This window comes from Leuconostoc falkenbergense (assembly GCF_014634805.1).
Taxonomy (GTDB): Bacteria; Bacillota; Bacilli; order Lactobacillales; family Lactobacillaceae; genus Leuconostoc; species Leuconostoc falkenbergense.
In genome coordinates, this window is record NZ_BMBS01000009.1 from 1 (window position 1) to 52,977 (window position 52,977).

A 52,977-nucleotide genomic window follows, 5' to 3' on the forward strand; every position below is an offset into this window, starting at 1 on the left:
TTTAGAATAAATCAAAAATAGGTGAAGACTATCTCCGCCGAGATTAATCTTCACCTTTAATGTTAGTAAGTTTTATTAGTCAATTGTCATGGCTGCTGGCTCAGGTGCTATGACATCATGTCCTGTTTCACGTTTGATTGTTTCAAATAAAATGCCTTCACGTAGACCAGATTGAGAGAAAATAACCTGCTGTCCACTCAATAAAATCAGCAATTCCATCAAAGGTAGTAATCCACCAATAATAATATCCCCACGTTCTTTAGCTAAACCAGCCATTTTTTTACGTTCATTCAAATCTTTACTTAAGATCATTTGATAAATCGCAGTAGCATCTTGTGTGCTCAAATGGTAGCCATGAACTGGTAAATCAACAATTTTCTTCTGTCGACGCGAAATCTTTGCTAATGTTCTATTGCTGCCTCCTAGCGCAACCAAAGGTAAATTTGCTGCCTCATTTAGCCACGAGACATCACCAAACATTCTGCGTAAGGCAACGGTAGCTTCAAACAATGAAGCCGCGCTTACAATATCTTTTTCTAGGTAACCTTCACTAATTGTGACAGCGCCAATGGGCAAACTCACTTCATGTAACGCTTCCTTGTTTCTGACTAGCACTAATTCAGCCGAAGCACCGCCAGTGTCTAGTATCAACGCATCATTGATGTTAAGTGTGTTGACAATACCAACATAATCAAAATGCGCTTCCTGCTCACCAGTTAAGACTTCCAACGGCCACACCATTGTATTTTTAAACGCCACTAAAAATTCATCTTGGTTAGCAGCCTGACGTACTGCAGCCGTCGCTACGGCCCTCACATTAATATCTGTTTCAGGATAAACTGATAACGCTTTTTTAAAATGTTTAAGCGCATCTAATGTCCGCTCAATGGCTTCTGGTTGCAAAATTTTATCTTCACCCATGCCTTCAGACAAACGTACCATTTCTTGATAACGTTCCAACACCTCATAGTGACCATCTTGATGGTATTTACTAATCGTCATACGGACTGAGTTAGATCCTAAGTCTATTACCGCTAGTATTGTCATACTTCCTCCCCTGTAAATGGATTGTTGATTGGTTCGAAATCTCGGCGCCGATGTAACGCCTCTTCACGTTGTTGTAATTCAATTTGTTCTGCCAATGAGGCCGCAATGAAGAACTCTTGAGCATTGCTAGCCGACAAACCCCGTCGATCAATTTTTTCAAACACACCATCGTCTTGCAAAACACGTGTTTTAACATTGTCTTCCCACATGGTTTGGAAAATTGATAATACACGTTGTCGTAGGGTAAGATTCTTAATAGGAAATAGCAACTCAACACGGCGATCCAAATTTCTGGTCATCAAATCCGCTGATGATAGGTAAACTTCTGGGTTCCCATCATTTTCAAAACTATAAATGCGACTATGCTCCAAAAAACGACCAACAATCGAATGTACTTCAATCTTATCACTAATTTTTGGAATACCAACACGTAACATCACAATACCACGCACAATTAATTCAACTGGTACACCAGCCTCACTGGCTTCATATAAATGTCGAATCATGTGTTCATCTGAGAGTGAGTTAAATTTCATTTTAATGCCTGCTGGTTTGCCAGCTTTTGCATTGGCCATTTCAGCGTGAATTCTGTCGTAAATAAACTCGCGAATGCCCTCTGGTGACATATGCAATTGGTGGAAATACACGGGATCTGAATAGCCAGTCAAAATATTAAAAATAGAAGCAACATCTGCTCCTAACTCACCATCACTGGTAAACAAGCCAAGGTCTGTATAAAAATTAGCTGTCACGTCATTATAATTACCGGTTCCTAAATGGACATACCGTCGAATGGTATCATCTTCCCGACGAACCACCAATGCAACTTTGGCGTGAACTTTTAAACCACGCAATCCATAGACAACATGAACACCTTTTTGCTCTAATTCCCTCGCCCAGTGAACATTATTTTCTTCATCAAAGCGGGCTTTAATTTCAACTAGCACAGTCACTTGTTTTCCTTGTTGCGCTGCGTCTGCCAATGCTTTGATGATTGGTGAATTACCTGAAACACGATAGAGTGTCATTTTAATTGCCAAAACATTTTCATCGCGAGCAGCCGTTTGAATAAACTGCACCACTGGTTTGAAAGTGTCATAAGGATGGTGCAATAGATAATCACGTTGTTTAATACTGGCAAACATTTTTTCAGGTACCAAATCAGGATTTTCATAGCCCTTAAAATGTGAAAATTCTAGCGTTGGCGCATCAATCAACTTCAGCCAAGCATCTAAAAACGTTAAATCGATTGCGCCATTTACATCATATACACGTTCATCTGGTACTTCTAACGCTTTAATTAGCTTATTCATCAACGTTTTGCTTGTGTTGGCACTAACAATGACGCGAATAACGCGACCACGCTCACGTTCTTGCAATTTACTTTGCACTTCTTGCAGAATGTTTGGCGTATCTTCATCATCAGCGACGTCTAATTCCATATCGCGCAAAATATGGAAGACCGTTGACTCTTTAATCGTATAGCCTTGAAATAATGCATCAAGAAACTGCTGGACGACTTCTTCAATCAAAATGACTTGATTAGACTCTGGTAATGCAATCACACGTCCTGATGTTGTTGGGACCTGCAAGACAGCTATATGCTTTTCTGATTTTTCATCGTCTTTTTTTAAGCGAACACCAATGTTCAACGTATCATTTGCCAAAAATGGAAACGGACGCGTGCTGTCAATTGCCATTGGCGTTAAGACCGGCAACAATTCCTCATCAAAAAAGCGCTTTAAAAAACTTAGCTGTTCGGCACTTAAATCTTCGGCATGCTTTAACTCATAACCATTTTTTTTGAGTGCTGGTAAAATACTGCGATTTAATACTTGGTACTGATTTTTAATTTGTTCTCCAGCTGCTTCAGAAATAATATCTAGCTGTTCTTTTGGCAGTAGTCCTGCTGCATCAGGCTTGTCATGTCCAACAAAAACTTGCTGCTGCAAACTCGCTACACGCACCATGAACCACTCATCCATATTTTTTTGCGTGATAGCTAAAAACTTGGCTCGTTCTAATAATGGATTTTGAGTATCTCTTGCTTCCTCTAAAACACGGTCATTGAACGCTAACCAACTTACTTCTCGATTGACATAGTATTTTGGTAATTTTAATTCACTCATAATCGTTGCCTAGCCTCTCTTCCCTTGTCGTTTCAACACAATAGGCATACCAAACACTGCCTCAAAGAACCTTGCCTTGTCAGTAAAAACATAAATTTCTAATTGCAAATCTAACGGTGTGTGCCCTGTCACAACAACTTTTTCTGCTTGCACAGACACCGTTAATTTAGTAATTTTTTGCAAACGACTATCATCCAACGCATCTGCTAATCTTAGTAGCGCAGCCATCTTAGCAATTCGGATACGCTGCCTTGGGGAAAACTCATTGGTAGCACGTAATGCATTGTCCGGCGTTTCAGCGCTATGATAGCGTGCTATGGCTGCAATCATGCGTTGTTCCGAAGTCGACAAACCATGAAAGTCAATTCCCTCTAATATTTCTTCCGAATACTGATAATGTCGCTGTGAATTAATAAAACTACCGACATCATGTGTCAAAGCAGCGACCCCTAGCAAAAGACGATCACGCGCGTCCAAACGATGAATTTTTTTCAAACGATCAAATAATCGCCATGCATATTGTAGAACAATTTCACGATGCTTATCCTCAACCATATAACGATCAGCAATCCCGCGCGCTGCCGTAATAATGTCTTGTTGCGCCGTTGTGTCTTTAACAACTAACCCATCCAATACGGTTAAATTACTAATATGCAACTTTTTGGCAGATACAGCAGACATCACATTGAGCACTAATACAGCTTCCATGTAAATCATCCAAATATCTTTATCGTCAATGGTGTATTCTTCCGAAATTGCTTGATTATTCATACGAGTAAAATTTGCAACCAGATTCTCAACATCTTTTTTCGTAATAGTTACTGAAGATTGATTCGCCAAAAACACGTTGTTTAAAACATCAGCACCTAACAAAACAACACTGTCGGCTTGTTGAAAAGGTGGCAACATATGCCAAAAATCAGCAAGTTTACTATTAATAAATTCAGGTACAAGATCTGAAATCTGTGTGATTTCTGCTGTCATTTTGCGAATTGATTGGGTCAATCTAACCGGTCCAATAGCAGAATGTTGTGAAAATTTAAACTGTTCATTTTCAAAGTAAGACAAATCAATTCTCGTAGAGCTAACACCTAAAACAAAAGCATTTCCACCACTTAAAACCTTTTGTTCATGCATGCGTAGTGCCAATTGGCGATAGTAATTTTCTTGATTCGCATTTAACCAACGCAATGTTAATCCTGTCACATTTTCTACCTGATCAACAAAGTACACAGCGTTAGGCATTTTTGACAAATTTTCACTACCAAATAGACGAACAGTCGTCACATCATAATCTCGCAACAATTGCTGAAAACGCTGTAATTGAGATAAGGCACGCTGCATGACCTCGGTTGAAAAATGCCTCAGCTCTAAATCATTTTCACTATATTCACGTTTGACAGTTTCAATTTTATGACCACTGCCATCAACAATTTGTAATTCTGCAACACCTGAGTTGAGTAAAATAATACCTTGTAATTTTGCCATTAAAAGTGTCCTCTCTGGCTAGTTTAACATATTTTTGTAAAGATATTGTTTACAATTATCATTAAAATACCATAATAATATTCAGACACTCATTCTGGATTAAAATCACATGTCGACTCATGGTCGTTAATAACACCCATCGCTTGCAAATAAGAATATATTGTCACCGGACCAGCAAATTTAAATCCTTGCTTTTTCATATCTTTAGCGACCTGCTGAGATAATGCATTCTGCGCAACAATTTCTGATGGTCGCGTAATATGATGATTAATTGTTTGATTATCAGTGAAGTGCCACATATATTCAGATAGGCTACCAAAAGTACCCTGTAAATGCTTAATAATCCGAGCATTGTTAATTGTAGCCGCAATCTTTAAACCATTACGAATGATATTTTCATCTTGCTTTAAACGCAAAACATCAGCTTCCGTCATACTTGCGACACGGTCAACGTCAAAATGAAAAAAAGCTTCGTTCAATCCCGAGCGCTTTTTCAATGATATTTCCCAACTTAATCCAGCTTGAAATATTTCCAAAGTGAGCAATTCAAATAACTTAACATCATTACCACGTAATGGTTTTCCCCACTCAGTATCATGATATTTTGTCATCATGTCAGTGGCTGAATAGTGGCTAACCCACTCACATCGTTTAATCATATTGTCAGTCGGAGCGGGTTTTAAAAGATTATCTGTTGGTACCATGATTATTTTACCCTTTTGATTTTTTAGATACTAAAAAATCATCTCTTAACGAGATGATTTAGTAAAGTTAAATTACTTGTTTTCAATTGCTTCGCGAGCATCAGCTGACAAGTTGTAGAATGAGTGGATACCCTTATACTTTGCAGTTGTGTCCAACAATTCTTCAATACGGATCAATTGGTTGTACTTTGCAATACGGTCAGTACGTGACAATGAACCAGTCTTGATTTGACCAGCGTTAGTAGCCACAACCAAGTCAGAAATTGTTGTATCTTCTGTTTCACCTGAACGGTGTGAAACAATAGCTGTGTAGCCAGCTTCTTTAGCCATTTCAATAGCTTCCAAAGTTTCTGTCAAAGTACCAATTTGGTTAACCTTGATCAAAATTGAGTTAGCAGCACCCATCTTGATACCCTTAGCCAAGTATTGTGTGTTAGTAACGAAGAAGTCATCACCAACCAATTGAACTTTCTTGCCCAATTCAGCAGTAATTGTAGCCCAGTCTTCCCATTCATTTTCATCAATAGGATCTTCGATTGAGATGATTGGGTAACGATCTGCCAAATCTTCAAGATACTTGATAAATTCAGGTGTTGTGAATTCTTCACCTGTTGACCAACGTAGCTTGTATGTCTTTGATTCTGCATCGTACAATTCTGATGAGGCAACATCGACAGCAATCACAATATCTTTTCCTGGCTTGTAACCAGCAGCTTCAATCGCACGGATCAAGTACTTCAAAGGTTCTTCATTATCAGCAAAGTCAGGGGCAAATCCACCTTCATCACCAACTGAAGTTGCCTTACCATCAGCTTCCAACAATTTCTTCAAAGCGTGGAAAGTTTCTGAACCGTAACGAATTGCTTCTTTAACTGTTGGAGCACCAACAGGCATAATCATGAATTCTTGGAAGTCAACTTTGTTAGCTGAGTGAGCACCACCGTTGATAACGTTCATCATTGGTGTTGGCAAAACGTATGAGTTCATACCACCAATGTATGAGAACAAAGGCACACCTAATTCATCAGCAGCAGCACGGGCAGCAGCAATTGAAACGGCCAAAATAGCGTTGGCACCCAACTTACCCTTGTTTTCTGTACCGTCCAATTCGATCATAGCTTGGTCGATAGCGCGTTGATCAGTAACATCAAACTTACCAACCAATGCCTTTGCGATAACATCGTTAACATTGGCAACAGCCTTTGTTGTACCCTTACCTGAGAAACGTGACTTGTCGCCATCACGCAATTCAACAGCTTCGTGTTCACCTGTTGAAGCACCAGAAGGCACCATACCACGACCAAAGCCACCTAATTCTGTGATAACTTCAGCTTCAAGTGTAGGGTTTCCACGTGAGTCAAGGACTTCGCGTGCGATAATATCAGTGATTAAAGACATGTGTCTATTCTCCTTTGGTTTTCGGTTTTATACCATGTTTATTATATCACACAGCAGCGATAATTTGCCAAAAATTGATAATGGGATCACAACCAAATAATTGTTGATTAAACCTCTTCTGTATCAAAATCAGGAATAGTCGGGTTATGGGCAATCGCTACCAATTCCAAAAACTTCTGCGGATCTAACGCTGCGGTGCCGACGAGTACCCCATCAATATCGTCTTGGAGCATAATCTCTCGGGCATTTGCAGGCGTAACAGAACCACCATATAAAATTCTAACTTGTTCCGCAATGACTGGTGAATAAAGTTTGGCTAACGTTTGTCTGATTAAGTGAGCAGCTTTTTGTGCTTGGTCTGCACTTGCTGCTTCTCCCGAGCCAATCGCCCAAGTTGGTTCGTAAGCCAATGTGACATTGCGAATTTGATCAACTGAAACGCCTGCCAAGGCAGCTGCGACTTGTGCCACAGATGGTTCAGCATCCATGAATTGCGCATAAGTACTCATATCTTCATCAACATCAATAATGGGGCGTAACCCGTTACGTAAGGCAGCAGTTACTTTTAGGTTGACAGTTGAATCAGTTTCATTAAAAAACTTTCGGCGTTCAAAATGACCAATCAGCACATATTTGGCACCAATGTCCTTAAGTGCTTTAGGGGAAGTTTCTCCTGTATAGGCACCACAATCTTCCCAATGAACATTTTCCGCTACTACATGAATTGGTGACTTTTCTGTGGCACGAACCATGTCTGCCAAAAATAAATCTTGTGCCGCAATACCAGTTTCGACGACTTTTTGGTCAGGTACTTTGTCATTAACCTCATTCAAAAACGCCATCACATCTGCATGCAATTTGTTAATTTTCCAGTTAGCAACCACGAATGGCACACGTGCCGCTTTATGTTGACTCATTTTTCGTCTCCTTTGAGCATCATGAAAATAAATGCCGCTTCAATTAACAGTAACCAAATAATATCCCGTGAGGATTCACCAACGACTGACAGTAGAATATAACTCAAAAATAGAGCTGATAGTCCGCCACCTGTTTTAACTAATGTCCGATAGTATTTACTGGTCGTTAATAACTCTGACAGACGTATATTTTCAGCTTTCAGTTCAGTGACATCAAGTTTCAACGCCTCTATTTGATCTAGTAAATCATCGTTTTCGTTTTGTAAAATTTCAGTTTGCGCTTTAACTTCAGGATTATCTTCTTCGGCTTTTTTACGATTAAAAAATTTCATATCATTTCTCCATTACCTCCATTTTATCAAACTTCGAGGTGTCGCGTCAGTAGAATTCTATTGACGTGTCAGCATTAAATGGGTATAATTATAGAGTTGCCAATTATAATATGCAGCTGTGGCGGAATTGGCAGACGCGCAGGATTAAGGATCCTGTGCCCGTTTTAGGGCGTGCGGGTTCGACTCCCGCCAGCTGCACTACGAACGTTCACATTAGTGAGCGTTTTTTTGTGGGCACTATAATTAATCAAAGAAAAAAAGCCCCTATGGTATGAGGCTTTTTAGATTGCCCCTGCTGGATTCGAACCAGCGCATGTCGGTACCAAAAACCGATGCCTTACCGCTTGGCGAAGGGGCAATAGTTAATTTATTTTGCCGTTAACTATTAAATCGGCAATGGGAGCGGTAGGATTCGAACCTACGAACCCGAAGGAACGGAGTTACAGTCCGTCGCGTTTAGCCAGACTTCGCTACACTCCCATATCTCAAACAACTCTACTATCATATCAAATATCGTTGTTCTTGACAACCCCTTTTAGCCACGTATCAAATCAAAATTGCCCCATGGTTGAATTAGTGGTAATAAATTCAAGTCATCTTCATGAATGTGGCCAACCACATTGATGCGACCATCGTTGGGTAAATCACGCAACGCAATTTGCAGTTCGCCTTTATATTGACCAAATTCATTATTGTCAATTAATAAGTCACCACGTTTAATCGCGTTGGTGTGTTTAGCTGGAAAATCTTCGTCTTTATAGATAACACGTGTCATGGAAGACCGCAAAACATAGTCAGATTTGTCACCACGATACATTTGTTCTTGATTAAAGAGCACCGCTTGTTCTGCTTGACTCAAGTCATTTGCCGTCACAACGCGTAGTCGTGGACGTCCGAGTTTAAAAGCATCACCAGCCGCCTTTAAATCGGCTTCCGACGCAAATGCATTGCCTATGATAACGTCATCAATTAAACCGCCCAACCGCAATTCTTGAATCTGTGTTGCAATTGGTAAATTACGATGATCTTCAAGTGAAACGAGACCATCAGATACTGGCCAAGGGCCAAAAGTGCCACTGGGTGCATTTACGAATGCGGCTGTCCGTAAGTGATGATTACGATATTGTGTTGACGTGTTAGCAAAATAGTCACGTCCCAATCCCGTAAATCGCTGTGGGTAAAAATTATGTGACCCAATCAGGTTATCACGATTTGGCACATAATCAACGATTTGATCAATATAGTGTGTTCCTCGAGACATATTGACCTCGATTTTGAGACCATAGGGATTTTGCGTCATTGCCGCTTCTTCTTGCCCTGTGAAACCTAAATCAAGCCGTATGCCCCAAGCGCCCAAGTCAGCAAAGAATTTCAAATTATTGTAATCAACGCCTAATTGGTCAAAAAGGGCTGGATTTATGTCAAGGATTGTTTTCATCCCCAAGTCATTACCAACAGCAATTATTTTTTTAAAGTCAGCAATAACTGCATCTGCATCACCTTTTATTTCTAATAACGATGTAAAAATTCTTGTGAAACCATACTGCGCAGCTTGCTTTAAATAGGCTGCATTATCTTCAAAACTTGCTTGTGATGGATAAATTGATAGTCCTAATTCTGGCATTTATTCGCTCCTTTTCCATTAATAACATTATAACGTAACCGCTTACATTTTGTTGATGTTTTTTATTAGGAGAAAACAAAAAGCGTCTAATACAAGGATTAGACGCTTTGAAATCACCAGGGCGATTATCTGTGACCTTAAATAACTGTTGAATCAGCATTTTGAGTTACTGGCTTATTTTGATTGACAGTACCTTTACGCAAAACCAACATATAAATGATCGTGCCTGTCAGAATAACGATCCATAGTAAAGGTATAAAGACTGTATTAAAATTGATATTTGAAGCAGCTATAATGCTTAAAATCATGGCTGCGTCTCCCCATACATATAGTTCAAGGTTTTCTGAAAATGGTGCTTTTTTAATTTTCTTAATAGTTGGAATAATTGCTAAAGCTTCAATAATGGCCAAATCAATAAGTTACCAACTTAAAGGGATTACGTTTAAAATAGATAGTGTCGTTGGTACTACTATGAAGAAAGCCATAGTGCCAAGAAACTTAACTGAGACAGGCTGTTGCTTGATAAACTTGATGCCTTTTAAGCCAAAGAAAGAGCAAAATATTGTGGTCACAACTGTTGAAGTTGCAGCCCAACCTCCGTGGCTACTTAAAATAATGATAGCCTCAATAAATGAAATAGTGGCCCAGATAAAGCAGGTTGGTGAACTAGGCTGAAACGTTCCTTTTTTCAGAGCAATTAATGCAGGAACATTTCTATAAATGATTGCCCCCATTGCGATGACACCTAAAATTGAATGCACAATATGTAAATTCCTTTCAAATATAAGTAACAAATAGCAACTTTCCGAAAATTATTATATCACCTCAATTTGCCAATTAAATCGAATTCACAATTTGTTCGATTACTATTCACAAACTTAAAGTTGAATTCATTTCCTTACTTTTCAATTTAACCGCTTAATAATCGAAATTTTCCACATTATTGGTCGCCCATAACCCTTCGGTAATCCACTGAATTATTTTATAAAAAAAGAAACATTGCCACTTATTGCATTGATTAAAAACGCAGTAAAAAAAGTGTTGAACGAATTTTGCTCAACACTTTTAATCACGCTATAAATCAAAAACGCTTATATATTAAGAGTCTATATAACCAATAAAATATTAACGCTTTGAGAACTGTGATGCCTTACGGGCTTTCTTCAAACCTGGCTTCTTACGTTCCTTCATACGTGAGTCACGAGTCAACAAACCTGCTGCCTTCAATGCTGCACGGAAATCAGGATCTACTGTCAACAAAGCACGGGCGATACCGTGACGAGTTGCACCAGCTTGACCAGAATAACCACCACCAACAACGTTAACTAATACATCGTAGTTACCCAATGTTTCAGTAGCGTTGAATGGTTGCAAAACAACTTCACGCAAGTTAGCGAAAGGAATGTATTCTTCGATTGCCTTGCCGTTCATTGTAATTTGGCCATTACCTGGAACCAAACGTACACGAGCAACTGAATTCTTACGACGACCTGTGCCGGCATATTGTACTGCTGTAGCCATAATTCAGATTCTCCTTTCTTAAACCAACTTGTTGATGTCAAGTGCTTCAGGCTGTTGTGCTGCATGATCATGTTCTGATCCTGCATACACGTGCAAGTTCAAGCCTTGCTTACGACCCAAAGTGTTCTTTGGCAACATACCCTTGATTGATAATTCAAGCAACTTCTCAGGGTTGAATTCACGGTAGTTACCGGCTGTGCGAGCCTTCAAGCCACCTGGGTGGTTTGAGTGGTGGTAATAAATCTTATCAGTAGCTTTCTTACCAGTCAACTTAACTTCGCTTGCATTGATGATGATGACATTGTCACCCATGTCAACGTTTGGTGTAAACGTTGGCTTGTTCTTACCACGCAAAATTGAAGCTACTACTGTTGACAAACGTCCCAAAACGACGTCTTTGGCATCAATAATATACCACTTCTTTTCGATTTCACCTGGTTTTGCTAAAAATGTTGTACGCATGTTTGCGCTCCTTTGATTAGTTGTTTACAGGCTTGGCCGTTCCTTGCCAAGCAATTACAATAAGTTTCCGGGGCTTATCGTGAGGTAAACAATACCGTCTACAATCTTACCTAAAAAACCGTGCAATGTCAATGGTTTTAATCAAAATTAACTATTTCCGTACCAGCGTATGAAGCAAGACGAGCTGAGTGAATTTCTAATACTAAAATCACTTCATTTTCAACATCTGGATGTGCGTGAAGATAGGGCTTATTGTTTGCAAAAAGGGTTTTAATGTCAGCCCATTTTTTATCCGAACGGCGCATTGTAGCGTGATTAGATTCAATTCGGGCACCATTTTGATTTAGTGGCGTTATGACTGAAACGTTCTCATTGGCCGCCAAATCAATCATCTTCTCAGTATTTGGTTTGGAATTAAAATACCACATATTTGGTTGATCAGGGTCAGCCGCAAACCCCATAATACGTATACTTGGTTGATTTTGTTTGCTAGTGGCAACAAATGCTAATCCTCGTGATGCTTGAATATACTCCTCAAAAAGTGTCATAAATTGTTTCCTCCAAATAATAGTTCATCCCAATTTTGTTTCACAACAAAATAAGTACCTCGAACATCCCCAGCTAATTTAGAACGTTGATGCGCAAATTTAAATTTACCAACTAAAGCATCTGGTATCGCCGCCCCTTCGACCAGAACAATTCCCACTGCTCGCTTAGGCTTTTTACCATCTTGACCGCGCTTTTCATACAGTAAATTTAGCACCATACCATTTTGATAATAAAATTCGGGCCAGAAAACATTCGCATCCTCATACAGTGCCACTGCAATAATGGGTGAATCAAATACCAATTGCCGTTCCTCTAGTAATATTTGATTGAAATGCGAGATTTCTCGTGGCTTTTCGTCAGGAGAAAATGAGACATATTGTGAGTGATATTTTCGCGAAAAATACTTCGCCTTGCTCGCACGAAAACCTGCTAGTGAAGCTGATAACGATGAATCCGTTAGCCCACTGTCACTGACGGTTTTAAAATCAATCACATCACCCATTTTTCATTTACCTCTTTAGTCATTATAAGAAATTTCATCCAAATATAAACCGCTGGCCGGTGCTGTAAAACGTGCTTGTTCCCGATCTTTAACCGCAATTAACCTTTGAATATCATGAACCGGTCGTCGTCCAGTGCCAATTTCTAGCAAAACGCCAACCATAATTCGAATCTGATTATATAAGAAAGCATTACCCTCAAAAACCAAAACCAGTTCATGCTCTTCAGCTTTTTCAGTTAATTCAACGCGTGTAATTCGGCGCACGGTGGTAGCCGTCTCGTTACCAGAAGCGGCAAAACTGGCAAAATCATGTTCACCCAGGAAATCAGGTAACGCCAATTTCATGCGATCGACATCTAAATGCCAATGAAAATGTCCAGTATAATGCCGTTTGAACGGATCTGTGTAATCTAACGTTGAAATCCGATAAATATAACGCTTGGCATGCGTATTAAATCGTGCATGAAAATCATCAGACACGCGTGTCACAGATTTAACCAGAATATCGCGAGGCAACAAGGTATTCAACCCCTTGCGAAAGTTATCCGATGCAATATCATATGGAAAATCAAAATGCACGACTTGTCCAAATGCGTGTACGCCCGTGTCTGTTCGTGATGCGCCAACCACTTTAATGGGTGGTTGCGGTTTTTTAGCCATTTGGTTAACCACTTTGTTAAGTTCACCTTGCACGGTACGAGCTGACTCAACGCCGTTTTTTGTTTGAAGTTGAAATCCAAAAAAATCTGTGCCATCGTAGGCAACAATTGCTTTATAACGTGGCATACTGTATTTTTACCTCTATCTGTTTCAAAAATAATCTGCTAAAACAGGTCGTTGACTGAAATCAATGACCTGATCTAATCTGCGGGCTGATTTTATATCGCCATGCAATTCACCAGTTTGTAACAGCATTTCAGCACGACGCGCATGCAACAGAACTTTTGTCCATGCTTGAACCGTACCACTCAATTGGGCGGTTGCGGTTGATTTCTCACCATTGATTTGCCAACGACCGGCGTTTTGTTCAAAATCATCAGTAACATCAATGACCATTTCAACTGGTAAGGCAAGTATCTTTAATAACGCAGCTATATTGACAATGCGTACCATCATACCTGCCTGTTGTTGTATCTTTACTGCCATTGGTTCTGCAGATAAATCACGCCAATCACGAGTTTGCCCGTCCGTTAGTTGAAATTGCTTGAATGTGCCTGCTCGACTACTAATAAAACGCCACAATGCCAGTTCAGCATCATGAGTAAGCGTCACTAATTCCTGTATGATTAGCTTATCACCTTCAAAACGATACATCACGTAGCCATTTTCAGTTGTAGCAATTTTCAAATCAGAGAGGCGTACTGTGTAGCGAAACCGCCACCACCAATCATCTCGCGCTAAAGCACCAAATTGAAAATCTGGGTGCTGCCCGATGATTGCTTTCATTGTGGGTAACGCTTCATCAAATGATACTCGCTTAACCGGTGTTGTTTTGGCCCCTGCTGGGACCGTATAAGCGTCCCAAGTATACTGTTTTTGGTCAAATAGCCATTCATAGCCAAATTGACGATAAAATCGATACGAAAACGGCGCTAAATAGGACAATATAGCGCCATTTTCATAAGCATCTAACTGAATTTGTGTCATAATGCGACGAATTGCCCCATTGCCACGCACTTCAGGATATGACGCAACATTCCCAATGCCAACCATTTTAACAGTTGCTGCATTGAGCTTAACATGCAACGGCAACGCGAACACTTGACTAGTGATAGTGTCATCATTAATATCACCATAAACCGTCGCGTTCTTAACAAGCTCACGACGATACGTTGTCTTAGTCCCCAATGGATAGCCAAAAGCATCCGCGTCCAGAGCAAGAATTTGTTCAAAGTTCGATGGTGTGATGGCAACTGTTGTAATCATATCAAACCCCGCTTATCTTGATACCAATGAAAATTAAAACGAAAATCAGCGTACCGATAAATGCTACAACATCCTGTCTGCCATACAACAAAACACGATACTTTGTTCGTGATGCTGCGTCCTTAAAACCACGAATTTCCATTGCATTGGCAAGGTCAAGGGCCCGTTGTAAGGCACCTACAAATAAAGGAATCAGGAGTGGTACAATAGCACGAGCACGTTTGATTGGCCCACCAGTTGAAAAACTCATGCCTCGAGATTTTTGTGCATTCATAATTTTTTGTGTTTCATCCATTAAAAGTGGTACAAAGCGTAATGCAATTGACAACATCAACGCTAACTCCGCCACTGGCACATGGATTTTATTAAGTGGTGCCAACAATGATTCTAATGCGTTAGCAATGCTAGTTGGTGGTGTACTTAAGGTCATAATAGTTGACATCAAAATAATCAATGTAAACCGAATCATAACGTAAATAGCATTTAAAATACCCGGCCATGTCACTTGAAGGGGTCCAACATGGAACACAACAGGCGTTCCCGGCGTCAAAAACAATTGCAAAACGACAGTAAACAAAATCAGCCAAAAAATGGGTTTTAATCCATCCCAATAGAGCTTGAAAGGCTGTTGCGTTAATCGTATTGCTAAAATTACAAAAGCTGCTGATAACGCATAGGTAGCCCATGATGATGCAAATAACATCACAAAAATGAACACAAAAGTTACAATCATTTTTGTTCGTGGATCTAATCGGTGTACCCAAGAAGATCCCGGCACAAAACGACCAATCATAATATTATTCATGCTTGTGTTCCTCATTTAACATGGTTGCCAATTCAGTTAAAGTTAATGGTCGCCGACTGAGTGAGACACCGTTAGCTCGTAATTGCTCGGCAAATTGGCCGGCACGTGGCAAGTCCAAATTCACACTTTTAAACCAGTCAATGTCGCGATTAAATACATCAGCCGGGGTTCCTTGCACCGCAACATGACCGTCCTGCATAACAATCACTTGATCAGCAACTGATACAACATGATCCATTTGATGCGAAATGAAAACAACTAATTTCCCTGACTGTCTTAGATTGGCCACCAATTCAAGTAGTTCAGCTTGTCCTTTGGGATCCAAGCCAGCGGCTGGTTCGTCCATGACAACAATATCTGGATTACTAGCCAAAGCACCAGCCATTGCAACACGGCGCATTTGACCACCCGATAATTCAAAGGGCGAATTTTGCCACAAATTTTCGGCCACATTTACCATTTTTAAAGCTGATTGTGCGGACTGTTTAGCTTCATCAGTTTGATACCCAAAGTTCAATGGTCCATACATCACATCTTCCAAAACGGTGTTTGCAAATAATTGATTTTCGGGAAATTGAAACACCATGCCAACTTTTGCTCGCAATTTAGTTAATTGCTTTTCTTTAGTGGCGTTTGTCACAATTAAATCATCGACAGTGACTTGACCCGTTGTCGGTTTTAACAAACCGTTTAAATGTTGAATCAATGTGGACTTACCAGAACCAGTTTGCCCAATGATAGCAGTCACTTGGTGGTCAGCAATCGTAATATTGATATCGTGCAAAATAGGATTGGCCAGAGTTGTGCCGGCACCATAACTAAAATTTACTTGTTCGAAGGTGATAGCCAATGTATTAATTCTCTCTCATCCAAATATTTTTTTGGTTTAACGGTCAACCGCGCTGTTAGTTCACCCGCAAATGGCAACTCTAATCCATTATCATGCATCGTTTGTGATTTTGAAAATACATCATCTGGGTTACCATCTATAATCAATCGTCCATCATTAATAACGACGATGCGATCCGCCAACGCAGCCTCGTCCATATCATGCGTAATTGTAATCAATGTCAATTCTGAACCAAATTGTGCCTTTAAATTTTGAAGTGTCTTCATGATGGAAGCGCGTCCTTCTGGGTCCAACATAGCAGTCGCTTCATCAAGAATAATAATCTTTGGCCCTAACGCTAAAACACTTGCCAAAGCCACACGTTGCTTTTGCCCACCTGATAAAGTATGTGGTTCACGTTCTTTGAAATTTTCCATGCCAACAGTATGAAGAGCTTCATCAATTCTCTGTGGCATTTCATTACTTGGCAACTCAATATTCTCCAAACCAAATGCGACGTCATCAGCAACTGTTGCCCCAACGAATTGATTATCTGGATTTTGAAATACCATTCCAATTTGGGCACGAATATCGTTGATACTATCCACCGTGAGGCGTTTACCAAAGACATCAATATCACCACCGTTGGCAACTATTAAGCCAACAATTAATTTTGCCAAGGTTGATTTGCCTGAACCATTATGACCGACCAGCGCCACCCATTCGCCGGCTTCAATTGATAAATTGAAACCATCAAAAAGTTCGTGATCATCATATTGATAAGTTAAATTGTTAATTGTAATTGCTTGAGTCATTATTCTATATTTTACCACATTTTCCTACCAAAAATAGTTTACGCCCTGGCCTGTATTTAAACAATGTAATTCACAAAGAAATTATCTCATAAACCTAGTAAATTAAGCTAAACTAGTCTATACTAAAAAGAGTAAAATACTAATAAATTAGAAATTTCACAAAGGGAGTATTTCATGACAGAAAAAAATATTGTCATCGTTGGTGCCGGATTTGGTGGTGTATTTGCAGCTAAAACACTATCTAAGAAGTTGAAAGGGCACAAGGATTACAACATTATCCTCATTGATAAACATTCATATTTTACTTATATGACTGAATTGCATGAGGTGGCATCACAACGTGTTAAACCCAAGCACGTACAAGAAGACTTAGAACATCTTTTCTATCAAAATAAGAATGTTAAGTTGCTCACAGCTGAAGTAAACGGTATCGATAAAAATGCAAAAACTGTTTCAACGACTGAGGGTGATATTCCTTATGAAAAGTTAGTATTAGCTGTTGGTGGTCAATCCAATGATTTCGGTACTCCCGGTGTCAAGGAACATGGTTTTGAATTATGGTCAATGGAAGAATCTTTGGCAATTCGTTCGCACATTGAACACACAATTGGTCAAGGCGCTGCCGAACTTGATCCCGCTAAGCGCGAACAAATGCTAACTATCGCCGTTGTCGGTTCTGGTTTCACTGGCGCCGAATTAATGGGTGAGTTTATTGAACAACGCAAAGTATTAGCACAAACTTATAAATTATCCGAAAGTGAAATTAAGTTAGTCTTACTTGAAGCTTCACCATCAATTTTGAACATGCTTAAGGATCGTAAATTAGCGGACAAAGCCTTTAAGTACATGGAAAATAATGGTGTTGACATTCGCTTAGGTGCCCGTGTCACTGGTGTGACTGAAGATGGTGTCGTATTTGCTGATAGCTCAACTTTGCCAACAAAATCACTGATTTGGACTGCTGGTGTTAAGGCAAAATCATTCATCTCTGATTGGGGCTTCAAGTATGGCCGCGGTGGTCGTATTGAAGCAGATGATTACATGCATGCAACTAAAGATGATGATACACCCGAAAAAGACATCTACGTTGCCGGTGACACATTATCATACGTAGATGACAAAACTGGTCCTGTACCACAAACAGTTGAGGGTGCTGAAAGTGCTGCACGCGCTGCTGCTGCTAACATTCTTGCAGACTTAGGTTTTGGTAAATCAAAAAGTTTTGCTGAAGCTGTTAAATATCATGGCTTCGCTGTTTCAATCGGTTCACACTATACCGTTGCAAGTCTCATGGGATTGAATTTCTCAGGATTTTTTGCAAGTATTGCCAAACATGGCATCAATTTATTCTTCTACTCGCAGATTCGCTCCGCTTATTCTATTTTCCACTATTTGATGGATGAATTCTTCCGAACAGAAAATGGTCGTAATCCTTTCAAGGGCAGCATATCAAGACTAGGAAACGTACTCTGGTCAACACCACTCCGCTTGTTCCTTGGTGTTTTCTGGATTCTGGCAGCATTGGGCAATATTGGTAGCCTCAATGACCTATTCTGGCAACACGGATTTGCTAGCTTCGTAGAAATTATTACTGGTGCTGGTCTTTTCCTTGGTTTGCTAACTTGGCCATTGGGACTTCTATCAATTGTTCTAACAATTGTTGCTTGGTCTACAAACGGATTTGACATGACACACTGGTTTATTATTTTGAGTAGTTTAGCAGTTATGAACGGTTCTGGTCGTGGATTTGGTCTTGATTTCTACGTTGTACCATTCTTACAAAAGATTTTTGGTGGTCTTTGGTACGGAAAAGCCAAATCAACATATAATGAACTTGAAAATAAGTTATAATAATAAAGTGCGAGAATCCACGTTCTCGCACTTTGTACATATTAATGAAAAGAGATTTCCATGGCAACGCCATCCCTTCCAACTATATGGGATTCTTTCCCAGAACTTAACGAACCATTACAAGCAGTATTAACCAAAATGTCAAACAGCTGGCAAATTGGTTTTTCAGAAATTGACAATGCCATTCGTTCACAATTAAACGCCGGCAAACTTGTACGACCGGCTTTGACGCTCTTATTTTCTGAATTAACTGCACAACCTTACAACAAGAAAGCTATCGCTCTTGGTGCGAGTGTTGAATTGTTACATCTCGCAACGTTAATTCATGATGATATTATTGACGAATCGAAACTTCGACGTGGTTTTGAAAGTATCCAATCACAATTTGGTAAAGACACCGCTGTTTATGCAGGTGATTATTTGTTGACGGGCATGTTTTCACTTTTGAGTGAAGCCGATGATACTGGCGCAGACAAACTTGCCTTAAGCGCACTTCAAGATATTTTGCTAGGGGAACTCACACAAAAACAGAATCGTTATCATACTGATGTTACATTCCCAAGCTATATTTCACAAATCAGTGGTAAAACTGCAGCACTATTTAAGTTAAGCGTCATGTTCGGTATCAGTAGTGATCGTATAGAAGATCCCAAACTCAAACAAATCGTTCCTCAGATTGGTGAAACGCTTGGTATTGTCTTTCAACTATTAGATGATTACCTTGACTTTGAGGCATTATCAAAGAATTTAGCACTAGGCAAACCAATTGGGCAAGATATTAGGAATGGTATTTATACGGCACCCATTTTATTCGCTCTAGAAGAAGTCACAATCCATGACGAACTAATCAGCCTTCTTGAACTTCGAGATGAGATTTCTGATGATCAACTTAATCGTGTGCATACCATTGTAGATGAAAGTTCAGCAATGACCCGTCTTAATTCACTGTTAGTTAAGTATAACGATGAACTAAATCTATTGATAGATCAGTTACCGCAACAAAATATTAAGACCCAGATCGAACAATTAAGTAATATCTTGTTAAATCGTCAATATTGATGAGTACAAAAAACACTCGAAGTATCAAAATACTTCGAGTGTTTTTTGTTACAATTGATTAATCAACGAGCTCCAAGATGACCAATTGAGCGGCGTCGCCACGACGTTGGACAGTCTTGAGAATCCGTGTATAACCACCATTACGTTCGGCAAAGCGAGGGGCAACATCATCAAAAAGCTTTTGCAAAGCTGATTGAACTTTAACATTGTCACCATCTTCGATAACATCTGCAACTTCGTTGCGGACAAAGGCAGCGGCTTGACGACGAGCATTCAAGTCACCACGCTTACCTAATGTAATCATCTTATCAGTTGTCTTACGTACTTCTTTGGCGCGAGCTTCTGTTGTCGTAATACGACCATTAATCAAAAGATCAGTAGTCAAGTCACGTAACATTGCCTTACGTTGTGAAGACGTACGACCCAGTTTACGATATGGCATTGGTGAATCCTCCTTTTTAGTAGTTTAAAGACATGTGTTAATCTTCCTTGCGGAATCCCAAGTTCATTTCTGTGAGCTTTTCTTGGATTTCGTCAAGTGATTTCCGACCGAGATTACGCACTTTCATCATGTCGGCTTCAGTGCGATCTGTCAACTCCACGATGGTGTTGATACCGGCCCGTTTGAGACAATTATAAGAACGAACAGACAAATCCAAATCTTCAATTGGTGCGGAATCAGATGCACTAACTGCAACTGGCTCTGCCTCAACCATAACGCTGGCTTCTGCAGCTACTGGTGAGATGTCCATAAACAAGTTCAAATGCTCTGCTAAGATTTTAGCACCTAAGCTGAGCGCATCACTAGGTTTGATGGAACCATTTGTCCAAATATCAAATGTGAGCTTATCATAATCGTCACGTGCACCAACACGCGTATTTTCTACTTGATAGTTAACACGTTCAATTGGTGTATAAATTGAATCAACCGCCAAAACACCGATAGGCATTTCATCGCGCAATTTTTTGTTCTCATCGGCTGATGTATATCCACGACCTTTAACTGCCGTGACTGTCATATGCAATGACTTACCTGCTGCCACAGTAGCGATATGCAAATCTGGATTAAGCACTTCAACATCTGCGCCACCCTGCAAATCTGCAGCTGTCACATCTGCTGGCCCTTGAACATCAATTTCAAGAGATCGCTCATCATCAGAATCAATCGCCAACACAACTTTCTTAAGATTTAAGATAATTTGTGTGACATCTTCAACTACGCCGTCCACAGTTGAAAACTCGTGAACTACGCCGTCAATCTGTACCGTGTTAACGGCTGCGCCTGGAAGCGAGGATAATAAGATACGACGCAAAGAGTTACCTAATGTCGTTCCATATCCTCGTTCAAGAGGCTCTATGACAAACTTGCCATAGCGGGCATCCTCTTCGATGTTATGAATATTTGGCTTTTCAAATTCAATCATCTGTAAATTCTTACCCCTTCTTTCACAGCAAGAGCAATGAAATTCAATTAAACACGACGACGCTTTGGTGGGCGTGATCCGTTGTGGGGAACTGGTGTCACATCTTTAATAGATGTTACTTCCAAGCCCGCTGCTGCCAAAGCACGGATTGCTGATTCACGACCAGAACCTGGGCCTTTAACAGTTACTGCAACTGTGCGCATGTTCATTTCCATGGCACCTTTTGCTGCAGCTTCTGCTGCCATTTGTGCAGCGAACGGTGTCGACTTACGACTTCCTTTGAAGCCAAGTGCACCAGCAGATGACCAAGCAACTGCGTTACCTTGAACATCTGTAATCATGACGATGGTGTTGTTGAATGTTGAATGGATGTGAGCCACACCAGATTCAATATTCTTCTTTACACGACGCTTACGCGTTGTACGACCTGCCATTTGTTTGCCTCCTTTTCAATACTTTATATATAATTTCTCGGGTTAACAAATATATTAACCAACATTACGCAACTATGGTTGCGATAATCATGTGCCGTATCGATGAGGATACAACCAGAAAAAGTGAATTACTTTTTCTTACCAGCAATTGCTTTAGCTGGGCCTTTACGTGTACGAGCGTTGTTTTTCGTGTTTTGTCCACGAACTGGCAAGCCCTTACGATGACGAATGCCACGGTACGAAGCGATTTCTTGCAACGATTTGATATCAAGTGATACCTTACGACGCAAGTCACCTTCAAGTTGCAAGTTCAACTTGTCAACTGTTGCACGGATAGCGTCTTCTTGGTCTGATGTCAAATCGCGAACGCGAACGTCTTCAGACACACCAGCTTCAGCCAAAACCTTTTGTGCAGTAGTATTACCGATTCCGTAGATGTATGTTAAGCCAATGACAATTCGCTTGTCACGTGGCAAATCAATACCTGCAATACGAGCCATAACAATTTACCTCCTTTAGTATTTTGAAAACGACAATTATGTCCTTATTCAATCAATAATTAATGCGTGGTAATTACTTACCAGCGCGTTGCTTATGCTTTGGGTTAGCAGAGCAGATGATCATTGTGCGACCATTGCGCTTGATAACGCGGCAAGCATCACACATCTTTTTAACTGATGGGCGTACTTTCATAATCTATTCCTCCTATTCGGTTAACTGATTATTCCAAATCTTTCCTTATCGGAAACGATAAGTAATACGACCCTTAGTTAAGTCGTATGGTGACATTTCAACAGTGACGCGATCACCCGGCAATATTCTGATAAAATTCTTACGAATTTTTCCAGAAACATGTGCCAAAATCACAGCACCATTTTCGAGTTCTACTTGGAACATCGCATTTGGTAAAGTTTCTTTCACTTTACCTTCAATTTCAATGACATCATTGGCCACGCACTCAACCTCCTGTGCTTATCATGTTCTACATTGTTGATAAGTGCTTAACCTATCAAATTATACCAGAAATAATGGTATTTCTCAATGACATTTTAGATAATTAATCCAAATTATCTAAAACTTCCTTAACATCACGATACACGTCAGCAAGTTGGCGACCGCCATCGATGGTGTGCAAAACACCAGCACGTTGGTAATAATCTACCAAAGGCAAGTTAGCCGCTTTATTAACGGCTAAGCGGTTATCAATTACCTCGGGCGTATCATCTGCGCGTCCGCGTCCCAAAAGACGTTGACGCAATAATGAGTCGGAAACTTCAAAGTATAATGTTGCAGAAACAGACTTATTGTTATTAGACAGATAGCTATCCAAAAATTCAGCCTGTGCTTCATTACGAGGATATCCGTCAAGCATAAAGCCGGCTTCAACATCACTTTGATTTAAACGGTCAGCAACCATAGCGTTAGTAATTTCATCGGGAACTAAGTCACCAGCATCCATGAACTCACGAGCTTTTTGACCTAATTCTGTGTTGTTGGCCAAATTAGCACGGAAAATATCTCCAGTACTAATGTGAACCACAGGATAGTCCTTCACGATGAAGTCTGCCTGTGTACCTTTTCCGGCACCAGGTAATCCCAATAAAATCAAATTCTTAGCCATTGATTGCCTCCCGAGCTGCTAATTGATCTTTTGTAATAAAGCCAACATAATTTTTTTTCTGCATTAAACCATCGATTTGACGAATTAAGTCCAAGGCAACACCTATTGAAATCAACAGGCTTGTGCCACCTAAACCGATTTTTTCGTTCAATCCCCACACATCCGATGCGATCAATGGTACTAATGCAACAACACCTAAGAAAATTGAGCCGACAAAGCTCAGATTTAATAGGAGTTTTGAGACAAAAGCTTTCGTTTGATCACCAGGACGCACACCAACAATGTAAGCCCCTTGTTTCTGTAAGTTTTCAGCTAACTTTTCAGGGTTAACTTGAACAAATGCGTAAAAATAAGTGAAAATAACAATTAATACAGTGTAAAGTATCGCCCCTGGTAATGTTGTCATGCTAAATATTTGTTGCATAACTTGATACCATTGAGCAGAAGCATATTTATCCTGAAAGGCCAACAACACTGTTTGCGGCGTGCTAATAAATGATGAGGCAAAGATGACAGGAATAACACCTGAAACATTGACTTTCAAAGGTAAATACGCTTCACTACCATACGAAGTAGCCGAACGTGTGTACTGCATTTGCAAACGGCGGGTTCCTTCATATGACCAAGTTGTAAACGCAACAACCAAAATCATTGCTACTAACAACACAATCATGAACACCCAACCATTTAACAGCTCACCATTACCAGCTTGTAAAATATTTTCTTTGAAAATTTCATACAAACCTTCTGGTGCTTGTGCGATAATACCTGCAAAAATAATCATAGAAACACCGTTTCCAAGACCTTTTTCAGTGATCATCTCACCCAGCCACATCGCAAAAAACGTTCCAATTGTCATGACCGAACCGATCACAATAAAAGACATCACGTTATTTGTTTGACTAACTAATCCATAAGAAGACAGTGAATTAAATCCTGCTGTAATACCTACGGATTGAACAAAAGCAAGCACAAGTGTCAACCAACGTGTGGCGTTGTTCAACTTTCGCCGACCAACTTCACCTTGCTTACTCCATTCGACAAAGCGAGGCACGATATCTAATTGCAAAAGTTGCACAACAATTTGTGCCGTCACGTATGGTGAAACACCCATAGCAAACAATGAGTAATTCATCAAGCCGCCACCAGAAAAGATGTTCAAAATGTTCATCAATCCTGAGTTGGCCATATCAGACATAGCAGCAGGGTTAACCCCTGGCACAGTGATGTGTGTTCCAATTCTGTATACAAACAAAATCAAAAATGTCCATCCCAGCTTTTTGCGTATGTCTTTTTCACGTACTGCATTAAATAACGTGCTAAGCATTAAAGTACCTCAGTTGACCCACCGGCTTGTTCAATAGCAGCAACAGCTGCTGCTGAAAACTTATGTGCCTTCACAGTCAACTTCTTTTCAAGTTGACCTACAGCCAAAATCTTAATACCTGACTTTTGATTTTTAACAATACCGTTTTCAATCAAAAGCGCTGGTGTAATTTCTGTGCCATCATCAAAGCTGTTTAACTTATCTAAGTTAACAACTGCAAATTCCTTACGTGAAATGTTAGTAAATCCACGTTTTGGAATACGACGGTACAAAGGCATTTGACCACCTTCAAAACCCAAACGCACTTTTCCACGAGCCTTTTGACCCTTTTGACCACGTCCGGATGTCTTACCGTTTCCAGATGATGTACCACGACCAACACGGTTACGCACGTGACGTGAACCAGCAGCTGGTTGTAATTCGTTCAAATTCATCTTTCGGTACCTCCTATTTTAATGTGTAATTACTTAACTTCTTCAACGTTAACTAAGTGAGCAATATGGAAAATTGCACCACGTGTAGCTTCGTTATCAGGCTTCACCACTGAACTAGATACGCGGCCAAGTCCAAGAGACTTAACAATCGCGCGTTGCTTAGGTAAGCGATGAACCGCACTCTTAATCAAAGTGATTTTCAAATCTGCCATTTTATCGCTCCTTATTCAGCTAAGTGTTCCAAAGAAACACCACGCAACTTAGCAACTTCTTCGGCATCTTTCAAGCTTGTTAGCGCATCGAAAGTTGCACGAATAACGTTAACTGGTGTTGATGAACCAAGTGACTTAGCAGTCACATCAGCAATACCTGCAAGTTCCATAACAGAACGTGCGGCACCACCGGCAGCAACACCAGATCCTTCTTCGGCTGGCTTGACCAAAATCTTACCACCGCCCCATTCGCCAAGGACTTCATGAGGAATAGTTGTAGCAACTGTTGGCACAGTGATCAACTTACGCTTAGCATCTTCAATAGCCTTGCGGATAGCTTCAGGAACTTCTTGTGCTTTACCAGTACCAAAACCAACGTGTCCTTGCTTGTCACCAACGACAACCAACGCTGCAAAACGCAAGCGACGACCACCCTTAACAACCTTTGTGACACGGTTAATAGCAACCACGTTCTCTTCTAATTCACCAAGTGACTTAGGATTAACGAATTCAACCATTTTAATATTCCTCCTTCCTTAGAACTTCAAACCGTTTTCACGGGCTGATTCTGCTAGTGCTTGAACACGTCCATGATAAACGTAACCACCACGATCAAAGACAACTTCTTCAACCTTTGCGGCTTTACCACGTGCGGCGATCAATTCACCAACTTTAACTGCTTGTTCAGTCTTTGATCCCGTTACTTCGGCATCATGACTTGAGGCACTTGCTAGCGTTACACCCGCTACGTCATCAATTAATTGAGCGTAGATGTTTGCATTAGAACGGAAAACGTTCAAACGTGGGCGAGCAGCAGTACCAGAGATTTTTCCACGTACACGCTTGTGGCGCTTTACGCGAAGCTTATTCTTATCTGGTTTTGAAATCATAGCTGTGCTTTCCTTTTCTTATGGCTTATGCCATTTTAAAATATTTTTTTAACAGAACTTGTACTACTAGCAGTAAATACTTACTTACCAGTCTTACCTTCCTTACGACGAACAACTTCACCTTCGTAACGAATACCTTTACCTTTATAAGGTTCTGGTGAACGAACGGCACGAATTTCAGCTGCTAAATCGCCGACTTTTTGTTTTGAAATACCTGAAATTTTAATTGTCAAAGCATCTGGTACTTCAACAGTTAACGCTTCACGATCTTCAAAGACAACTGGGTGAGAATAACCAACACTCAAAGTCAACTTTGAACCTGACTTTGCGGCACGGTAACCAACACCAACAAGCTTCAATGTTTTTGTGAAACCTTCAGATACACCTTCGACCATGTTTGCAACGTTGGCACGTGTAGTACCATGCAAAGCTTTAGTCTTGTTGTCGTCACTTTCACGTGTGAAAGAAACTTCAGTTCCTTCAACATTCATCGTGATTGCTGAAACGATTTCACGTGACAATTCACCCTTAGGCCCTTTAACTGTGACAACTGCACCTTCTTGAGATACAGTCACATCAGCAGGCAATGTGATTGTTTTATTTCCAATACGGCTCATGGTAAGTCTCCTTTCTTAGATATATTACCAAACGTAGGCGAGCACTTCGCCACCAACTTGCTTTGAACGAGCTTCTTTGTCAGTAATCACACCGGCAGAAGTTGAGATAATAGCAATTCCCAAACCATTCAAAACTTTTGGCAAGTCTTCAGCCTTGGCATACTTACGCAAACCAGGCTTTGAGATACGCTTAATACCAGTAATCACACGATTACGGTCTTCTCCGTACTTGAGAAATACACGGATAACACCTTGCTTGTTATCATCAATATACTCCACATCGCGGATGAAACCTTCTGATTTCAAGATTTCAGCGATACTCTTTTTAATTTTTGATGCTGGAATTTCCACAACTTCGTGATGCGCCAAATTGGCGTTACGAATGCGTGTCAATAAATCAGCAATTGGATCAGTCATAGACATCTATCGATATCCTCCTTTAAATTTTGAACGTAATCATGCAAAATGACACGCTCTTAACTATTATAGACTATTTTAGTCGATAACAGTTAAAAACGCGTCACTCATTTAGAGTAACAACATTTTTATTCACTAATTACTTAGTAAATGGCATTCCCAATTGTGTTAACAACTCACGACCTTCTTCGTCGTTTTGAGCAGTTGTAACAATAACAATGTCCAATCCGCGAACACGGTTAACCTTGTCAAAATCGATTTCTGGGAAAATCAATTGTTCACGAATGCCCAAAGTGTAGTTACCACGGCCATCAAAAGCCTTTGATGATACACCACGGAAATCACGAACACGAGGCAATGAAATGTTGATCAACTTGTCTAAGAAGTCATACATACGTTCACCACGTAGTGTTACCTTAGTTCCGATTGACATACCTTCACGCAAACGGAAACCAGCGATTGACTTCTTTGCCTTTGTGATAACTGGTTGTTGACCAGCAATCAACTTCAATTCTTCAACCGCTTCATCCAAGTTCTTTGAGTTTGAAACTGCATCACCAACACCCATGTTCAAGACGATCTTGTCAATCTTTGGGGCTTGCATTGATGATTTGAAGTTAAACTTTTCGATCAAAGCAGGTTGAACTTCATTAACATATTTTTCTTTTAAAGCGTTAGCCATGAAAATGATTTCACCTTTCGATATTAGCCTAGTACGTTACCAGACTTTTTAGATACGCGAACTTTCTTGCCATCTTCCACTTTGAATCCAACGCGCGTTGGTTCGTTAGTTGAAGGGTCAAGCAATTGCACGTTAGAAACATGGATAGGTGCTTCGATATCGATAACACCACCTTGTGGATATTCGTTAGAAGGCTTTTGATGCTTCTTAACGATGTTCACGCCTTCGACAACGACGCGATCTTTTCCAGCAACAGTCTTAGTGATTGTGCCTTCTTTTCCCTTGTCTTTGCCGGCAATGACGCGAACCTTATCACCTGTTTTTACAAACATGATTTGGCTCCTCCTTGTCAGTATTAGAGCACTTCTGGTGCCAATGAAACAATACGCATGTAGTCGTTGTCACGTAATTCACGTGCAACTGGACCAAAAATACGCGTACCAACTGGTGATTTGTCGTCCTTCACGATAACAGCGGCATTTTCATCAAAATTAATGTATGAGCCATCTGCACGACGAACGTCAGATACAGTACGAACGATAACAGCCTTAACGACGTCACCCTTCTTTACGTTACCACCAGGGATAGCTTGCTTAACTGTTGCAACGATCATGTCGCCAACACCTGCAAACTTACGGCCTGAACCACCGAGCACTTTAATCGTCAAGATTTCACGTGCGCCAGAGTTATCAGCCACTTTTAAACGACTCTCTTGTTGAATCATGGTTCTTCCTCCTTGTTAGCAATTAATTACGACGTTTTGGGTCGAACATTAAAGAATAACAGCCTCTTCAACGATCTTAACCAAACGGAAGTGCTTAGTTGCAGACAAAGGACGTGTTTCCATGATTTGAACAATATCGCCCTGCTTGGCACTATTGTTTTCATCATGGGCCTTGAACTTCTTTGTGTACTTGACACGCTTACCGTAGACGGCGTGTGTTAAATAAGTATCAACAGCGACAGTAATTGTCTTGTCCATCTTATCTGAAACAACGCGTCCTTGATAAACTTTACGAGTATTACGTTCTTCACTCATTTTTCAGCTTCTTCCTTTCGTCTTATTTGTTGGCGTTTGCCAATTCTTGTGCACGAATAACTGTCTTAACTCGTGCAATGTCCTTACGAACTTGTGCGATACGCGCCGTGTTTTCCAACTGACCAGTAGCCAATTGGAAACGAAGGTTGAACAATTCTTCCTTGAATTCGGCTTCGCGCTTTTGCAAATCCGCAAGTGACAATTCTTTCAATTCACTTGCTTTAGCCATTATTCAGCCTCCCGAGCAATAATCTTCGTACGTACAGGCAACTTATGTTGTGCCAAACGCAATGCTTCACGTGCAGTTGCTTCAGGAACACCTGCCACTTCAAACATTACCTTGCCACGCTTAACAGGTTCAACCCATCCTTCGGGAGCACCCTTACCATTACCCATTCGAACACCAACACCTTTTGATGTATATGACTTGTGAGGGAAGATTTTAATCCAAACCTTACCACCACGCTTCATATAACGTGTCATTGCAATACGAGCAGCTTCAATTTGACGGTTAGTGATCCAGCTTGATGTTGTTGCTTGCAAGCCAAAGTCACCAAATGTCACCGTCTTGCCACCTTTAGCTTCGCCACGCATGTGACCACGGTGTACACGACGGAATTTAACACGCTTTGGTACTAACATGTTTGCTTCCCTCCTTACTTACTGTTTTTCTTTTGTGGCAAAACATCACCACGGTAAATCCAAGTCTTAATACCCAAGTTACCATAAGCAGTCATTGCTTCATCCCATGAGTAGTCAATGTCTGCACGTAAAGTATGCAAAGGAACAGTGCCTTCAGTATATTGTTCAATACGGGCAATATCTGCACCGTTCAAACGACCTGAAACCATAACTTTGATACCCTTTGCACCGGCACGAGTAGCACGTTGGATGGCACCACGCATTGCGCGACGGAAAGCAACACGGCGTTCCAAATCACCAGCAATTTGTTGTCCAACCAAATGTGCACTCAAATCAGGCTTCTTGATTTCAACGATGTTAATGAAAACGCGCTTTGAACGACCCTTTTCATCTTTATCTGTCAATTTTGCCAATTGAGTACGAAGCTTTTCAACTTCTGAACCACCCTTACCAATTACCATTCCAGGCTTGGCAGTGTGGATTGAAACGTCAACACGTGACTTAGTGCTACGTTCAATTTCAATGCGATCAACTGAGGCATCAGCTAAATTCTTTTCGATATACTTACGAATACGCAAGTCTTCGTGAAGTTGGTTAGCATAATCAGCCTTGTCAGCAAACCACTTTGCGTCCCAGTCGCGAATAACGCCAACACGGAACCCAGTAGGGTTAATCTTTTGACCCATTACTTTGCCTCCTTCTCAGCAACCACAATTGTAATGTGGCTTGTACGCTTGTTGATAGGTGAAGCAGAACCTTTGGCACGTGGACGGAAACGCTTTAGCGTTGGTCCTTCGTTCGCGAAGGCTTCCTTCACAATAAGATCTTCTCTGTCTAGTGAGAAGTTATTTTCAGCATTAGCAACTGCTGAGTTCAAAACCTTGTAAATATCTTCAGTAGAAGTATTAGGTAGGAACTTCAAAATTGCGTATGCTTCGTTAACGCTCTTACGGCGAATAGTGTCAAGAACTAAGCGTGCCTTACGTGGGGCAACGCGAACGATCTTAGCAGTCGCGCGAGCTGATGTAACTTGTTCAGCCATTTTTCACTTCCTCCTTATTTACCAGTCTTTTTATCGTCGTTCTTGTGTCCCTTGAACGTACGAGTTGGTACGAATTCACCTAACTTGTGACCGACCATATCTTCTTGCACATATACTGGAACGTGCTTGCGACCATCATAAACGGCAATTGTAAAGCCGATGAAGCTTGGGAAGATTGTTGAACGACGTGACCAAGTTTTGATCACTGATTTCTTTTCAGAATCAACTTGCGCTTCAATCTTCTTAAGCAAGTGTGGGTCCGCAAATGGTCCCTTTTTTAAACTACGAGCCATTAGTTGTCTCCTTTCCCTTACTTACTCTTGCGACCGCGAACGATGAACTTTGTTGAAGCTTTCTTCTTATCGCGAGTCTTCTTACCGGCAGTCTTCTTACCCCATGGTGACATAGGACTTGGACGACCAACTGGTGCTTTACCTTCACCACCACCGTGTGGGTGATCGTTAGGGTTCATAACTGATCCACGAACGTGTGGACGCTTTCCACGCCAACGGTTACGACCAGCTTTACCCCAGTTAATCAATGAATGTTCGGCGTTACCAACTTCACCAATTGTGGCGCGGTTAGTAGCTAAGACCAAACGTACTTCTCCTGAAGTCAATCGAACAATGATGTACTTACCATCACGTCCCAAAATTTGTGCTGATGTACCCGCTGAACGAGCCAATTGGCCACCCTTACCAGGCTTCAATTCGATATTGTGAATCAAAGTACCTTCAGGAATAGCACTCAATGGCAAGGCATTGCCGGGCTTAATGTCGGCATCAGGACCAGATTGAACTTTATCGCCAACCTTCAATCCCTTTGGCGCCAAGATGTATGACTTAATACCATCTTCATATACCAACAAAGCAACGTTAGCTGTGCGGTTTGGATCGTACTCGATAGCCTTAACAGTAGCTGTCTTGTCATCTTTAATACGCTTAAAGTCTACGATACGGTAGGCCTGCTTATGTCCACCAGCGTGGTGGCGAACTGTCATGCGACCTGATGCATTACGTGCACCAGTCTTTGACTTTTTAGCCAACAAACTCTTCTCGGGCGTTGTCTTAGTGATTTCAGCAAAATCTGAAGTCGTCATATTACGACGTCCGTTAGAGGTTGGCTTATATTTCTTGATAGCCAATGTCTTATCCTCCTATTTAGAATTAACCTTCGTTAAAGATTTGAATATCTTTTGAATCTTTTGACAACGTTACAGTTGCCTTTTTTAACTTACGTGTATAACCAACATAACGGCCTTGGCGCTTAAGCTTACCACGAACGTTTGCTGTGTTGAGACCTGAAACTTTAACATCAAAAATTTCTTCGATAGCTTTCTTGATTTCAGGCTTTTTTGCGCGAGTATCTACTTCGAAGACATAACGCTTACGTTCTGTTTGCGCCATTGAAGCTTCGGTGATGATAGGGCGACGGATAATATCGCGTGCATCCATTAGGCAAGACCTCCTTGGATTTCTTCGATTGATGATTGAACAATCACCAGCTTATCTGCATTAACAACGTCAAGTACGTTGATACCCTTTGTTGTCATAACTTGAACATTAGCCAAGTTACGTGCTGACAAGATCGCGTTTTCATTGTCTTCATCAACAACTACTAATGTCTTTGTGTCAGCTGACAAGTTAGCCAAAACCTTTTTAAAGTCTTGCGTCTTTGGTGCTTCAAATGACAAAGCATCAACAACAACCAACTTATTATCAGCAACTTTTTGTGATAATACTGACTTCAAAGCCAATTGATAGGCTTTACGGTTGATACGGTAAGCGTATGAACGAGGTGTAGGACCAAAAACAATACCACCGCCACGGAACTGAGGTTCACGAATTGAACCAGCACGTGCACGACCAGTACCCTTTTGCTTCCAAGGCTTACGACCACCACCAGAAACAGCAGAGCGGTTCTTGACAGCATGTGTACCCTGACGTAATGATGCACGTTGCATCAATACTGCATCTGTAATAACGGCGTTGTTAGGTTCGATGGCGAAAACTGCATCATTCAATTCAATTTCAGCAGCTTGACTACCATCTTGCTTTAATACAGCAACTTTAGTCATGATTGATTGTTCTCCTTTCTATATAGTTTAGATTAAGCTTCTTCTGAATCAGCGACAGGTGCAGATACACCAGCTATTTTGATTTCAGGATGCTTTGCATTAACTTTAACAGTTGATTTGATTGTCAAAAGTGACTTGTTGGCGCCGGGAACATTTCCCTTCAATAGCAAGAGGTTATTTTCAACATCAACGTGTACAATAGCAACATTTTGCATTGTGCGCTTGTTGTTACCCATACGACCTGGCAAGAGCTTACCCTTGAAGACGCGGTTAATAATCGCACCCATTGAACCAGGACGGCGGTGATAACGTGAGCCGTGGGCCATAGGTCCACGAGACTGACCAAGACGCTTAATTGAGCCTTGGAAGCCATGCCCTTTTGTGATGCCCGTTACGTCGACGTATTCCCCTGCTTGGAATGTATCCACTTTGATTTCATCCCCTGCGTTAAATTCGCCTTCCGCGTCGCGGACTTCACGAACGTAGCGCTTAGGGGTCGTGTTTGCTTTTGAAGCGTGACCTTGTTCAGGTTTGTTTGACAAAACTGCACGTTTGTCTTGGTAACCGAGTTGAATAGCACTATAACCGTCTGTTTCTGCATTTTTTACTTGCAAAACGACGTTTGGTGTTGCTTCAACTACGGTAACTGCGATCAATTCGCCAGATTCTGTGAAAACCTGAGTCATACCGACTTTGCGGCCTAAGATACCTTTAGTCATGACTAATCTCCTTAATTATTTTGCTTGACTTATTTTTTGTCTCTAAGTTGAGACGCGAAGTTATATCCGTTTAAGATTACAACTTGATTTCGATCGCAACACCTGATGGCAATTCAAGCTTACGCAATGCGTCGACTGTCTTGTCAGTAGGGTTCACAATGTCGATCAAACGCTTGTGCGTGCGCATTTCAAATTGCTCACGGCTATCCTTGTGCTTATGTGGTGAACGTAGAATTGTATACAATGTACGTTCAGTTGGCAATGGGATAGGACCAGCAATTTCTGCGCCCGTACGCTTAGCTGTCTCAACAATTTTTTCTGCTGATTGGTCTAAGATGCGGTGTTCGTATGCCTTCAAACGGATACGGATCTTCTTTTGTGCCATTATTTCGTGCCTCCTCGTTGATTTTGTAAATCAGCTAACTCCGATTAAAAACCGACAACACTGCTTGTGTTTTGCGCGCCCATGGCAACGCGGCCGCGCGTGTCGCAACCTTAATCATCATCGCTAAACATTGATACACCAGGCTTTCGTCAGGTTTATATGACTACTGTTCCAAAAGCGTACTTAAATATAATAACAGAAAAACCCCTGCATTGCAAGGGTTTTGTGCGATATTTTCAACAATTCTTTTTACTCATCTTTGTGTCATTTTAAATTCCAAAAAGGCATCATTATATTTTTCTGTCCATTTTTGTCCTAAGTCTGAATATACTTGCAAGTGACTCACAGTTTTGGCGTCTGGATAAAACTGTTTGTCCTCACGAATACTCTTAGGTAATAGTGCTAATGCCTTTTTGTTTGGCGTTGCATAACCAATATATTCGGCATTTTGGGCCGCGTTTTTTGGCTCACTAATGAAATTTAAGAAAGCATAGGCAGCCGCTTTATGTTTAGCAGTTTTGGGCATAACAATATTATCAAACCAAAGATTTGAACCCTCGCTCGGCACAACATAATGCAAGTGTTTATTGTTTACCATTGCTTCGGACGCCTCTCCAGAATATGTTACGGCAATTGACGCTTCGTCTTGTGCAATATACATTTTGATTTCGTCAGCAATAATGGCTTTAACATTTGGCATCAAAGTTGTTAGTTTGCCTTGAGCTGCCGCCAAATCAGCTGTTGACTTATCATTTACAGACTTCCCTTGTGTAATCAATGTAAAACCTAATACATCACGTGCCGAGTCAATTAACATGACTTGATTTTTAAACTTTGACGACCATAAATCATCCCAATGTTGGACATCACTGGCCTTTACGTATTTATCATTGTAGATAATACCTAAAGTTCCCCAAAAGTATGGGACAGAGTATTTGTTGTGTCTATCAAAAGATTGGTTCAGGAATCGACTGTCGTAATTTTTTAATTCTGTCAATGTCCGATGATCCAGTGGCAACAATAAATTTGCAGCCTTCATTTTCTCAATCATATATTCCGACGGCACAGCTAAATCATAGGATGTCCCACCCTGTTTAACCTTCGTAAACATGGCTTCATTGGAATCAAAAGTTTCGTAACTGACTTTGTAACCTGTCTCTTTAGTAAACTTTTTAAGTAGAGCTGGATCAATATAATCTCCCCAGTTATACAGATTCAAAACTTTAGAACCGCCCTCACCACTACCAGTTTTGGCAGCCAAATAACGCTGTGCACCGAACAAAACAGCAACAACAATTAAAATGGCAACGACACTACTCAATAACTTTTTCATGCTATAAACCCTCCGTAGCCGGTGTTACCAGTCGCGTACCACGTTTTTTATTTTTAGATGAGCGCGTTGAAATAACGTAATATAGTAAGACAAGTACGAGCGATACAATAAACATCATTGCCGACAAGGCATTAATTTCCAAGCTAACCCCCTGACGGGCCCGAGAATATATTTCAACAGATAACGTCGAAAACCCATTACCAGTTACGAAAAATGTCACCGCAAAATCATCCAAAGAATACGTAAATGCCATAAAAAATCCAGCCAAAATACCTGGTGATATAACGGGTAAAATCACGCGCGATAACATTTGCCAGTTATTAGCGCCTAAATCTTTAGCAGCAGCAACTAAGGATTGATTCATTTCTTGGAGTCTCGGCAAAACCATCAACACAACAATCGGAATACTAAAAGCAATATGCGACAGGAGTACTGACGCAAATCCTAATGAAAAACCGACAACTGTAAACAATATCAAAAACGAAGCGCCAATAATAACATCAGGTGATACCAACAAAATATTGTTTAATGATAAGAAAATATTTTTAATCAACCGATTGCGCTGATCATAAATATACAACGCACCAGCCGTTCCCAAAATACTAGCCAAAAGCGAAGACAATAGTGCGATTAAAAAAGTATTAACCACTATCTCGATAATGCGCGTATCTGCGAACAACTCAACGTAATGCTTCAAGGAAAATCCGTCCCATCCTTGCATCACATCACCTGCATTAAATGAATAAATAATCAAGAAAAAAATTGGTAAGTACAGCAAAATGAAAACAAACCACAAATATAAATTTGACCATTTAAAAGCTTTTTTCATTTATATTACTCACTTTCTCGTATTTTTTTTGACACGATCACGCGTCAAAATCATCGTCACAACCATCGCTACAATTAAAATCACACCAATCGTCGATCCAAGTTGCCAGTTTTGGGTTACTAAAAAATGTTCCTCGATTGCTGTACCTAACGTAATCACACGATTACCGCCTATCAAACGTGTAATCATAAACAATGACAAACTTGGAATGAAAACAGCTTGAATGCCCGCCTTAACCCCCGGCATTGATAATGGCAAAATGACTCGTCGTAATGTTTGCCATTTATTGGCACCCAAATCACGACTAGCTTGCTCCAGTTTTGGGTCAATTTCTGCCAACGAATTAAAAATTGGCAGAATCATAAACGGAATTTCAATGTAGGCAGCAACTAACAAAAAGCTCCAATCAGAAAACAACAGTTGCTGTGGGGCAATGCCAAAGAAGCTCATGAAATTATTAACCGTACCGGTTTTTGACAAGAGACCAATAAACGCATAGGTCTTTAACAGCAAATTAATCCACGTTGGCAGGATTACTAATAGCAACCAAAATTGTTTTCGCTTGAGCTGATTGAGTAGGTAAGCCATCGGATAACTAATTACCAATGTAATTAGTGTAATCAAAAAAGCAAACCAAACTGAATTGAACGTCATGCGAAGGTATGTGCCACTACCAAAATAAACAGCATAGTTATGTAAAGTTAAACCACCATTCGCACTAGTTAATGATTGAAATAGCAATAAAAAAAGTGGGGCAATAACAAATAGCAGTAGCCACGCGCCATAAGGTACGAGATAAAATAACTGACGTTGTTGTTTACTCTTCATCATCATCCTCATAACTTTCCAAACGCGCGTCAAAATCATCTTCCGACTCGTTAAAACGCATAATATGAATATCTTCTGGATCAAATGTCAAGCCAACTCGTTCTCCAACTTGAGCCGAGTTCGTTGCTTGAACTTGCCACTCATTACCATCATCATCAATTGCTGTAATTTCATAATAATCACCACGGAATGATTGGTCATCAATGGTCACAATTAACTTACCATTTTCAATGGTAGTTAAATCCAAATCTTCAGGCCGTAAGACAACCTCAACTCGTTCATTAGGTCGCATACCAGCATCCACATTTTCAAAATCTTTGCCAACAAAATGAACAACGTAATCCGTCTTCATAATGCCATCAACAATGTTACTTTCACCAATAAAGTCCGCAACAAAATGGTTAATCGGTTCATCGTAGATATCTTCAGGTGTCCCATTTTGTTGTATGACACCATCATTCATCACAAAAATCCAATCAGACATGGCCAACGCTTCTTCTTGATCATGCGTCACAAAAACAAATGTAATACCAAGTCTTTGCTGAATTTCACGTAACTCATACTGCATGTCTTTGCGCAACTTGTAATCCAATGCAGACAATGGTTCATCAAGTAACAAAACTTTTGGATCATTAGCCAAAGCGCGCGCAATCGCCACACGCTGCCGTTGCCCACCTGACAGCTCACTAATATCACGATCAGCATATTGATCAAGTTTAACCAACTTCAGCATGTCATGAACTTGTCGTTCAATATCGGTCTTTGACATTTTCTTTATAGAAGGCCCAAAAGCCACGTTTTCAAAAACATTCATATTAGGAAACAAAGCATAGTCTTGGAAAACAGTGTTAACAGTTCGTTTTTCCACTGGTACATCATTGATACGCTTGTTTTCAAATAAAATATCACCTGAAGTTGCCGCCAATTGACCAGAAATCAAGTTTAATATCGTTGTTTTACCAGATCCCGATGGCCCCAACAAGGTATAAAATTTACCTTGTTCTAAAGACAAGTCGATGCCCTTCAAAATCTCTGTGTCACCATAAGCTAAGCTTACAGACTTAAATTCAATAATTGGTGTTTGCTCTGCCAAATTCTCAACCTCAACTCTTTTCGATAATTTCAATTTTACACTAATTTTTAAGACATAAAAAGAAAATCATATTCTGCCATTTAGCCTCAGTGACTACTATGCCTCAACGATTTTTTCATGATTTTCAACAACAACAATAGCTAGTGTCATTAAGATGAACAAAATAATAATAACGATAATTTGCGGTGTCCAAGAATGCCACCAACCATATGCGTAACCAAACATAGCTGGACCAATTGCCGCAATCAAATAACCACCACTTTGCGACATACCCGACAATTGCGCTGTTTGCCCCGACGTGCTGGTTTTAAGCGTGAATGTGGTCATCAAATACGGAAACAACACCGATGTGCCGACACCAATAAATAAATTGACCAGTAACCAGTAGGCAAATGTGCCTTGTGGATTTAGTAGCAGAAGGTAGCCAATTGTACCTAAAATTGAAAAACTAGCAACCAGCCATTGTTTTTGATGTTTGTTCAACCTAACAACAATTGAAGGTACTGTTAACGCAAATGGTAAACCAATTAACGAGTTAAGACCAGAAAATAAACCAGCGGTGGCCGGCGTTAATCCGGTTTGAATTGCCATTGTCGGCCCCCATGCCATCAAAACATAGAACATTGCAGATTGCATACCACCAAAAAACAATAATAACCAAGCATTACGGTTTTTCCAAACATTGAATCGGACCGTTTTCTGGTGAGGACTCGTTATTTGAGTAGCTTGCCTTTTTGCCGCAAATCGCTCATTAGGCAACCAATCCAGTAAAGCGCCAATTAGCAAGATTGTTAGCAGTCCTACGAAAATTTGCCAACTAGTTAATGCTGTTATTGGCGCTGCTAAACTTGCCCCAACGGCCGTTGCTAACATCATGCTAAATGTAAAAACAGACGTCATCGGACCGACTTTCATCGGAAAATACGTTCGAATAACGCTGGGCAGCAACACATTCATGTGGGCAACACCAATACCAATTAGCATTGTTCCAATATAGAGAAAAGTTGCATTGATGACTCGAATCCCCGAACCAATAATCAGCAGCATTAACATCAACGCAAATGCTCTTTCTAAACCAATCTTCTGTGCTACTTTTGGAGCCGTGGAAGAAAATAGCGCAAATGCTATCAATGGAATAGTTGTTAGCATGCCCAATTGGCCAACAGGTACACCTTCTGATTTGGAAATACTACTCAAAATTGGTGGTATAGCCGTGAATGGTAATCTCAAAATCATCCCGACAACAATAATACCTGGAATTAAAAACTTACTGTGATTTTTCATGTCAATTTACCTAATAATAACAAAACAGCGTCACTCCGTTGAGCGACGCCGTTTATACTGAACCATCAGTCAGTTAAAGATTAATTTTCTTGACCGTGAGTCTTGATAATTTCTTCTTGAATGTTCTTAGGAACAGCTTCGTAGTGATCGAAAACCATTTGGAATGTACCACGGCCTTGCGTTGCTGAACGCAAAGTAGTTGCATAACCAAACATTTCTGACAAAGGCACCTTAGCCTTAACTGCCAAAACAGGACCACGTGACTCTTGACCTTCAATCATACCACGGCGTGCTGAGACGTGTCCCATAACATCACCAAGGTTATCTTCAGGTGCAACAATATCAACAGCCATAATTGGTTCCAAAATAACCGCGCCGGCTGTCTTAGCAGCTTCACGCAAAGCCAATGAAGCAGCAATCTTAAAGGCAGCTTCACTTGAATCGACATCGTGATATGAACCATCATACAACTTAGCTTTCAAATCAACTAATGGGAATCCAGCCAAAGGACCAGCATTCAATGCGTCCTTCAAACCAGCTTCAACTGATGGAATATATTCACGAGGCACAACACCACCAACGATGGCATCTTCGAATTCGAATCCAGCCCCTTCTTCGTTTGGTGAGAATTCAATCCAAACATCACCATACTGACCTTTACCACCAGATTGACGTTTGAAGTAACCACGTGCTTGCACTGTCTTAGTAAAGGCTTCACGATAAGCAACTTGTGGTGCACCAACAGTGGCTTCAACATTGAATTCACGGCGCATACGATCAACCATGATATCCAATTGCAATTCACCCATACCAGCAATCAATGTTTGACCAGTTTCAGGGTTAGTTGTAGCACGGAATGAAGGATCTTCTTCAGCCAATTTTTGAATGGCATTTGACAATTTGTCTTGATCAGCCTTTGTCTTTGGTTCAATAGCCAATTCGATAACTGGTTCTGGGAACTCCATTGATTCCAGAATCAGTTGATGGTCAACAGCTGTCAAAGAATCACCAGTTGTCGTGTTCTTCAAACCAATAGCCGCAGCAATATCACCAGAGAATACTTCTTCAATTTCAGTGCGTGAAGTAGCGTGCATTTGTAGCAAACGACCAACACGTTCACGTGTATCAGAGGAAGTATTTTGTACGTATGAACCTGATTGCAAAGTACCAGTATAAACACGCATAAATGTCAAACGACCAACGAATGGATCTGTCATGATTTTGAATGCCAAAGCAGCGAAAGGCTTTGAATCATCAGCAATCAAATCAACTTCTTCGTCTGTCTTTGGATCTTTAGCAATATATGGCTTAACATCCAAAGGTCCTGGCAAATAATCAACAACGGCATCCAACATCATTTGAACACCCTTATCTTTATAAGCTGAACCCGCAAGAATTGGGTAGAATTGAAGTGCTAATGTAGCACGACGAATCGCTGCCTTTAATTCTTCAACAGAAATATCTTCACCTTCAAGATACTTTTCCATCAAATCATCATCGACATCAGCAACAGCTTCAATCAATGTGTTGCGCTTTTCTTCTGCCAAATCTTTCAAATCAGCTGGAATATCACGTGGTTCCCACTTTTCACCAAGTTCATCAACAGGGTAATAAGCTTCTTGTGTAATCAAGTCAATAACAGCTTCGAAGTCATCCTCAGCACCGATTGGCCATTGAATTGCTTCAGCATTAACTTGCAAACGTTCGTGCATTGAGTCAACTGACATTTGGAAATCAGCACCCATTTTGTCCATCTTGTTAACAAAGACGATACGTGGCACATCATAAGTTGTTGCCTGACGCCAAACTGTTTCTGTTTGTGGTTCAACCCCAGCTGCACCATCAAGTACGGCTACGGCACCATCAAGAACACGCAAAGCACGTTCAACTTCGATTGTGAAGTCCACGTGTCCAGGTGTATCAATGATGTTAACACGATAAGGTGTTTTTTCAAATTGATCAAAGAAACCGTGCCAAACAGCTGTTGTAGCAGCTGATTGGATCGTGATACCACGTTCCTTTTCTTGTTCCATGAAATCCATTTGTGAAGCACCATCATGTGTTTCACCAATTTTGTGAATTTTACCTGTATAGTACAAGATACGTTCAGTAGTCGTTGTCTTACCCGCATCAATGTGGGCCATGATTCCGATGTTACGTGTACGCTCTAGTGGGTATTCACGTTTTGCCATTGTGAGTTATCTCCTGGTTTAGTTATATATGCAACAAAAAGCGACACATCATTGTGTTCGCTTTTTGATGGTGCTTGTTTTGACAAACACCATCTATGACAATTGTACACTATTTGACGCGCAAGAATAATTAAATTCTTGTCATCAACAGATTACCAACGATAGTGTGCAAACGCACGGTTGGCTTCAGCCATCTTGTGCGTATCTTCGCGCTTCTTAACAGATGCACCAGTGTCATTGGCAGCATCCATAATTTCTTTGGCTAAACGCTCATCCATTGTGTGTTCATTACGCAAACGTGAGTAGTTAACCAACCAACGAAGTCCCAAAGTCGTACGACGATCTGGACGAACTTCGATTGGCACCTGGTAGTTAGAACCACCAACACGGCGAGCTTTAACTTCCAATACTGGCATAATGTTTTCCATGGCTTGTTCGAAAACTTCCAATGGTTCATTGCCAGTTGCTTCCTTGATACGATCAAAAGCATCATACAAGATTGTTGAAGCTGTACCACGCTTACCATCAAGCATCAACTTGTTGATCAAACGTGAAACGAGTTTTGAATTGTAAATTGGGTCAGGCAAAACTTCCTGACGCTTAGTATAACCTTTACGTGGCATTAGTCAGTCTCCTTCTTACTTCTTTGGTGCCTTTGTACCATACTTTGAACGTGATGTCATACGACCATCAACACCCGCAGTATCCAAAGCACCACGGATAATGTGGTAACGTACACCAGGCAAATCCTTAACACGACCACCACGAATCAAAACAACCGAGTGTTCTTGCAAGTTATGACCAATACCTGGAATATATGCTGTTACTTCATACAAGTTTGAAAGACGCACACGGGCGTACTTACGCAAAGCTGAGTTAGGCTTCTTTGGTGTCATTGTACCAACACGTGTTGCGACACCACGCTTTTGTGGGGCAGCATTGTTAGTTGCTTTTTTCTTCATTGAATTGTAGCCAAAGTTCAAAGCAGGTGATTTTGACTTAGAAACCTTTGACTTACGTGGCTTACGAACCAATTGGTTAATTGTAGGCATGCTACAGCTCCTTAAATTTTTCATTAGTTTCACAGTTCCAGGTGTTTCATTTCTGTTTTCAAACAAAAATGCTCACCGGAAATCTGCTGACAGTTACCTTTACAGCGCCGTTCAGCACAGTGTGACAATGTCACAGAACAGATTACTTAAAAGCACGTTCAATATAATACCAGATTGAGCGATAAAGTCAAGTGGGTATTTACATTTTGTGAATAAGTATTTGTTTTTTCGTACTATTCCACATGGAAAATATATTGATATTGATTTTTAATAGCATCATTGTTTCGTCAGTTATGTGTGCCAATGATCGCATCCAACATAATATTTCATTACTACATCCCAGATCGTTTTGCCTGATGTGTCATCATTTATTAAAGTGGTACGATCTCGTGCCGTTTTTTTCGGCAGTTTTCACGTTTGCAAAATCTCGCTATTGTCACAAACGTTTTGGTTGGCGCTATCCTGCATTAGAATTGACGTGCACACTGTTTGGCACCATGCTTTGGTATTCCTCGACCCTTCAATGGCTAATGGCAGTAGTACTACTGTTTTTATCACTTGAAGACTGCGAGTCGCAGACCATCCATAGCTACTTGATTATTCCGCTGTTATTGTACGCAATCCACCAACACCATGATCAATCGCACATTTTTCTAGCTTTATTAATTGGCTTGATAGCTTATTATTTGGTTTATATACGACGCGCTTTAGGATCCGGTGATATTCCAGTTTTATTGACACTCATTTTTTCAACAACAACCTATGTTTTTGTACTAGGCTTGTTGTTAGGCTGTTGTTTAGCCACACTTTTTTTAGCATTATCATCACAAAAACGTTTACCATTTGTGCCTTTTCTAACCGTTGGTTGGCTACTAATTGGTGTCTTGATATAAAAAAACACTTGAATTATCTTCAAGTGTTTAAGCTATTAAGTTGCTGGCGACGTTGTTTTAAGTGGTTTCGTTGTAATTTTAATGCTGCCATTCTTTGCGCCAATTGTAACGGCATCTTCAGTGGTAATATTACCACGTAATAACTCTTCACTAAGTGCATCTTCAACACTTGTCTGAAGTGCACGTCGAATTGGGCGGGCACCATATTCAGGATCAAAACCAGCACTGGCAACAACGTCAATGGCGGCGGGCGTCATCTTAATTGTAATACCTTGTTCAGCAACACGTTGTAGTACTGAACGACTCATCAATTTTACAATTTCATGTAACTCTTGTTTGGTCAAACTCTCAAAGACAATTGCCTCATCTAAACGGTTGATGAATTCTGGCCTGAAAGTCTCTTTCAGTGTTTCTCTAATTTTAGCTGCAACAGCTTCATGATCATTTTTCAAATCAACAGCACCAAAACCAACTGATTTTTCATCGCGAAGACGTGTGGCACCTAAATTAGAAGTCATAATAATGATTGTGTTGCGAAAATCAACTTTACGACCTTTAGAGTCAGTCAGATAGCCGTCATCAAAGACTTGCAACATCAAATTAAAGATGTCCTGATGGGCTTTTTCAGCCTCGTCTAGCAAAACAACTGAATAAGGGTGATTGCGTACTTTTTCAGTCAATTGTCCACCTTCATCATAACCAACATACCCAGGTGCAGAACCGATTAATCGACTAGCTGACCAGCGTTCTTGATATTCGGACATATCGATACGAATGAGATTATCTTCACTACCAAAAATAGCTTCTGCCAGCGCTTTAGCCAACTCCGTTTTTCCAACACCAGTTGGTCCCAAAAACATAAAGGTCCCAATGGGGCGCGTAGGATCTTTCAATCCAGAACGTGCACGTCGAATAGCACGTGCAACTGCGGAAACTGCAGCCTGTTGGCCAACAACTCGCCGTCCTAGAACTTTTTCTAAATTGACTAAACGCTGCTGATCGTTTTTTTCTAACTGTGTCAACGGCACCCCTGTTTGTTGAGAAATAACTTCAGCGATGTCTTGTGTTGTCACATGTAAATCATATTGCGAGCGTTCGCCATTAGCCACTGCTGCTTGTATTCTCGCCTCTTTCTTAGCTAATTTTTTCTTGAGCTTCATTTCTTCGGTACGCAGTTGCGCTGCTTCTTCAAAATTTAAAGCTTCAATAGCAGCATCTTTGTCTATCTCAATTTGCTTAAGACGAGTTACTACTTTGTCATTCGTACCACTATTTTCTGTTGCTTCAATGCGAACTTTTGCGCCCGCTTCATCAATTAAATCAATTGCTTTATCAGGCAAAAAACGGTCACTGATGTACCGCGATGATAGCTTCACAGCCGCATTTATCGCTTCATCATCAATTTGTACTTGGTGATGTTCTTCAAATTTAGGTCGGATGCCATTCAATATAGCAATTGCATCTTCTTGCGTTGGTTCGTCAACAGTCACTGAAGCAAAACGTCGTTCTAATGCCGCGTCAGATTCGATGTACTTTTGATACTCATCAAAGGTGGTTGCGCCCAATGTCTGTAATTCACCACGAGCTAAAGCTGGTTTCAAAATATTTGACGCATCAATAGCGCCTTCAGCACCACCAGCACCAATTAAAGTATGCAACTCATCAATGAATAGGATAACTTCGCCATCTTGATAGATTTCTTCGATTATTTTTTTCAAACGATCTTCGAACTCGCCACGATATTTAGTACCAGCAACTAATGACCCCATATCAAGCGCCATTAAACGCTTATGTGACAAATTTTCTGGTACTTCACCCGCGACAATTTTCTGAGCCAATCCTTCTGCAATTGCTGTCTTTCCAACACCCGGTTCACCAATCAGCACAGGATTATTTTTAGTACGACGAGATAAAATTTGCACAACACGGCGAACTTCTTTAGATCGTCCAATAACTGGGTCCATTTTTTCATCACGTGCCATCTGCGTCAAGTCACGCGCCAAGCCATCTAAAGTCGGTGTTCCGGCTGCTGCTTGCTGCTTCTCACGTTGTTTCATTTGTTTACGAATGTCTGTGACACCCAGCTTCCGCAAGATTGCCCGACGCAAATCTTGCAAATTAGCATCTAATGCCAACAAAATTCGTGAAGACAAGATACTTTCATCTTGCAGCAGCGCTAATAAAATATGTTCAGTTCCTACTTTGGGTTGTGCCAAAGCACGAGATTCTTCACCAGCTTGTCGTAAAATATCAGCTGCTTTTGGTGAATATGGTAAATAAACGCCCTTTTCATAGCGGCTTGACATACCATAGCCAGTAAAGTGTTCAATTTCTTCACGGATATCATCATCCGTGACGTTAAACTGCGTCAAAATTTTGCTGGCAATACCCTCTTGTTCGATGGCCAAAGCTAACAATAAGTGTTCCGTGCCAACTGCTTGATGTTTAAAATATTTTGCCTGTTCTTGTGCCAAAGCCAGAACGTTTTGAGCACTTGGTGTATAGTTATTATCCATGTATGCCTCCTTAAAATTCGGCTGTGTTTGTATAATATTGACTTATATTATAACCCAATTAGATGTTATTAGGAAATCATTTGTTTGTATCAGCGTCATTTAATCGCAATTCAAAATTCAAAAAGCCGAAACGACCGTTTCGACTTCATTAATTTGGATTTTTTAGTGATAATTGCCACTGCAAATAGGCGTTGATAAAAGAATCCAAGTCACCGTCAAGAACCGCTTGTGGCTGATTAGTTTCGTAGTTAGTCCGATGATCTTTAACCATTTGATAGGGGTGCAAAACGTAAGAACGTATTTGTGATCCCCAGCCATTTTCCATTTTTTCACCAGTAAGCGCTGCTCGCTCGGCTTCTTTTTTCTCAAGCTCTAACTGATAAAGTTTACTTTTTAATAATCGCATGGCATAATCGCGGTTACCATATTGTGTCCGTTCAACTGTTGATGAGACAACAATACCTGTTGGTTCGTGTGTCAAACGCACACCAGTGGAGACCTTGTTGACGTTTTGACCACCAGCACCACCCGAACGGAACACATCCATTTTGACATCATCATCACGCACTTCCACTTCAATTGAATCATCCAATTCTGGCATCACATCAACCGATACGAAGCTCGTATGCCGCCGTCCAGCACTATCAAAAGGTGAAATTCTAACAAATCGATGTACACCTTTTTCACTGCGTAAAAAGCCATATGCATTGTGTCCTGTCACTTTTATCGTAGCGCTATCAATACCAGCTTCGTCACCCGCATGGTAATCAAGCGTTTCCACTTGAAAATTATGTTGTTGCGCCCAACGAGTATACATACGGTACAAATTAGCACCCCAGTCAGTTGATTCTGTTCCACCAGATCCCGGATGAATTTCCAAAACGGCGTTATTAGCATCATAAGGCTCTGTCAATAATTGTTCCAAGTTGTAAGCATCAATGTCTTGCTGTGCTTTCGCAATACCTTCAGAAAGTTCATTTTCCAAATCTGTATCTTCGGGATCTTCAGCTAACATTTCTGTCAAAACTTCCAAATCCTCAACTTGACTAGTCAAATTCAAGAAAGAATCACGCCGATTTTTCAAAACATTATTTTCTTCAATGACTTTTTGCGCTTTATCATTGTCATCCCAAAAGCCTGGCTCAGTCATACGGTTTTCGTAGTCTGCAATTTCTTCAGTTAATGCCTCCAAATCAAGACTATTCCGAAAACGCGTGATATTTTCTTGCATATCAGCAATCGCATGTTTGGCATCAATAATTTCCATATTATTTCCTTTCAAAATAAAAACGAACAAAGTTCGCTTTTATTTGTCTATTAAGCACGTAAATTCTGACGAATTTCAGCTTTCATGAAGGTGCGCGTGGCATCATATTCGACGTCAGCGATCATTTTATTGAAATTAGCATAGGCTTCATTTTGGTACTCAATCAAAGGATTTAATTGACCATAACCTCGCAAACCAACACCTTGGCGTAGGCGATCTAATGAATCGATATGATCAGTCCAATGTTGATCGACCGCTCTCAACATAACCACTTTTTCAAATTCTAGCATTTGCGCGGGATCATAAAGTTGGGCTTGTTTTTCTTTATAGTTATCCTTAGCTAATCGCAATAGTTTTGCTTTGATATCGTCACGAGACAAACCTTTCAACTGTTCAACAGTCACTGCATCTTCGTGTCCTAAAGCATTGCCAACAAAAGCAACGATTTGAGCTAAATCCCAAGTCTTATTATCTTTAGATTTTGTTTGCGCATCAACAACTCGATTAATCGTTCGGTCGACCATAGGCATCAACACCCATTCGAGCGATTCGTTCTCATCAATCACAATGTCTCGTTCATGATAGACTAATTCACGCTGCTCACGCACAACATCATCATATTGTAATACGTTTTTACGTGTGTCATAGTTGTTTCCTTCGACACGCTTTTGCGCTGATTCAACGGAACGCGTAATCATACGATTTTTAATCACTGTGTCTTCTTCATCCAAATTAAGTCGCTGCATCAACAAACGAACACGATCAGCTCCAAAGCGAATCATCAAGTCATCTTCCAGTGATAAGAAGAATTGTGAGAAACCGCGGTCCCCTTGACGACCAGCACGACCACGTAACTGGTTATCAATTCGACGTGATTCATGACGTTCAGTTGCAATAACTGCTAGGCCACCTAGTTCTTCAACACCAGGCCCTAATTTGATGTCAGTACCACGACCAGCCATGTTAGTCGCCACAGTCACAGCGCCACGTTGACCAGCATTAGCAATGATTTCGGCTTCTTTGGCATTGTTTTTAGCGTTCAAAACATTATGTGGCACATTTTGCGCCATCAAAATTTTAGATAACAATTCTGATGCTTCAACTGAACCTGTACCAATTAAGATAGGTTGACCCTTTTCATGGAGTTCAACAATAAGCTTTACAACAGCATTATACTTGGCACGAACTGATGGATAAAGTAGATCTGGGTAATCCACACGTTGGATTGGGCGATTAGTCGGAATCGTAATCACTTCCATGTTGTAAATTTCACGTAACTCTTCTTCTTCAGTCTTAGCCGTTCCTGTCATACCTGACAATTTTTTATACATACGGAACAAATTCTGATACGTAATTTGTGCCATTGATTTGTTCTCTTCTTGAATTTCAACGCCTTCTTTGGCTTCGATTGCTTGATGTAAACCATCTGACAAACGTGTTCCCTCAGAGATACGACCTGTTGATTGGTCAATCAACTTCACTTCGCCATCCTGCACAACGTAGTCTTTGTCGTTGATATAGTTGAAATTAGCCCGTAAAGCCTGATCAATGTGATGAGTCAAAGCAGTATCATTTGCATCATACAAATTATCCAAGTTGAAGAAAATTTCACCCTTATGAATACCTTCATTAGTCAACATGGTTGCTTTAGCTTCTTCATCTACCTTGTAGTCTTCATCACGTTGCAAAGTTTTCACAAAGCGATCTGCTCGAGCATACATTTGTGAAATGCCCGATCCTGGGCCAGAAATAATCAATGGTGTTCGTGCCGTATCAATCAAAATTGAATCAGCTTCATCAATCAATGCAAAGTTCAAGCCACGCTGCATCACACGCTCTTCCGCTCGACGAACCATGTTATCACGCAAATAATCAAATCCAATGTTAAAGTTCGTCGAATAGGTAATATCGGCGTCATAGGCGGCACGCTTTTCTTCAGCAGGCGCATCACCAACGTTGACACCAACGGATAGGCCAAGCCAATTGTAGAGTTGTCCCATCTGTTCCGCATCACGTGCTGATAAATAATCGTTAACAGTGACAACGTGAACGCCGCGTCCTGATAAAGCATTCAGATACACAGCCATCGTCGCTGTCAGTGTTTTTCCTTCACCTGTGCGCATTTCAGCCAAATTACCATCATGTAATACAGCCGATCCCATAATTTGTACTCGGAAAGGATATAATCCCAACACACGTTTGGCGCCTTCTCTGGCAACGGCAAATGCTTCAGGTAAAATCTCATCCAGTACTTTTGCTAACGCTTTATTCTGCTTTTCCTTATTTTTAATTCCATCTGTTGCTTTGTTGATGGTTTCCTTAAATTCATCTGTCTTAGCTTGTAAGGCCTCATCAGACATTTTTGACATTTGATCAGCATAACTTTCAACCTGATCAGCAATGTTGTTTAATTTTTTGAGTTGTTTTTTTGAATTATCAACTAATTTACGTATTGGATTATTCATGTTATTTAGCGTGTCTTCAGTAAAATGACACGTTTCTCCTCTAAAACCTAAATTTGTGTGGTCTAACGCACAATAGTCTACGTTCCATTATATCAAAAAAAGAGCCCAAAAAATAGACTCTTTTAATTTTAATGATGAGTTTTAGCTTCGAGCTTTTCTTGTCCGCCCATGTAGGGACGCAAAACTTCAGGAATCGTGACAGAGCCGTCTGGATTTTGATAGTTTTCTAAAATAGCAGCAACAGTTCTACCCACAGCAAGTCCCGAACCATTTAAAGTATGGACCAGCTGTAACTTGTTATTTTCATCACGGTAAGTGATATGCATACGGCGCGCTTGAAAATCTTCTGTATTTGAAACTGAAGAAATTTCGCGGTATACATTTTGTTGTGGCATCCAAACCTCAACATCGTAGGTTTTTGCTGCAGAAAATCCCATATCCCCAGTTGAAAGTAAAATAACGTGATAAGGTAGCGCTAACTTTTGCAAAATGTTTTCGGCGTTTGCTGTCATTGCTTCCAACTCATCATACGATTGTTCAGGCTTAGTAAACTTAACCATCTCAACCTTATTAAATTGATGTAAGCGAATTAACCCACGCGTATCTTTTCCAGCAGAACCCGCTTCCTTTCGGAATGAGGGTGACAACGCCGTTAATTTAATTGGCAAATCCTCTGCCGGTATCGTTTCTCCAGAGTAATAATTTGTCAAAGGTACTTCTGCTGTTGGAATATAAGTTTGATCGAGTCCAGCTACCCGATACGCATCATCCTGAAACTTTGGATACTGTCCGGTTCCAAACATTGCTGAATCATTGACTACAATCGGCGTAATCATTTCAGTGTAGCCTTCTTTACGATGCTCGTCCAACATAAAATTATAAACAGCGCGTTCTAAACGTGCACCATCACCAACATAGTACAAGAAACGTGCGCCAGAAACCTTTGCGCCACGCTCAAAATCCAAAATTCCAAGTGCTTCACCAATATCGTAGTGAGCTTTCACCCAATCTGTTTTCACAAGTGCTTCAGGACGATTATCATAATGTTCAGGCGCCCATTTGCGTTGTTCAACGTTGGCAGACTCGTCTGGTCCAACAGGCACTTCGCTAGCCGCCAAGTTAGGCAAGTGCGCCGCAATTTCATTGACTTGCTCATCTAATTCTGCTTGTTTGGCGTCTAACGCCTTTATATCACTACCAACTTGTTGCATTTGAGCAATCGCGTCACTAGCATCTTCTTTTTGACGTTTTGCATAGGCAATTTTGTCAGAAACTTCATTTCGTTGCGCCTTCAAATTTTCAACACGTTGAATGGTATCACGTCGTTCCTGATCTAATACCAACAATCGATCAAGCGTGCCAGGTTCAACGCCTCTATCCAGAAGTCTTTGACTTGCTTCTTCACTATTTTTTCTTAAATAACGCATATCTAACATAATATATTCCCTCATTTTTTAAAATAAAAAGCGTTCTCGTCTTGTTGTTAAACAAGGGACGAAAAACGCGATTCCGTGGTACCACCCAATTTCTATAACCTAAATTATAGCACTTCATTACCTTTAACGAGGGTACCGGGCAGCATTACCTGCCAAACTAAGATTAATGGAGTTTCACGCTGTTATTTCTCATCAACCAATAACTTTCTTTGATGCGCTACTTATAATAATCACTAAGAACATTCTATCCTATTACAAATTAAAACACAAGGGGAAACAAAAAGAGGAAACAAACATTATGTTACCATAACACTTGCTTCCCCCTGAATCATGGGCCATCCAGGACTCGAACCTGGGACCTCTGCGTTATCAACACAGCGCTCTAACCAACTGAGCTAATGGCCCATATTTTGATGCCGCTTCTAACATCAAGCGAATGACGGGAATCGAACCCGCATAGCCAGCTTGGAAGGCTGGAATTCTACCATTGAACTACATTCGCAAGTAGTTCCTGTCGGAAGTCTCCTCCCTATGGCGCTGGACGGAATCGAACCGCCGACACATGCAGCTTCAATGCATTGCTCTACCAACTGAGCTACAGAGCCATCTCATTGTTCCCAATGAACGGTCACAGCGGGGCTCGAACCCGCGATCTCCTGCGTGACAGGCAGGCGTCCTAACCAGCTAGACCATGCGACCAATTGCGGGAGCAGGATTTGAACCTACGACCTTCGGGTTATGGGCCCGACGAGCTACCAGACTGCTCCATCCCGCGATAATTTTATTGCGACATCTTCATGCCTAAGGAGAATGTGGGATTCGAACCCACGCGCCGGTTTCCCGACCTGACGGTTTTCAAGACCGTTCCCTTCAGCCAGACTTGGGTAATTCTCCATTATCTTTACTTCGTCCTGCATGGACCATGTTGGACTCGAACCAACGACCGGACGGTTATGAGCCGTCTGCTCTAACCAACTGAGCTAATGGTCCTCTTTCGAGCCTATCGCGGCGGGGGGAATCGAACCCTCGACCTCTCGGGTATGAACCGAACGCTCTAGCCAGCTGAGCTACACCGCGATCCTCTTTGGCTAAGTTCCCTTAACCAATCGGGATGACAGGATTCGAACCTGCGACCCCCTGGTCCCAAACCAGGTGCTCTACCAAGCTGAGCTACATCCCGAAAAAGTCTTCCTGAGCTTGCGCCCTTCTTATACTTAAAAAAAGAGTTTGAATTCCTTCAACCTCTATGCACCTAGCAGGAGTCGAACCTGCAACCTCCTGATTCGTAGTCAGACGCTCTATCCAATTGCGCTATAGGTGCATATATGCCGGCGACCGGGATCGAACCGGTACGATATTTCTATCGCAGGATTTTAAGTCCTGTGCGTCTGCCTATTCCGCCACGCCGGCATAGAAGCGGAAGACGGGATTCGAACCCGCGACCCCCACCATGGCAAGGTGATGTTCTACCACTGAACTACTTCCGCATAATTCATGCCGACTAAAGGACTCGAACCTTCGACCCCCGCTTTACAAGAGCGGTGCTCTACCAACTGAGCTAAGTCGGCATCGCTTATCCCGACGTGCCGGTTTCTTTCTTGACCCTGAAGTCAATGGACGCTACAGGGATCGAACCTGTGACCCCCTGCTTGTAAGGCAGGTGCTCTCCCAGCTGAGCTAAGCGTCCATGATGGAGAGGAAGGGATTCGAACCCTCGAAACGCGTCGCCACGCTTACACGGTTTCCAACCGTGCTCCTTCGGCCAGACTCGGACACCTCTCCGTTTCTTCCTACTGCTCTCGTTCTTCTTATGTACGGCACCGCATCGTCCTATCCTCGCAGGAAGCGATCCTCCAACTACTTTCGGCG

The 52,977-nt window shown here is 40.9% G+C and carries 62 protein-coding genes and 18 tRNA genes; 4 read left to right on the top strand and 76 right to left on the bottom strand.

Features of this window, described 5'->3' with window-relative positions:
* Positions 1-75: 75 nt before the first annotated feature.
* From IEU71_RS02800 to IEU71_RS02830, 7 genes are all read right to left on the bottom strand, one after another.
* Positions 76-1,047 (bottom strand): Ppx/GppA family phosphatase, encoded by a 972-nt coding sequence (locus tag IEU71_RS02800; RefSeq protein WP_004912863.1) that lies wholly within the window; start codon positions 1,045-1,047, stop codon positions 76-78.
* Positions 1,044-3,176, bottom strand: a complete 2,133-nt coding sequence (locus IEU71_RS02805) for an RNA degradosome polyphosphate kinase (RefSeq protein WP_004912864.1) — start codon at positions 3,174-3,176, stop codon at positions 1,044-1,046. Before IEU71_RS02805 ends, IEU71_RS02800 begins: the two co-directional genes overlap by 4 nt.
* A gap of 9 nt (positions 3,177-3,185) precedes the next feature.
* Positions 3,186-4,664, bottom strand: a complete 1,479-nt coding sequence (locus IEU71_RS02810; protein ID WP_004912867.1) for a Ppx/GppA phosphatase family protein — start codon at positions 4,662-4,664, stop codon at positions 3,186-3,188.
* 89 nt (positions 4,665-4,753) lie between these two features.
* Positions 4,754-5,368 (bottom strand): DNA-3-methyladenine glycosylase I, encoded by a 615-nt coding sequence (locus tag IEU71_RS02815; protein ID WP_004912870.1) that lies wholly within the window; start codon positions 5,366-5,368, stop codon positions 4,754-4,756.
* Between the two features lie 72 nt (positions 5,369-5,440).
* Positions 5,441-6,766 (bottom strand): phosphopyruvate hydratase, encoded by a 1,326-nt coding sequence (gene eno / locus IEU71_RS02820; RefSeq protein ID WP_004912871.1) that lies wholly within the window; start codon positions 6,764-6,766, stop codon positions 5,441-5,443.
* Between the two features lie 107 nt (positions 6,767-6,873).
* Positions 6,874-7,683, bottom strand: a complete 810-nt coding sequence (tpiA, locus tag IEU71_RS02825) for a triose-phosphate isomerase (RefSeq protein ID WP_004912876.1) — start codon at positions 7,681-7,683, stop codon at positions 6,874-6,876.
* On the bottom strand, positions 7,680-8,015 hold the full coding sequence (locus IEU71_RS02830; protein ID WP_004912877.1) for a bZIP transcription factor: 336 nt from the start codon (positions 8,013-8,015) through the stop codon (positions 7,680-7,682). Before IEU71_RS02830 ends, tpiA begins: the two co-directional genes overlap by 4 nt.
* A 112-nt stretch (positions 8,016-8,127) precedes the next feature.
* On the opposite strand from IEU71_RS02830, the gene IEU71_RS02835 reads away from it, so the two are divergent.
* A tRNA-Leu gene (locus IEU71_RS02835) sits at positions 8,128-8,213 on the top strand.
* An 88-nt stretch (positions 8,214-8,301) separates the two neighbouring features.
* Here IEU71_RS02835 and IEU71_RS02840 read toward each other — a convergent pair.
* The 14 genes from IEU71_RS02840 to IEU71_RS02900 form a co-directional block, all read right to left on the bottom strand.
* Positions 8,302-8,373: transfer RNA gene (locus IEU71_RS02840), tRNA-Gln, on the bottom strand.
* Positions 8,374-8,412: 39 nt separating this feature from the next.
* A tRNA-Tyr gene (locus IEU71_RS02845) sits at positions 8,413-8,495 on the bottom strand.
* A gap of 55 nt (positions 8,496-8,550) precedes the next feature.
* Entirely contained in the window at positions 8,551-9,639 is a 1,089-nt protein-coding gene (locus IEU71_RS02850; RefSeq protein WP_004912881.1) for a DUF871 domain-containing protein, read from the bottom strand.
* Positions 9,640-9,776: 137 nt separating this feature from the next.
* On the bottom strand, positions 9,777-10,049 hold the full coding sequence (locus IEU71_RS10140) for a hypothetical protein (RefSeq protein ID WP_004912883.1): 273 nt from the start codon (positions 10,047-10,049) through the stop codon (positions 9,777-9,779).
* Positions 10,050-10,058: 9 nt separating this feature from the next.
* Positions 10,059-10,400 (bottom strand): hypothetical protein, encoded by a 342-nt coding sequence (locus tag IEU71_RS10145; protein ID WP_233127266.1) that lies wholly within the window; start codon positions 10,398-10,400, stop codon positions 10,059-10,061.
* Positions 10,401-10,764: 364 nt separating this feature from the next.
* Positions 10,765-11,160 carry a 30S ribosomal protein S9 gene (rpsI, locus tag IEU71_RS02860; protein ID WP_004912888.1) on the bottom strand — a complete coding sequence of 132 codons (396 nt, stop codon included), beginning with the start codon at positions 11,158-11,160 and terminating at the stop codon, positions 10,765-10,767.
* Positions 11,161-11,178: 18 nt separating this feature from the next.
* Entirely contained in the window at positions 11,179-11,622 is a 444-nt protein-coding gene (gene rplM, locus IEU71_RS02865; protein WP_004912891.1) for a 50S ribosomal protein L13, read from the bottom strand.
* Positions 11,623-11,759: 137 nt separating this feature from the next.
* Positions 11,760-12,170, bottom strand: a complete 411-nt coding sequence (locus IEU71_RS02870) for a pyridoxamine 5'-phosphate oxidase family protein (RefSeq protein ID WP_004912894.1) — start codon at positions 12,168-12,170, stop codon at positions 11,760-11,762.
* A complete protein-coding gene (locus tag IEU71_RS02875; RefSeq protein WP_004912898.1) occupies positions 12,167-12,673 on the bottom strand; it encodes a DUF8821 family protein in 507 nt (168 codons plus the stop codon). The genes IEU71_RS02870 and IEU71_RS02875 overlap by 4 nt, the downstream gene beginning before the upstream one ends.
* Positions 12,674-12,688: 15 nt before the next feature.
* Positions 12,689-13,459 carry a tRNA pseudouridine(38-40) synthase TruA gene (truA, locus tag IEU71_RS02880; RefSeq protein ID WP_004912902.1) on the bottom strand — a complete coding sequence of 257 codons (771 nt, stop codon included), beginning with the start codon at positions 13,457-13,459 and terminating at the stop codon, positions 12,689-12,691.
* A gap of 24 nt (positions 13,460-13,483) precedes the next feature.
* Positions 13,484-14,599, bottom strand: coding sequence for a GNAT family N-acetyltransferase (locus IEU71_RS02885; RefSeq protein ID WP_004912904.1), 1,116 nt, complete (start codon positions 14,597-14,599; stop codon positions 13,484-13,486).
* 1 nt (position 14,600) lies between these two features.
* Complete coding sequence (locus IEU71_RS02890) at positions 14,601-15,404, bottom strand: energy-coupling factor transporter transmembrane component T family protein (protein WP_004912908.1); 804 nt, start codon at positions 15,402-15,404, stop codon at positions 14,601-14,603.
* Positions 15,397-16,254: an energy-coupling factor transporter ATPase gene (locus IEU71_RS02895; RefSeq protein ID WP_004912911.1), complete on the bottom strand. Its 858-nt coding sequence runs from the start codon at positions 16,252-16,254 to the stop codon at positions 15,397-15,399. The genes IEU71_RS02890 and IEU71_RS02895 overlap by 8 nt, the downstream gene beginning before the upstream one ends.
* Positions 16,230-17,048 carry an energy-coupling factor transporter ATPase gene (locus IEU71_RS02900; RefSeq protein WP_004912914.1) on the bottom strand — a complete coding sequence of 273 codons (819 nt, stop codon included), beginning with the start codon at positions 17,046-17,048 and terminating at the stop codon, positions 16,230-16,232. Before IEU71_RS02900 ends, IEU71_RS02895 begins: the two co-directional genes overlap by 25 nt.
* A 174-nt stretch (positions 17,049-17,222) precedes the next feature.
* Between IEU71_RS02900 and IEU71_RS02905 the strand changes: the two genes are divergently transcribed.
* Both IEU71_RS02905 and IEU71_RS02910 read left to right on the top strand, forming a co-directional pair.
* Complete coding sequence (locus IEU71_RS02905; protein ID WP_004912917.1) at positions 17,223-18,899, top strand: FAD-dependent oxidoreductase; 1,677 nt, start codon at positions 17,223-17,225, stop codon at positions 18,897-18,899.
* Between the two features lie 60 nt (positions 18,900-18,959).
* Positions 18,960-19,958, top strand: coding sequence for a polyprenyl synthetase family protein (locus tag IEU71_RS02910; protein ID WP_004912920.1), 999 nt, complete (start codon positions 18,960-18,962; stop codon positions 19,956-19,958).
* Between the two features lie 58 nt (positions 19,959-20,016).
* Here the strand turns inward: IEU71_RS02910 and rplQ are convergent, their stop codons facing one another.
* The 36 genes from rplQ to rpsL all read right to left on the bottom strand — a co-directional run bounded on the left by rplQ (position 20,017) and on the right by rpsL (position 42,531).
* Positions 20,017-20,400, bottom strand: a complete 384-nt coding sequence (gene rplQ / locus IEU71_RS02915) for a 50S ribosomal protein L17 (RefSeq protein WP_004911223.1) — start codon at positions 20,398-20,400, stop codon at positions 20,017-20,019.
* Positions 20,401-20,437: 37 nt separating this feature from the next.
* Complete coding sequence (locus IEU71_RS02920) at positions 20,438-21,382, bottom strand: DNA-directed RNA polymerase subunit alpha (protein WP_004911224.1); 945 nt, start codon at positions 21,380-21,382, stop codon at positions 20,438-20,440.
* Between the two features lie 47 nt (positions 21,383-21,429).
* Complete coding sequence (gene rpsK, locus IEU71_RS02925) at positions 21,430-21,816, bottom strand: 30S ribosomal protein S11 (RefSeq protein WP_004911226.1); 387 nt, start codon at positions 21,814-21,816, stop codon at positions 21,430-21,432.
* 128 nt (positions 21,817-21,944) lie between these two features.
* Entirely contained in the window at positions 21,945-22,316 is a 372-nt protein-coding gene (rpsM, locus tag IEU71_RS02930) for a 30S ribosomal protein S13 (RefSeq protein WP_002816010.1), read from the bottom strand.
* Positions 22,317-22,389: 73 nt separating this feature from the next.
* The gene (gene rpmJ / locus IEU71_RS02935; RefSeq protein WP_002816013.1) at positions 22,390-22,509 is read right to left on the bottom strand and encodes a 50S ribosomal protein L36; all 120 of its coding nucleotides are present in this window, start codon (positions 22,507-22,509) and stop codon (positions 22,390-22,392) included.
* Between the two features lie 45 nt (positions 22,510-22,554).
* Positions 22,555-22,770 carry a translation initiation factor IF-1 gene (gene infA, locus IEU71_RS02940; RefSeq protein WP_002816015.1) on the bottom strand — a complete coding sequence of 72 codons (216 nt, stop codon included), beginning with the start codon at positions 22,768-22,770 and terminating at the stop codon, positions 22,555-22,557.
* 103 nt (positions 22,771-22,873) lie between these two features.
* Entirely contained in the window at positions 22,874-23,437 is a 564-nt protein-coding gene (locus IEU71_RS02945) for an adenylate kinase (RefSeq protein WP_004911229.1), read from the bottom strand.
* Positions 23,430-24,764 (bottom strand): preprotein translocase subunit SecY, encoded by a 1,335-nt coding sequence (gene secY / locus IEU71_RS02950; protein ID WP_004911232.1) that lies wholly within the window; start codon positions 24,762-24,764, stop codon positions 23,430-23,432. Before secY ends, IEU71_RS02945 begins: the two co-directional genes overlap by 8 nt.
* Entirely contained in the window at positions 24,764-25,198 is a 435-nt protein-coding gene (gene rplO, locus IEU71_RS02955) for a 50S ribosomal protein L15 (RefSeq protein WP_004911235.1), read from the bottom strand. Before rplO ends, secY begins: the two co-directional genes overlap by 1 nt.
* Positions 25,199-25,227: 29 nt before the next feature.
* A complete protein-coding gene (gene rpmD, locus IEU71_RS02960; protein ID WP_004911238.1) occupies positions 25,228-25,410 on the bottom strand; it encodes a 50S ribosomal protein L30 in 183 nt (60 codons plus the stop codon).
* Between the two features lie 11 nt (positions 25,411-25,421).
* Complete coding sequence (rpsE, locus tag IEU71_RS02965; protein WP_004911239.1) at positions 25,422-25,928, bottom strand: 30S ribosomal protein S5; 507 nt, start codon at positions 25,926-25,928, stop codon at positions 25,422-25,424.
* Positions 25,929-25,946: 18 nt separating this feature from the next.
* Positions 25,947-26,300, bottom strand: coding sequence for a 50S ribosomal protein L18 (gene rplR, locus IEU71_RS02970; RefSeq protein ID WP_004911242.1), 354 nt, complete (start codon positions 26,298-26,300; stop codon positions 25,947-25,949).
* Between the two features lie 80 nt (positions 26,301-26,380).
* A complete protein-coding gene (rplF, locus tag IEU71_RS02975) occupies positions 26,381-26,917 on the bottom strand; it encodes a 50S ribosomal protein L6 (protein ID WP_004911247.1) in 537 nt (178 codons plus the stop codon).
* A gap of 24 nt (positions 26,918-26,941) precedes the next feature.
* Complete coding sequence (gene rpsH / locus IEU71_RS02980) at positions 26,942-27,340, bottom strand: 30S ribosomal protein S8 (RefSeq protein ID WP_004911251.1); 399 nt, start codon at positions 27,338-27,340, stop codon at positions 26,942-26,944.
* Between the two features lie 133 nt (positions 27,341-27,473).
* Positions 27,474-28,016, bottom strand: coding sequence for a 50S ribosomal protein L5 (gene rplE / locus IEU71_RS02985; RefSeq protein WP_004911253.1), 543 nt, complete (start codon positions 28,014-28,016; stop codon positions 27,474-27,476).
* A gap of 23 nt (positions 28,017-28,039) precedes the next feature.
* Positions 28,040-28,348, bottom strand: coding sequence for a 50S ribosomal protein L24 (gene rplX / locus IEU71_RS02990; protein ID WP_002816025.1), 309 nt, complete (start codon positions 28,346-28,348; stop codon positions 28,040-28,042).
* 23 nt (positions 28,349-28,371) lie between these two features.
* A complete protein-coding gene (rplN, locus tag IEU71_RS02995; protein WP_004911257.1) occupies positions 28,372-28,740 on the bottom strand; it encodes a 50S ribosomal protein L14 in 369 nt (122 codons plus the stop codon).
* Between the two features lie 48 nt (positions 28,741-28,788).
* Complete coding sequence (gene rpsQ, locus IEU71_RS03000) at positions 28,789-29,055, bottom strand: 30S ribosomal protein S17 (RefSeq protein WP_004911259.1); 267 nt, start codon at positions 29,053-29,055, stop codon at positions 28,789-28,791.
* A 22-nt stretch (positions 29,056-29,077) separates the two neighbouring features.
* On the bottom strand, positions 29,078-29,284 hold the full coding sequence (gene rpmC / locus IEU71_RS03005; RefSeq protein ID WP_002816028.1) for a 50S ribosomal protein L29: 207 nt from the start codon (positions 29,282-29,284) through the stop codon (positions 29,078-29,080).
* The gene (rplP, locus tag IEU71_RS03010) at positions 29,284-29,697 is read right to left on the bottom strand and encodes a 50S ribosomal protein L16 (protein ID WP_002816029.1); all 414 of its coding nucleotides are present in this window, start codon (positions 29,695-29,697) and stop codon (positions 29,284-29,286) included. The genes rpmC and rplP overlap by 1 nt, the downstream gene beginning before the upstream one ends.
* Before the next feature lie 14 nt (positions 29,698-29,711).
* Entirely contained in the window at positions 29,712-30,383 is a 672-nt protein-coding gene (gene rpsC / locus IEU71_RS03015; RefSeq protein WP_004911266.1) for a 30S ribosomal protein S3, read from the bottom strand.
* Positions 30,383-30,739, bottom strand: a complete 357-nt coding sequence (gene rplV / locus IEU71_RS03020) for a 50S ribosomal protein L22 (RefSeq protein ID WP_004911267.1) — start codon at positions 30,737-30,739, stop codon at positions 30,383-30,385. Before rplV ends, rpsC begins: the two co-directional genes overlap by 1 nt.
* Positions 30,740-30,753: 14 nt before the next feature.
* Positions 30,754-31,032, bottom strand: a complete 279-nt coding sequence (gene rpsS, locus IEU71_RS03025; protein WP_002816034.1) for a 30S ribosomal protein S19 — start codon at positions 31,030-31,032, stop codon at positions 30,754-30,756.
* A gap of 17 nt (positions 31,033-31,049) precedes the next feature.
* A complete protein-coding gene (gene rplB, locus IEU71_RS03030; protein ID WP_004911273.1) occupies positions 31,050-31,883 on the bottom strand; it encodes a 50S ribosomal protein L2 in 834 nt (277 codons plus the stop codon).
* Between the two features lie 22 nt (positions 31,884-31,905).
* The gene (gene rplW / locus IEU71_RS03035; protein WP_004911278.1) at positions 31,906-32,193 is read right to left on the bottom strand and encodes a 50S ribosomal protein L23; all 288 of its coding nucleotides are present in this window, start codon (positions 32,191-32,193) and stop codon (positions 31,906-31,908) included.
* Positions 32,193-32,816, bottom strand: a complete 624-nt coding sequence (gene rplD / locus IEU71_RS03040) for a 50S ribosomal protein L4 (protein ID WP_004911281.1) — start codon at positions 32,814-32,816, stop codon at positions 32,193-32,195. The genes rplW and rplD overlap by 1 nt, the downstream gene beginning before the upstream one ends.
* Before the next feature lie 32 nt (positions 32,817-32,848).
* Complete coding sequence (gene rplC, locus IEU71_RS03045; RefSeq protein ID WP_004911284.1) at positions 32,849-33,535, bottom strand: 50S ribosomal protein L3; 687 nt, start codon at positions 33,533-33,535, stop codon at positions 32,849-32,851.
* Between the two features lie 76 nt (positions 33,536-33,611).
* Positions 33,612-33,920 carry a 30S ribosomal protein S10 gene (gene rpsJ / locus IEU71_RS03050; RefSeq protein ID WP_002816040.1) on the bottom strand — a complete coding sequence of 103 codons (309 nt, stop codon included), beginning with the start codon at positions 33,918-33,920 and terminating at the stop codon, positions 33,612-33,614.
* A gap of 253 nt (positions 33,921-34,173) precedes the next feature.
* A complete protein-coding gene (locus IEU71_RS03055; RefSeq protein WP_004911287.1) occupies positions 34,174-35,253 on the bottom strand; it encodes an ABC transporter substrate-binding protein in 1,080 nt (359 codons plus the stop codon).
* A gap of 1 nt (position 35,254) precedes the next feature.
* Positions 35,255-36,082, bottom strand: coding sequence for an ABC transporter permease (locus IEU71_RS03060; RefSeq protein WP_004911291.1), 828 nt, complete (start codon positions 36,080-36,082; stop codon positions 35,255-35,257).
* Between the two features lie 9 nt (positions 36,083-36,091).
* Positions 36,092-36,913 carry an ABC transporter permease gene (locus tag IEU71_RS03065; protein ID WP_036066502.1) on the bottom strand — a complete coding sequence of 274 codons (822 nt, stop codon included), beginning with the start codon at positions 36,911-36,913 and terminating at the stop codon, positions 36,092-36,094.
* Complete coding sequence (locus IEU71_RS03070; protein ID WP_004911295.1) at positions 36,900-38,003, bottom strand: ABC transporter ATP-binding protein; 1,104 nt, start codon at positions 38,001-38,003, stop codon at positions 36,900-36,902. Before IEU71_RS03070 ends, IEU71_RS03065 begins: the two co-directional genes overlap by 14 nt.
* 96 nt (positions 38,004-38,099) lie before the next feature.
* Positions 38,100-39,287, bottom strand: coding sequence for an MFS transporter (locus IEU71_RS03075; protein ID WP_080519642.1), 1,188 nt, complete (start codon positions 39,285-39,287; stop codon positions 38,100-38,102).
* 80 nt (positions 39,288-39,367) lie between these two features.
* Positions 39,368-41,479 carry an elongation factor G gene (gene fusA, locus IEU71_RS03080; RefSeq protein WP_004911302.1) on the bottom strand — a complete coding sequence of 704 codons (2,112 nt, stop codon included), beginning with the start codon at positions 41,477-41,479 and terminating at the stop codon, positions 39,368-39,370.
* Between the two features lie 152 nt (positions 41,480-41,631).
* Positions 41,632-42,102, bottom strand: coding sequence for a 30S ribosomal protein S7 (rpsG, locus tag IEU71_RS03085; RefSeq protein ID WP_004899475.1), 471 nt, complete (start codon positions 42,100-42,102; stop codon positions 41,632-41,634).
* Between the two features lie 15 nt (positions 42,103-42,117).
* Entirely contained in the window at positions 42,118-42,531 is a 414-nt protein-coding gene (gene rpsL, locus IEU71_RS03090; protein WP_004911305.1) for a 30S ribosomal protein S12, read from the bottom strand.
* A gap of 242 nt (positions 42,532-42,773) precedes the next feature.
* Here rpsL and IEU71_RS10360 point away from each other — a divergent pair, with 242 nt between their 5' ends.
* Positions 42,774-43,424: a prepilin peptidase gene (locus IEU71_RS10360; protein ID WP_036066500.1), complete on the top strand. Its 651-nt coding sequence runs from the start codon at positions 42,774-42,776 to the stop codon at positions 43,422-43,424.
* Between the two features lie 35 nt (positions 43,425-43,459).
* Here IEU71_RS10360 and IEU71_RS03100 read toward each other — a convergent pair whose 3' ends face one another.
* From IEU71_RS03100 to IEU71_RS03190, 19 genes are all read right to left on the bottom strand, one after another.
* Positions 43,460-45,940, bottom strand: coding sequence for an ATP-dependent Clp protease ATP-binding subunit (locus tag IEU71_RS03100; RefSeq protein ID WP_004911311.1), 2,481 nt, complete (start codon positions 45,938-45,940; stop codon positions 43,460-43,462).
* Between the two features lie 148 nt (positions 45,941-46,088).
* Positions 46,089-47,207, bottom strand: a complete 1,119-nt coding sequence (prfB, locus tag IEU71_RS03105; RefSeq protein ID WP_004911313.1) for a peptide chain release factor 2 — start codon at positions 47,205-47,207, stop codon at positions 46,089-46,091.
* A gap of 50 nt (positions 47,208-47,257) precedes the next feature.
* Positions 47,258-49,672 (bottom strand): preprotein translocase subunit SecA, encoded by a 2,415-nt coding sequence (secA, locus tag IEU71_RS03110; RefSeq protein ID WP_004911316.1) that lies wholly within the window; start codon positions 49,670-49,672, stop codon positions 47,258-47,260.
* 128 nt (positions 49,673-49,800) lie between these two features.
* The gene (gene serS, locus IEU71_RS03115) at positions 49,801-51,108 is read right to left on the bottom strand and encodes a serine--tRNA ligase (protein WP_004911320.1); all 1,308 of its coding nucleotides are present in this window, start codon (positions 51,106-51,108) and stop codon (positions 49,801-49,803) included.
* A 331-nt stretch (positions 51,109-51,439) separates the two neighbouring features.
* Positions 51,440-51,513: transfer RNA gene (locus tag IEU71_RS03120), tRNA-Ile, on the bottom strand.
* Positions 51,514-51,539: 26 nt separating this feature from the next.
* Positions 51,540-51,610 (bottom strand) — tRNA-Gly (locus IEU71_RS03125).
* A 30-nt stretch (positions 51,611-51,640) separates the two neighbouring features.
* Positions 51,641-51,713 (bottom strand) — tRNA-Phe (locus IEU71_RS03130).
* 20 nt (positions 51,714-51,733) lie between these two features.
* A tRNA-Asp gene (locus tag IEU71_RS03135) sits at positions 51,734-51,807 on the bottom strand.
* A gap of 2 nt (positions 51,808-51,809) precedes the next feature.
* Positions 51,810-51,883 (bottom strand) — tRNA-Met (locus tag IEU71_RS03140).
* 29 nt (positions 51,884-51,912) lie between these two features.
* Positions 51,913-52,002: transfer RNA gene (locus IEU71_RS03145), tRNA-Ser, on the bottom strand.
* Positions 52,003-52,024: 22 nt separating this feature from the next.
* A tRNA-Ile gene (locus IEU71_RS03150) sits at positions 52,025-52,098 on the bottom strand.
* Positions 52,099-52,111: 13 nt separating this feature from the next.
* Positions 52,112-52,185 (bottom strand) — tRNA-Met (locus IEU71_RS03155).
* Between the two features lie 29 nt (positions 52,186-52,214).
* A tRNA-Pro gene (locus tag IEU71_RS03160) sits at positions 52,215-52,288 on the bottom strand.
* 67 nt (positions 52,289-52,355) lie between these two features.
* Positions 52,356-52,429: transfer RNA gene (locus IEU71_RS03165), tRNA-Arg, on the bottom strand.
* 5 nt (positions 52,430-52,434) lie between these two features.
* Positions 52,435-52,518: transfer RNA gene (locus IEU71_RS03170), tRNA-Leu, on the bottom strand.
* A gap of 5 nt (positions 52,519-52,523) precedes the next feature.
* Positions 52,524-52,595: transfer RNA gene (locus IEU71_RS03175), tRNA-Gly, on the bottom strand.
* 8 nt (positions 52,596-52,603) lie between these two features.
* Positions 52,604-52,676 (bottom strand) — tRNA-Thr (locus IEU71_RS03180).
* A gap of 46 nt (positions 52,677-52,722) precedes the next feature.
* Positions 52,723-52,795 (bottom strand) — tRNA-Val (locus tag IEU71_RS03185).
* A gap of 4 nt (positions 52,796-52,799) precedes the next feature.
* Positions 52,800-52,890, bottom strand: a tRNA-Ser gene (locus IEU71_RS03190).
* Positions 52,891-52,977: the final 87 nt, after the last annotated feature.

Bases quoted from the DNA above. Each gene is read 5' to 3' on its own strand.
- IEU71_RS02800 (WP_004912863.1), bottom strand. From the start codon at position 1,047: ATGACAATACTAGCGGTAATAGACTTAGGATCTAACTCAGTCCGTATG.
- IEU71_RS02805 (WP_004912864.1), bottom strand. From the start codon at position 3,176: ATGAGTGAATTAAAATTACCAAAATACTATGTCAATCGAGAAGTAAGT.
- IEU71_RS02810 (WP_004912867.1), bottom strand. From the start codon at position 4,664: ATGGCAAAATTACAAGGTATTATTTTACTCAACTCAGGTGTTGCAGAA.
- IEU71_RS02815 (WP_004912870.1), bottom strand. From the start codon at position 5,368: ATGGTACCAACAGATAATCTTTTAAAACCCGCTCCGACTGACAATATG.
- eno (WP_004912871.1), bottom strand. From the start codon at position 6,766: ATGTCTTTAATCACTGATATTATCGCACGCGAAGTCCTTGACTCACGT.
- tpiA (WP_004912876.1), bottom strand. From the start codon at position 7,683: ATGAGTCAACATAAAGCGGCACGTGTGCCATTCGTGGTTGCTAACTGG.
- IEU71_RS02830 (WP_004912877.1), bottom strand. From the start codon at position 8,015: ATGAAATTTTTTAATCGTAAAAAAGCCGAAGAAGATAATCCTGAAGTT.
- IEU71_RS02850 (WP_004912881.1), bottom strand. From the start codon at position 9,639: ATGCCAGAATTAGGACTATCAATTTATCCATCACAAGCAAGTTTTGAA.
- rpsI (WP_004912888.1), bottom strand. From the start codon at position 11,160: ATGGCTACAGCAGTACAATATGCCGGCACAGGTCGTCGTAAGAATTCA.
- rplM (WP_004912891.1), bottom strand. From the start codon at position 11,622: ATGCGTACAACATTTTTAGCAAAACCAGGTGAAATCGAAAAGAAGTGG.
- IEU71_RS02870 (WP_004912894.1), bottom strand. From the start codon at position 12,170: ATGACACTTTTTGAGGAGTATATTCAAGCATCACGAGGATTAGCATTT.
- IEU71_RS02875 (WP_004912898.1), bottom strand. From the start codon at position 12,673: ATGGGTGATGTGATTGATTTTAAAACCGTCAGTGACAGTGGGCTAACG.
- truA (WP_004912902.1), bottom strand. From the start codon at position 13,459: ATGCCACGTTATAAAGCAATTGTTGCCTACGATGGCACAGATTTTTTT.
- IEU71_RS02885 (WP_004912904.1), bottom strand. From the start codon at position 14,599: ATGATTACAACAGTTGCCATCACACCATCGAACTTTGAACAAATTCTT.
- IEU71_RS02890 (WP_004912908.1), bottom strand. From the start codon at position 15,404: ATGAATAATATTATGATTGGTCGTTTTGTGCCGGGATCTTCTTGGGTA.
- IEU71_RS02900 (WP_004912914.1), bottom strand. From the start codon at position 17,048: ATGACTCAAGCAATTACAATTAACAATTTAACTTATCAATATGATGAT.
- IEU71_RS02905 (WP_004912917.1), top strand. From the start codon at position 17,223: ATGACAGAAAAAAATATTGTCATCGTTGGTGCCGGATTTGGTGGTGTA.
- IEU71_RS02910 (WP_004912920.1), top strand. From the start codon at position 18,960: ATGGCAACGCCATCCCTTCCAACTATATGGGATTCTTTCCCAGAACTT.
- rplQ (WP_004911223.1), bottom strand. From the start codon at position 20,400: ATGCCATATCGTAAACTGGGTCGTACGTCTTCACAACGTAAGGCAATG.
- IEU71_RS02920 (WP_004911224.1), bottom strand. From the start codon at position 21,382: ATGATTGAATTTGAAAAGCCAAATATTCATAACATCGAAGAGGATGCC.
- rpsK (WP_004911226.1), bottom strand. From the start codon at position 21,816: ATGGCAGGTCGTACAACGCGTAAGCGTCGTGTAAAGAAGAATATTGAA.
- rpsM (WP_002816010.1), bottom strand. From the start codon at position 22,316: ATGGCTCGTATTGCAGGTATTGATTTGCCACGTGACAAGCGAATTGTC.
- rpmJ (WP_002816013.1), bottom strand. From the start codon at position 22,509: ATGAAAGTACGCCCATCAGTTAAAAAGATGTGTGATGCTTGCCGCGTT.
- IEU71_RS02945 (WP_004911229.1), bottom strand. From the start codon at position 23,437: ATGGCTAAGAATTTGATTTTATTGGGATTACCTGGTGCCGGAAAAGGT.
- secY (WP_004911232.1), bottom strand. From the start codon at position 24,764: ATGCTTAGCACGTTATTTAATGCAGTACGTGAAAAAGACATACGCAAA.
- rplO (WP_004911235.1), bottom strand. From the start codon at position 25,198: ATGAATTTGAACGAATTACAACCAGCTGCTGGTTCACGTCACGTGCGT.
- rpmD (WP_004911238.1), bottom strand. From the start codon at position 25,410: ATGGCAGATTTGAAAATCACTTTGATTAAGAGTGCGGTTCATCGCTTA.
- rpsE (WP_004911239.1), bottom strand. From the start codon at position 25,928: ATGGTTGAATTCGTTAATCCTAAGTCACTTGGTGAATTAGAAGAGAAC.
- rplR (WP_004911242.1), bottom strand. From the start codon at position 26,300: ATGATTTCAAAACCAGATAAGAATAAGCTTCGCGTAAAGCGCCACAAG.
- rplF (WP_004911247.1), bottom strand. From the start codon at position 26,917: ATGAGCCGTATTGGAAATAAAACAATCACATTGCCTGCTGATGTGACT.
- rpsH (WP_004911251.1), bottom strand. From the start codon at position 27,340: ATGTCTATGACTGATCCAATTGCTGATTTATTGACACGCATTCGTAAC.
- rplE (WP_004911253.1), bottom strand. From the start codon at position 28,016: ATGGCTAACGCTTTAAAAGAAAAATATGTTAATGAAGTTCAACCTGCT.
- rplX (WP_002816025.1), bottom strand. From the start codon at position 28,348: ATGTTTGTAAAAACAGGTGATAAGGTTCGCGTCATTGCCGGCAAAGAC.
- rplN (WP_004911257.1), bottom strand. From the start codon at position 28,740: ATGATTCAACAAGAGAGTCGTTTAAAAGTGGCTGATAACTCTGGCGCA.
- rpsQ (WP_004911259.1), bottom strand. From the start codon at position 29,055: ATGAGTGAAGAACGTAATACTCGTAAAGTTTATCAAGGACGCGTTGTT.
- rpmC (WP_002816028.1), bottom strand. From the start codon at position 29,284: ATGGCTAAAGCAAGTGAATTGAAAGAATTGTCACTTGCGGATTTGCAA.
- rplP (WP_002816029.1), bottom strand. From the start codon at position 29,697: ATGTTAGTACCAAAGCGTGTTAAATTCCGTCGTGTACACCGTGGTCAC.
- rpsC (WP_004911266.1), bottom strand. From the start codon at position 30,383: ATGGGTCAAAAGATTAACCCTACTGGGTTCCGTGTTGGCGTTATTCGC.
- rplV (WP_004911267.1), bottom strand. From the start codon at position 30,739: ATGGCTGAACAAGTTACATCAGCTCGCGCGACTGCTAAGATCGTTCGC.
- rpsS (WP_002816034.1), bottom strand. From the start codon at position 31,032: ATGGCTCGTAGTTTAAAAAAGGGACCATTTGCGGACCCACACTTGCTT.
- rplW (WP_004911278.1), bottom strand. From the start codon at position 32,193: ATGGATGCACGCGATATTATCCGTCGCCCTATCATCACCGAAGCTTCA.
- rplD (WP_004911281.1), bottom strand. From the start codon at position 32,816: ATGACTAAAGTTGCTGTATTAAAGCAAGATGGTAGTCAAGCTGCTGAA.
- rplC (WP_004911284.1), bottom strand. From the start codon at position 33,535: ATGACTAAAGGTATCTTAGGCCGCAAAGTCGGTATGACTCAGGTTTTC.
- rpsJ (WP_002816040.1), bottom strand. From the start codon at position 33,920: ATGGCACAAAAGAAGATCCGTATCCGTTTGAAGGCATACGAACACCGC.
- IEU71_RS03055 (WP_004911287.1), bottom strand. From the start codon at position 35,253: ATGAAAAAGTTATTGAGTAGTGTCGTTGCCATTTTAATTGTTGTTGCT.
- IEU71_RS03060 (WP_004911291.1), bottom strand. From the start codon at position 36,082: ATGAAAAAAGCTTTTAAATGGTCAAATTTATATTTGTGGTTTGTTTTC.
- IEU71_RS03065 (WP_036066502.1), bottom strand. From the start codon at position 36,913: ATGATGAAGAGTAAACAACAACGTCAGTTATTTTATCTCGTACCTTAT.
- IEU71_RS03075 (WP_080519642.1), bottom strand. From the start codon at position 39,287: ATGAAAAATCACAGTAAGTTTTTAATTCCAGGTATTATTGTTGTCGGG.
- fusA (WP_004911302.1), bottom strand. From the start codon at position 41,479: ATGGCAAAACGTGAATACCCACTAGAGCGTACACGTAACATCGGAATC.
- rpsG (WP_004899475.1), bottom strand. From the start codon at position 42,102: ATGCCACGTAAAGGTTATACTAAGCGTCAGGAAGTTTTGCCTGACCCA.
- rpsL (WP_004911305.1), bottom strand. From the start codon at position 42,531: ATGCCTACAATTAACCAATTGGTTCGTAAGCCACGTAAGTCAAAGGTT.
- IEU71_RS10360 (WP_036066500.1), top strand. From the start codon at position 42,774: ATGGAAAATATATTGATATTGATTTTTAATAGCATCATTGTTTCGTCA.
- IEU71_RS03100 (WP_004911311.1), bottom strand. From the start codon at position 45,940: ATGGATAATAACTATACACCAAGTGCTCAAAACGTTCTGGCTTTGGCA.
- prfB (WP_004911313.1), bottom strand. From the start codon at position 47,207: ATGGAAATTATTGATGCCAAACATGCGATTGCTGATATGCAAGAAAAT.
- secA (WP_004911316.1), bottom strand. From the start codon at position 49,672: ATGAATAATCCAATACGTAAATTAGTTGATAATTCAAAAAAACAACTC.
- serS (WP_004911320.1), bottom strand. From the start codon at position 51,108: ATGTTAGATATGCGTTATTTAAGAAAAAATAGTGAAGAAGCAAGTCAA.